The sequence below is a fragment of the Vagococcus carniphilus genome (assembly GCF_014397115.1).
GTDB classification, from domain to species: domain Bacteria; phylum Bacillota; class Bacilli; order Lactobacillales; family Vagococcaceae; genus Vagococcus; species Vagococcus carniphilus.
Genome location: NZ_CP060720.1, coordinates 2,420,820 through 2,478,490, shown reverse-complemented (window position 1 = coordinate 2,478,490; position 57,671 = coordinate 2,420,820). Strand labels below are relative to the sequence as shown.

General features: G+C 31.8%; 57 protein-coding genes (1 of these 57 only partly in view). 40 read left to right on the top strand and 17 right to left on the bottom strand.

Translation table 11 applies throughout. From position 1 onward, the window contains the following. Positions 1 to 56 precede the first annotated feature (56 nt). The 4 genes from H9L18_RS12045 to H9L18_RS12030 are packed head-to-tail and all read left to right on the top strand — an operon-like array spanning position 57 to position 4,369. Positions 57 to 2,078 carry a BglG family transcription antiterminator gene (locus tag H9L18_RS12045; protein ID WP_126796248.1) on the top strand — a complete coding sequence of 674 codons (2,022 nt, stop codon included), beginning with the start codon at positions 57 to 59 and terminating at the stop codon, positions 2,076 to 2,078. 13 nt (positions 2,079 to 2,091) lie between these two features. Then, positions 2,092 to 2,367, top strand: a complete 276-nt coding sequence (locus H9L18_RS12040) for a PTS sugar transporter subunit IIB (RefSeq protein ID WP_126796250.1) — start codon at positions 2,092 to 2,094, stop codon at positions 2,365 to 2,367. Positions 2,368 to 2,398: 31 nt separating this feature from the next. After that, on the top strand, positions 2,399 to 3,679 hold the full coding sequence (gene ulaA / locus H9L18_RS12035; RefSeq protein ID WP_126796252.1) for a PTS ascorbate transporter subunit IIC: 1,281 nt from the start codon (positions 2,399 to 2,401) through the stop codon (positions 3,677 to 3,679). Further along, the gene (locus H9L18_RS12030) at positions 3,680 to 4,369 is read left to right on the top strand and encodes a tryptophan synthase subunit alpha (protein ID WP_126796254.1); all 690 of its coding nucleotides are present in this window, start codon (positions 3,680 to 3,682) and stop codon (positions 4,367 to 4,369) included. 46 nt (positions 4,370 to 4,415) lie between these two features. Here H9L18_RS12030 and H9L18_RS12025 read toward each other — a convergent pair whose 3' ends face one another. The 3 genes from H9L18_RS12025 to H9L18_RS12015 all read right to left on the bottom strand — a co-directional run bounded on the left by H9L18_RS12025 (position 4,416) and on the right by H9L18_RS12015 (position 8,004). Then, positions 4,416 to 5,168, bottom strand: a complete 753-nt coding sequence (locus H9L18_RS12025; protein WP_126796256.1) for a TrmB family transcriptional regulator — start codon at positions 5,166 to 5,168, stop codon at positions 4,416 to 4,418. A 19-nt stretch (positions 5,169 to 5,187) separates the two neighbouring features. Continuing rightward, a complete protein-coding gene (locus tag H9L18_RS12020) occupies positions 5,188 to 6,936 on the bottom strand; it encodes an ABC transporter ATP-binding protein (protein ID WP_126796258.1) in 1,749 nt (582 codons plus the stop codon). Between the two features lie 135 nt (positions 6,937 to 7,071). Continuing rightward, on the bottom strand, positions 7,072 to 8,004 hold the full coding sequence (locus H9L18_RS12015) for a phosphotransferase (protein ID WP_126796260.1): 933 nt from the start codon (positions 8,002 to 8,004) through the stop codon (positions 7,072 to 7,074). A gap of 125 nt (positions 8,005 to 8,129) precedes the next feature. Between H9L18_RS12015 and H9L18_RS12010 the strand changes: the two genes are divergently transcribed. Then, positions 8,130 to 8,516, top strand: a complete 387-nt coding sequence (locus H9L18_RS12010; protein ID WP_126796262.1) for an Rrf2 family transcriptional regulator — start codon at positions 8,130 to 8,132, stop codon at positions 8,514 to 8,516. A gap of 69 nt (positions 8,517 to 8,585) precedes the next feature. Beyond that, a complete protein-coding gene (locus tag H9L18_RS12005; RefSeq protein WP_126796264.1) occupies positions 8,586 to 9,500 on the top strand; it encodes a DMT family transporter in 915 nt (304 codons plus the stop codon). Positions 9,501 to 9,512: 12 nt separating this feature from the next. Here H9L18_RS12005 and H9L18_RS12000 read toward each other — a convergent pair whose 3' ends face one another. Continuing rightward, positions 9,513 to 9,980 (bottom strand): GNAT family N-acetyltransferase, encoded by a 468-nt coding sequence (locus H9L18_RS12000; RefSeq protein WP_126796266.1) that lies wholly within the window; start codon positions 9,978 to 9,980, stop codon positions 9,513 to 9,515. An 82-nt stretch (positions 9,981 to 10,062) separates the two neighbouring features. Between H9L18_RS12000 and H9L18_RS11995 the strand changes: the two genes are divergently transcribed. Continuing rightward, positions 10,063 to 10,968: an NAD-dependent epimerase/dehydratase family protein gene (locus H9L18_RS11995; RefSeq protein WP_126796268.1), complete on the top strand. Its 906-nt coding sequence runs from the start codon at positions 10,063 to 10,065 to the stop codon at positions 10,966 to 10,968. 5 nt (positions 10,969 to 10,973) lie between these two features. Beyond that, complete coding sequence (locus H9L18_RS11990) at positions 10,974 to 11,627, top strand: HAD-IA family hydrolase (RefSeq protein ID WP_126796270.1); 654 nt, start codon at positions 10,974 to 10,976, stop codon at positions 11,625 to 11,627. A gap of 51 nt (positions 11,628 to 11,678) precedes the next feature. Here H9L18_RS11990 and H9L18_RS11985 read toward each other — a convergent pair whose 3' ends face one another. From H9L18_RS11985 to H9L18_RS11975, 3 genes are all read right to left on the bottom strand, one after another. Beyond that, positions 11,679 to 13,016: a M20 family metallopeptidase gene (locus H9L18_RS11985; RefSeq protein WP_126796272.1), complete on the bottom strand. Its 1,338-nt coding sequence runs from the start codon at positions 13,014 to 13,016 to the stop codon at positions 11,679 to 11,681. Positions 13,017 to 13,079: 63 nt separating this feature from the next. Further along, positions 13,080 to 13,559, bottom strand: a complete 480-nt coding sequence (locus H9L18_RS11980) for a hypothetical protein (RefSeq protein ID WP_126796274.1) — start codon at positions 13,557 to 13,559, stop codon at positions 13,080 to 13,082. A 102-nt stretch (positions 13,560 to 13,661) separates the two neighbouring features. Next, positions 13,662 to 14,516 (bottom strand): serine hydrolase domain-containing protein, encoded by an 855-nt coding sequence (locus H9L18_RS11975; protein WP_185847532.1) that lies wholly within the window; start codon positions 14,514 to 14,516, stop codon positions 13,662 to 13,664. 188 nt (positions 14,517 to 14,704) lie between these two features. Between H9L18_RS11975 and H9L18_RS11970 the strand changes: the two genes are divergently transcribed. The 3 genes from H9L18_RS11970 (at position 14,705) to H9L18_RS11960 (ending at position 18,506) form a co-directional block, all read left to right on the top strand. Beyond that, complete coding sequence (locus tag H9L18_RS11970; protein ID WP_126796278.1) at positions 14,705 to 16,297, top strand: type I restriction-modification system subunit M; 1,593 nt, start codon at positions 14,705 to 14,707, stop codon at positions 16,295 to 16,297. Continuing rightward, positions 16,290 to 17,504, top strand: coding sequence for a restriction endonuclease subunit S (locus tag H9L18_RS11965; protein ID WP_126796280.1), 1,215 nt, complete (start codon positions 16,290 to 16,292; stop codon positions 17,502 to 17,504). The genes H9L18_RS11970 and H9L18_RS11965 overlap by 8 nt, the downstream gene beginning before the upstream one ends. Positions 17,505 to 17,585: 81 nt before the next feature. Continuing rightward, complete coding sequence (locus H9L18_RS11960; protein ID WP_126796282.1) at positions 17,586 to 18,506, top strand: site-specific integrase; 921 nt, start codon at positions 17,586 to 17,588, stop codon at positions 18,504 to 18,506. On the opposite strand, the gene H9L18_RS11955 is transcribed toward H9L18_RS11960, so the two are convergent. After that, positions 18,464 to 19,042, bottom strand: coding sequence for a restriction endonuclease subunit S (locus H9L18_RS11955; RefSeq protein WP_260590298.1), 579 nt, complete (start codon positions 19,040 to 19,042; stop codon positions 18,464 to 18,466). The two genes, H9L18_RS11960 and H9L18_RS11955, sit on opposite strands and share 43 nt — an antisense overlap. Positions 19,043 to 19,352: 310 nt before the next feature. Between H9L18_RS11955 and H9L18_RS11950 the strand changes: the two genes are divergently transcribed. Both H9L18_RS11950 and H9L18_RS11945 read left to right on the top strand, forming a co-directional pair. Next, on the top strand, positions 19,353 to 22,520 hold the full coding sequence (locus H9L18_RS11950; protein WP_126796285.1) for a type I restriction endonuclease subunit R: 3,168 nt from the start codon (positions 19,353 to 19,355) through the stop codon (positions 22,518 to 22,520). A gap of 173 nt (positions 22,521 to 22,693) precedes the next feature. Further along, positions 22,694 to 23,032 carry a hypothetical protein gene (locus H9L18_RS11945; protein WP_126796287.1) on the top strand — a complete coding sequence of 113 codons (339 nt, stop codon included), beginning with the start codon at positions 22,694 to 22,696 and terminating at the stop codon, positions 23,030 to 23,032. Between the two features lie 23 nt (positions 23,033 to 23,055). Here the strand turns inward: H9L18_RS11945 and H9L18_RS11940 are convergent, their stop codons facing one another. Both H9L18_RS11940 and H9L18_RS15525 read right to left on the bottom strand, forming a co-directional pair. Further along, a complete protein-coding gene (locus H9L18_RS11940) occupies positions 23,056 to 23,403 on the bottom strand; it encodes a GNAT family N-acetyltransferase (protein ID WP_260590299.1) in 348 nt (115 codons plus the stop codon). A gap of 32 nt (positions 23,404 to 23,435) precedes the next feature. Further along, a complete protein-coding gene (locus H9L18_RS15525; RefSeq protein WP_281391385.1) occupies positions 23,436 to 23,561 on the bottom strand; it encodes a hypothetical protein in 126 nt (41 codons plus the stop codon). 100 nt (positions 23,562 to 23,661) lie between these two features. Here H9L18_RS15525 and H9L18_RS11935 point away from each other — a divergent pair, with 100 nt between their 5' ends. Further along, entirely contained in the window at positions 23,662 to 24,477 is an 816-nt protein-coding gene (locus H9L18_RS11935) for a hypothetical protein (protein ID WP_126796292.1), read from the top strand. A gap of 58 nt (positions 24,478 to 24,535) precedes the next feature. On the opposite strand, the gene H9L18_RS11930 is transcribed toward H9L18_RS11935, so the two are convergent. From H9L18_RS11930 to H9L18_RS11920, 3 genes are all read right to left on the bottom strand, one after another. Beyond that, a complete protein-coding gene (locus tag H9L18_RS11930) occupies positions 24,536 to 25,531 on the bottom strand; it encodes an LPXTG cell wall anchor domain-containing protein (protein ID WP_126796294.1) in 996 nt (331 codons plus the stop codon). A gap of 138 nt (positions 25,532 to 25,669) precedes the next feature. After that, entirely contained in the window at positions 25,670 to 26,869 is a 1,200-nt protein-coding gene (locus H9L18_RS11925) for an amidohydrolase (protein ID WP_126796319.1), read from the bottom strand. A gap of 35 nt (positions 26,870 to 26,904) precedes the next feature. After that, on the bottom strand, positions 26,905 to 28,155 hold the full coding sequence (locus H9L18_RS11920) for an MFS transporter (protein WP_126796296.1): 1,251 nt from the start codon (positions 28,153 to 28,155) through the stop codon (positions 26,905 to 26,907). 178 nt (positions 28,156 to 28,333) lie between these two features. On the opposite strand from H9L18_RS11920, the gene H9L18_RS11915 reads away from it, so the two are divergent. Next, positions 28,334 to 30,667 (top strand): helix-turn-helix domain-containing protein, encoded by a 2,334-nt coding sequence (locus H9L18_RS11915; protein WP_126796298.1) that lies wholly within the window; start codon positions 28,334 to 28,336, stop codon positions 30,665 to 30,667. 48 nt (positions 30,668 to 30,715) lie between these two features. On the opposite strand, the gene H9L18_RS11910 is transcribed toward H9L18_RS11915, so the two are convergent. Next, on the bottom strand, positions 30,716 to 31,564 hold the full coding sequence (locus tag H9L18_RS11910) for an arginase (protein WP_126796300.1): 849 nt from the start codon (positions 31,562 to 31,564) through the stop codon (positions 30,716 to 30,718). A 191-nt stretch (positions 31,565 to 31,755) separates the two neighbouring features. Here H9L18_RS11910 and H9L18_RS11905 point away from each other — a divergent pair, with 191 nt between their 5' ends. The 10 genes from H9L18_RS11905 (at position 31,756) to H9L18_RS11860 (ending at position 39,113) form a co-directional block, all read left to right on the top strand. Then, positions 31,756 to 31,938 (top strand): hypothetical protein, encoded by a 183-nt coding sequence (locus tag H9L18_RS11905; protein WP_126796302.1) that lies wholly within the window; start codon positions 31,756 to 31,758, stop codon positions 31,936 to 31,938. Positions 31,939 to 31,970: 32 nt separating this feature from the next. Next, positions 31,971 to 32,411, top strand: a complete 441-nt coding sequence (locus H9L18_RS11900) for a GNAT family N-acetyltransferase (RefSeq protein ID WP_126796304.1) — start codon at positions 31,971 to 31,973, stop codon at positions 32,409 to 32,411. A gap of 98 nt (positions 32,412 to 32,509) precedes the next feature. Continuing rightward, positions 32,510 to 33,220 (top strand): pseudouridine synthase, encoded by a 711-nt coding sequence (locus H9L18_RS11895; protein ID WP_126796306.1) that lies wholly within the window; start codon positions 32,510 to 32,512, stop codon positions 33,218 to 33,220. A gap of 123 nt (positions 33,221 to 33,343) precedes the next feature. Continuing rightward, positions 33,344 to 34,060, top strand: coding sequence for a YebC/PmpR family DNA-binding transcriptional regulator (locus tag H9L18_RS11890; protein ID WP_126796308.1), 717 nt, complete (start codon positions 33,344 to 33,346; stop codon positions 34,058 to 34,060). Positions 34,061 to 34,177: 117 nt separating this feature from the next. Continuing rightward, positions 34,178 to 34,681 carry an RNA polymerase sigma factor gene (locus tag H9L18_RS11885; RefSeq protein WP_126796310.1) on the top strand — a complete coding sequence of 168 codons (504 nt, stop codon included), beginning with the start codon at positions 34,178 to 34,180 and terminating at the stop codon, positions 34,679 to 34,681. Further along, the gene (locus tag H9L18_RS11880) at positions 34,671 to 35,579 is read left to right on the top strand and encodes a sigma factor regulator N-terminal domain-containing protein (protein ID WP_126796312.1); all 909 of its coding nucleotides are present in this window, start codon (positions 34,671 to 34,673) and stop codon (positions 35,577 to 35,579) included. Before H9L18_RS11885 ends, H9L18_RS11880 begins: the two co-directional genes overlap by 11 nt. Positions 35,580 to 36,069: 490 nt before the next feature. Beyond that, the gene (locus H9L18_RS11875) at positions 36,070 to 36,516 is read left to right on the top strand and encodes a hypothetical protein (protein WP_126796314.1); all 447 of its coding nucleotides are present in this window, start codon (positions 36,070 to 36,072) and stop codon (positions 36,514 to 36,516) included. A 186-nt stretch (positions 36,517 to 36,702) separates the two neighbouring features. Next, entirely contained in the window at positions 36,703 to 37,317 is a 615-nt protein-coding gene (locus H9L18_RS11870) for a helix-turn-helix domain-containing protein (protein ID WP_126796317.1), read from the top strand. Positions 37,318 to 37,420: 103 nt separating this feature from the next. Further along, on the top strand, positions 37,421 to 38,590 hold the full coding sequence (locus H9L18_RS11865; protein ID WP_104859673.1) for an IS256 family transposase: 1,170 nt from the start codon (positions 37,421 to 37,423) through the stop codon (positions 38,588 to 38,590). A 232-nt stretch (positions 38,591 to 38,822) separates the two neighbouring features. Continuing rightward, on the top strand, positions 38,823 to 39,113 hold the full coding sequence (locus tag H9L18_RS11860; protein WP_126791972.1) for a hypothetical protein: 291 nt from the start codon (positions 38,823 to 38,825) through the stop codon (positions 39,111 to 39,113). 69 nt (positions 39,114 to 39,182) lie between these two features. Here the strand turns inward: H9L18_RS11860 and H9L18_RS11855 are convergent. Both H9L18_RS11855 and H9L18_RS11850 read right to left on the bottom strand, forming a co-directional pair. Beyond that, positions 39,183 to 40,312, bottom strand: a protein-coding gene (locus H9L18_RS11855) for an IS3 family transposase (RefSeq protein ID WP_126791974.1) whose coding sequence is annotated in 2 segments (ribosomal slippage) — positions 39,183 to 40,024 and positions 40,024 to 40,312 — 1,131 coding nt in all. Because the reading frame shifts where the segments join, the coding sequence is not laid out codon by codon here. Between the two features lie 167 nt (positions 40,313 to 40,479). Next, positions 40,480 to 40,950 (bottom strand): hypothetical protein, encoded by a 471-nt coding sequence (locus H9L18_RS11850; RefSeq protein ID WP_126791976.1) that lies wholly within the window; start codon positions 40,948 to 40,950, stop codon positions 40,480 to 40,482. A 226-nt stretch (positions 40,951 to 41,176) separates the two neighbouring features. On the opposite strand from H9L18_RS11850, the gene H9L18_RS11845 reads away from it, so the two are divergent. Both H9L18_RS11845 and H9L18_RS11840 read left to right on the top strand, forming a co-directional pair. Then, the gene (locus H9L18_RS11845) at positions 41,177 to 42,769 is read left to right on the top strand and encodes a putative polysaccharide biosynthesis protein (RefSeq protein WP_126791978.1); all 1,593 of its coding nucleotides are present in this window, start codon (positions 41,177 to 41,179) and stop codon (positions 42,767 to 42,769) included. A 1,346-nt stretch (positions 42,770 to 44,115) separates the two neighbouring features. Then, positions 44,116 to 44,592, top strand: coding sequence for a prolyl-tRNA synthetase associated domain-containing protein (locus H9L18_RS11840; protein ID WP_126791980.1), 477 nt, complete (start codon positions 44,116 to 44,118; stop codon positions 44,590 to 44,592). A 42-nt stretch (positions 44,593 to 44,634) separates the two neighbouring features. Here H9L18_RS11840 and H9L18_RS11835 read toward each other — a convergent pair whose 3' ends face one another. Then, positions 44,635 to 44,802, bottom strand: a complete 168-nt coding sequence (locus H9L18_RS11835) for a hypothetical protein (protein ID WP_185847411.1) — start codon at positions 44,800 to 44,802, stop codon at positions 44,635 to 44,637. Positions 44,803 to 45,219: 417 nt separating this feature from the next. On the opposite strand from H9L18_RS11835, the gene truA reads away from it, so the two are divergent. From truA to H9L18_RS11770, 13 genes are all read left to right on the top strand, one after another. After that, the gene (truA, locus tag H9L18_RS11830; RefSeq protein WP_126791982.1) at positions 45,220 to 45,957 is read left to right on the top strand and encodes a tRNA pseudouridine(38-40) synthase TruA; all 738 of its coding nucleotides are present in this window, start codon (positions 45,220 to 45,222) and stop codon (positions 45,955 to 45,957) included. Between the two features lie 25 nt (positions 45,958 to 45,982). Then, on the top strand, positions 45,983 to 46,669 hold the full coding sequence (locus H9L18_RS11825; protein WP_126791984.1) for a metal-dependent hydrolase: 687 nt from the start codon (positions 45,983 to 45,985) through the stop codon (positions 46,667 to 46,669). 121 nt (positions 46,670 to 46,790) lie between these two features. Beyond that, positions 46,791 to 47,726, top strand: a complete 936-nt coding sequence (locus H9L18_RS11820) for an alpha/beta hydrolase (protein WP_126791987.1) — start codon at positions 46,791 to 46,793, stop codon at positions 47,724 to 47,726. Positions 47,727 to 48,173: 447 nt separating this feature from the next. Then, the gene (locus H9L18_RS11815) at positions 48,174 to 48,554 is read left to right on the top strand and encodes a GrdX family protein (protein WP_126791989.1); all 381 of its coding nucleotides are present in this window, start codon (positions 48,174 to 48,176) and stop codon (positions 48,552 to 48,554) included. 100 nt (positions 48,555 to 48,654) lie between these two features. Beyond that, positions 48,655 to 49,941, top strand: a complete 1,287-nt coding sequence (locus H9L18_RS11810) for a glycine/sarcosine/betaine reductase component B subunit (RefSeq protein ID WP_126791991.1) — start codon at positions 48,655 to 48,657, stop codon at positions 49,939 to 49,941. 35 nt (positions 49,942 to 49,976) lie between these two features. Then, positions 49,977 to 50,447: a glycine/sarcosine/betaine reductase complex selenoprotein A gene (grdA, locus tag H9L18_RS11805; RefSeq protein WP_126791993.1), complete on the top strand. Its 471-nt coding sequence runs from the start codon at positions 49,977 to 49,979 to the stop codon at positions 50,445 to 50,447. A 28-nt stretch (positions 50,448 to 50,475) separates the two neighbouring features. Continuing rightward, the gene (gene grdB / locus H9L18_RS11800) at positions 50,476 to 51,777 is read left to right on the top strand and encodes a glycine reductase complex selenoprotein B (RefSeq protein WP_126791995.1); all 1,302 of its coding nucleotides are present in this window, start codon (positions 50,476 to 50,478) and stop codon (positions 51,775 to 51,777) included. Positions 51,778 to 51,809: 32 nt separating this feature from the next. Continuing rightward, entirely contained in the window at positions 51,810 to 52,775 is a 966-nt protein-coding gene (locus H9L18_RS11795; RefSeq protein WP_185847412.1) for an NAD(P)/FAD-dependent oxidoreductase, read from the top strand. Between the two features lie 14 nt (positions 52,776 to 52,789). Next, positions 52,790 to 53,113 (top strand): thioredoxin TrxA, encoded by a 324-nt coding sequence (gene trxA, locus H9L18_RS11790; protein WP_126791997.1) that lies wholly within the window; start codon positions 52,790 to 52,792, stop codon positions 53,111 to 53,113. Positions 53,114 to 53,147: 34 nt separating this feature from the next. Continuing rightward, positions 53,148 to 53,618, top strand: a complete 471-nt coding sequence (gene grdA, locus H9L18_RS11785; RefSeq protein ID WP_126791993.1) for a glycine/sarcosine/betaine reductase complex selenoprotein A — start codon at positions 53,148 to 53,150, stop codon at positions 53,616 to 53,618. Between the two features lie 69 nt (positions 53,619 to 53,687). Then, positions 53,688 to 55,226, top strand: coding sequence for a glycine/sarcosine/betaine reductase complex component C subunit beta (gene grdC, locus H9L18_RS11780; RefSeq protein ID WP_126791999.1), 1,539 nt, complete (start codon positions 53,688 to 53,690; stop codon positions 55,224 to 55,226). Between the two features lie 11 nt (positions 55,227 to 55,237). After that, a complete protein-coding gene (gene grdD, locus H9L18_RS11775; protein ID WP_126792001.1) occupies positions 55,238 to 56,395 on the top strand; it encodes a glycine/sarcosine/betaine reductase complex component C subunit alpha in 1,158 nt (385 codons plus the stop codon). 146 nt (positions 56,396 to 56,541) lie between these two features. Further along, positions 56,542 to 57,671, top strand: partial view of a tellurite resistance TerB C-terminal domain-containing protein gene (locus H9L18_RS11770; protein WP_187559343.1) — the 5' portion only. It continues 1,150 nt past the right edge of the window; the window shows 1,130 of its 2,280 coding nt (coding positions 1-1,130); its start codon is at positions 56,542 to 56,544; its stop codon lies beyond the right edge, outside the window.

Sequence of the window (57,671 nt, the reverse complement as noted above, 5' to 3'; positions counted from 1 at the left end):
ATTTGGTGTGACTTAAATTTTTTAAGTATACTCAAGGATGTAAAGGGGGAAGCAAAATGGACAGTCGACTACCAACACTCTTTTTACTTATTTGTAAGGAACAACAAGAACATGACATAAAAAAATTAGCCGAAAAAATGTCTGTTAGTACGCGTACAATTTACAATGACATCAAAAAATTAAATGAATTACTCATTGCCGATAATCATGAAGAAATAAAAATTGAAAAAGGCAAAATACTTTATACAGAAATCATTTCATCATCCTTTGAAATGTTAACCAATCTAGATTTTGACTACATACTGTCACACCCAAGAATCAGAAGATTACGTTTATTAACGGAAGTGTTAATGTTTGAAGATTATTTCAATGTAGATGATTTGATTGAAAAATTACCATTATCAAGAAATACGATTATTTCAGATTTGAAATGGGTAAAAGAAGAACTAACATTTCATCATATTGAGTTACATTCAAGACCCTTTACTGGTTATAAAGTAATAGGGGAAGAAGAACAGATTCGCCAATTGCTGACAGTGACAGTTTTAGAAGATCCACTATTATTTGAAGGAAAACCCAAAGAAGATATTTATTTAAAATCAGCAGAAAAGTTACTTGAAATGTGTGGCGATGAACTAAAAGTCACCCTAAGTGATAGTTCTTATGATCGATTGAAAATTATTTTTTGGGTAACCTTTAAACGAATAAAGGCTGGTAAAACTGTTCAGGTAACGGGAAGTAACACAAGAGAAGAAAAATTATTTCTAAAGAAACGAACTCAATTTGAAGCAGAGACTCACTTAAGTTTTAGCCATCAAGAGCTAGTTTATTTAGCTCAAAAATTTATTGAATCCTCCTTTATTCATTACAATGATGAATTAACAGAGCAATGGATGGATTTTAATTTATTGACAGATAGCTTTATCAAAGATGTATCTAAGCTAAGTCAGAATGATTTCTTTATTGAAGACACTTTGCTTTATGAAGGTGTGATGAATCATTTGAGACCTGCCTATCACCGAGTGATGTCTCAAACAGAGATGAAAAATCCAATGTTGGATTACGTTAAGGCAAGTTTTTTAAACTTACATGAAAACGTATGCAGTGGTATTAAGATAATTGAAAAAGAATTAAGCGTTAATTTTTCAGATGATGAAGTTTCTTTTTTTACCCTATTTTTTATTGCGGCCATCGAACGCAAAAAGATGTGCCCAACAAAACCAAAGAAAATTATTATTGTATGTGACTCGGGAGTCAGTACCTCGCAAATTCTACGCTCAAAGTTAGAAGTAAACTTTGATGTGCAAATTTTAGGCACATTAGGCAAGAGGACAGCAGGTGATTGGTTAGAGAAAAACGAAGTCGATTTAATTATTTCAACCATTGATTTTGAATATCCCAAAATACCTAGTATTAAAGTCACCCCCATTGTGACAGATGAAGATATGAAAAAACTGTATTTTAAGTTAAATAGAAAAAAAGAAAAAATAGAGATGGTTGAAATAATGAAGATTATCAATCAATCCGTTTCGTTAAGTGAAAAACAACGAAAAAAAATAAGAACTGATTTGATGCGTTACCTGCGTGTCACAGAACCTAAAAATAAAGAAAATGGAGTGTACCAACCAATGTTAATAGAAGTGTTGCATCAAGGATTAATTCAAGTTAATTCTAAAGCTAAAACAAGAGATGAGGCCGTTAAAGCAAGTGGTGAATTACTTGTAAAAAATGGCTTAGCTAAAGAATCATACGTTGATGGTATGTTAAATAACGTAAAAGAAAATGGAACGTATATTGTAATTGCCCCAGGCATTGCAATGCCTCATGCCAGACCTGAAACAGGAGCCCTTGATATTGGATTAAGTATTGTCACTTTAGAAGAGCCCGTTGTTTTTGGTCATCCCCAAAATGATCCCGTTCAAATTGTGGTTGGTTTATGTGCTGTTGATCACCAATCCCATTTGAAAGCTTTATCTGAACTAGTAGAAATACTAAGTGACGAAGAAAAAATTAAAAAAATAAATAAAGCTTTAACTTCAGATGAAATAATGACGATAATAAAAGAGAATGTTATTTAAAGGAGGAAAAAACATGTTAAAAATAGTTACAGTATGCGGTGCAGGAGTAGGAAGTTCAATGATGATGAGGTTATTTTCTCAGCAAATTTTGGATGCGGAAGGAATCGAAGCAACAGTTGATGCTTCAGACATCGGTTCTGTGAATCCAGATAGCTATGATTTACTTATCACAACTTCAGATTTTGCCGATACACTAAGAGGTTCATCTGCAACAATCGTTCGTATCGATAACATGATGGACAAAGAAAACTTGAAAAAAGAATTGTTAGCCGCAATTGCTTCAAGATAATTAGTTTTTCTAATAAGGGGAGGATAAAACCATGGCAATATTTATGTATATTGTACAAAATATTTTAAGTCAAGCTGTGTTTATCATTGGGTTTGTTGTCATCATAGGGATGTTGGCTCAAAAGCAAACTTGGGATAAAATTTTACCAAGTACGATCAAAACAATGATTGGTTTTACGATGATTAATGTAGGGGGACAGACATTAGGTATGTCTTTGCTTCCCCTTCAACCACTCATTTCTAAAATTTTTAATGTTAAGGAAGTCGCAGCTGATCTTGGTGCGGCTCAAGCAGAAAGTTTAGCAGATATTGGAACAGAAATGGCACTTATTTTTGCATTTGGATTTTTTACAAACTTGTTATTAGCTCGTTTTACAAGATTTAAGTATGTTCATTTATCTGCTCACGTTTCATTTTTCTTCTCAGGTTTAATTGCAGCCTTATTGAAATTTGGAACCGATTTATCATTCATTATGATTGTTGTTGTAGGTTCACTTCTATTAGGTTTCTACATGACATTTTCATGTGCCTACGTGGCAAAATGTATGACAGGTGTTAAGGGTGGCGAAGGATTTACATTAGCTCACTCAAGTTCTTCAGGTCTTTTAATGGCTTCGTTAATTGGTAAATGGTTTGGTAATAAAGATAAAGATATCGAAGACTTACACATTCCAAAGAAATTGAATTTCTTAAGAGAGATGACGATTTCTTTAACACTAGTTATGACGTTATTATTCTTAGTATTAGGTTTAGTAGCTGGTCCATCTTGGACAGTTTCTAATATCACTAATGGACAAGATATGTTTGTCTTTTCAATTCTTAGAGGGGTTGAATTTGGTGTTTGGATTACAGTTATTGTAACGGGAGTACGTATGATGCTTTCTGAAATTATTCCAGCTTTCCATGGTATTTCAGATAAAATCATTCCTAACTCAATTCCGGGATTGGATGTTCCATTATTATTCCCAGCTTACCCAACATCAGTAATCGTTGGTTTCTTATCAAGTTTAACAGCTGGTTTACTAGGTATGGTTATCTTAGGATTAATCAACTATCCAGTTATTGTATTCCCAGCTCTTATTCCAACATTCTTTACAGGGGCAGCTACAGCTATTTTTGGTAACGCTCATGGTGGACGAAGAGGAGCTATTTTAGGATCTTTCGCTAATGGATTAGTCTTAATTTTTGGACAAGCATTCTTATTACCAATGATTGGTACATATGCGCCAATCATGCGAATTCTAAGTGAAACAGATTATGTTGTATACGGTCCAATTCTTGGATGGGTTCTAAAAGTGATTGGAGGATTCTAATTGGAAAATTTAGCGATTTTTACTGTTTTAAACTATCCAAGTCAAGAAGAATTTTTTAAGATACTCGATGTATTAGAATCAAGAAAAGTAGGATATGTTGAGATTGGCATTCCTGTTACGAATCCATATGTAGATGGTGAATTGATTCAACAAGCACATCAAGCTGTGATTAAAGATGGTTTAACAAAAGAGATGGTAGAGGATGCTTTAAAAACAATTAAAGAAAGATATTCATTTAAAGTCATTTTGATGACTTATAAAGAAGGTGTTGAACTTTTTGACATCGCAAAATTAAGTCACAGTCTTTATGACGGTATCATTTGTGTTGATCAAACACTAGATCCAACCATTTTTAACCAACCAGTTTATATCTACAACGAAGATGTTTCGACAGAAGTAGTAACGAATTACTTACAAAGTGATAGTTTGTTTAATTATGTGATGTCAGGAAGAGGGAAAACAGGAACATTTGATGCTGTTCCTACTGAATACATTGAAACGATTAAGCGAATTAAAACGGTCAAACCAGAAGACAAAAACTTTATTGGATTTGGTATCAAAGCCAAAGAAGATATTTTAGAAGTTTTAAAAAATGGTGCAGACGGTGCGATTATTGGAACTGAATTTTTAAAAATTCATGGTAAAGATGGCATTGTAGGTATTGAAACATATTTAGATAGTTTAGCTTAATTTAATAAAAAGAGAGGTTTCCCTTTAATCGGGAGACCTCTTTTTCTTATAGTAAGGTAAAAAAATCTTTGCCATATTTTGCTTCTATTTCATCACCAAAATCAGCTTTTAATTTTTCCATAATCATATCATGACGAATTGCCAATTTGACCTCATGAATCAGAGCGGGATGCTTTGTTTCTACAGCTGAGGGTACTAAATTTTTATCTAAACTTCCAATTAAAACTTTTTCTTGGTCAAACAACATACTAAATGAAGTTGTTTCACTACTTGGAGCAGAAGGCATATCAATAATCACATTTTCAATGGTTGTTTCAATCGGACTTAATGTAATAATAGTCACTTTGATACCACTTTTATCTGCTTCTTCTAAAGCTGGTAAAAAATAAGTTAAGGCATCTGTATCAATATCTACGATAATTTCTTTTTTTGAGTGTGCGATATTTCTATTTACAACAGATTTAATTGCTTCTAATCCCTGAGTGTTGTAAAAATGATATTCTTTTTGTTTCGCTCGCTTAATTTCTTCATTTAAAATAGTTGCAGACTGTTTAAACTCTAACTGAAGTTTAGAAATAAGTTCTTCAATAGCAACAGCTACATAAGTTGTACTTTTTCCTTCTATTACTTGGCAAGCGCCTTTTTTGCTTAACGAGCTTAAAGAAGAATAGACATTGGAACGAGAAGAAGAAATATTTTTGGCCACTTCATATCCCGTTTGTTCTCCGTGCTCAATTAGTGAAAGGTAGCATTTTGCTTCAAGTTCAGTTAAACCAATTCTTTTTAAATGTTCAATCATTATATTTATCCTCCATCTTTTAAGAAAGTTGTGCCTGATATAAATCACTGTATCTCGAATTATTTGTTAGAAGTTCTTCATGAGTTCCTTGTTCGACGATTTCACCTTTTTCTAAAATAATGATGTTATGAGCTTGTTGAATAGTTGAAAGTCTATGAGCAATAACAAGTGTTGTACGGTTAGTCATCAATCGGTCCAATGATTCTTGAATGTAGCGTTCAGATTCATTATCTAGTGAAGCTGTTGCTTCGTCAAGTATGAGAATAGGTGCATTTTTCAAAAAGATTCTTGCAATGGCAATTCGTTGTTTTTGACCGCCTGAAAGTTTAATTCCTCTTTCACCGATTTGGGTTTCTAATCCCTTAGGTAAACTGTTAACAAAATCGCTTAAGTTTGCAGCATGAACAGCATTAACAATGTCTGTCATTTTTTTGTTGTCAGCCCCGTAAATAATATTCTCATAAATTGTTCCATCAATTAATTCAATGTCTTGGCTAACAAGGCCGATGTTTTTTCTCAAAGAGCTAATAGAATAATCTTTGATATTATTACCATCAAAAGATATATACCCACTAGATACATCATAAAGTCTTTCTAATAATTTGGTAATAGTAGATTTACCAGATCCAGAAACGCCAACTAGAGCTGTCACAAGGCCTTTTTTAACGGTAAAGTCAACCTGATTTAAAACGGCGCTATCTTTATTGTAGTTGAAAGAAACATCATTGAATTGAATATTTTGTTGGAAATAATCTAATGAATAAGCATTCTCCGGACTAGTGATTTTAGGATTAGATTCGTAAATTTCAATAATTCTACCATATGAGACAACTGATTGTTGAAAACGACTAATCATTTGAGTGAATGAGCGAATCGGATTTTGTAACATTCTTAAGTAAGCAAGATAAGCAACTAAACTACCCACAGTTTGATTTCCTTTAATAATTTCATTTCCTAAATAAATAAGAACAATGGCCATACCAATATAGTTAATAAAATCAATTGAAGGAGAGAAAACTGTTTGGTAAGTCATCGCTTCAAGGTAATCTTTTTTGTTCTGCTGGTTAGCTTGATTAAATGATGCAACTTCTTTTTCCTCAGTGGCGAATGTTTTAATTAATAAAATAGATGTTAGCCCATTTTGCATTTGATTATTAATAGTTGATGTTGAAGCACGTACTTTTTGATAGGCAGCTTTAATATGAGAACTAAAGAAAACATTTAACAAATAAAGTATTGGAAAAGTAATCGTTATAAGTAATGTCAAAGTTGTATCTTGTAAAAGCATGAAAATATAGATAAAGATAAAGGTAAACAGACTAGAAATAAGTTTTAAACTTTGTGGTGATATTAAATCTTGTAATTGTTTGACGTCACTTGATAAACGAGTCATTAAATCACCCGTTTTAGTGTCTTCAAAATAAGCGTAATCTTGTCTTAAAATTTGTTGATATAGATCAACTCTTAAATCAATGATAACGTCTTGGCTAACACGACTCATGGACATTGTGGATAGATAGCTTAATAAACTAAGGATAAAAGCTAAACCAAGTAAAATCGAAACATGATAAATAATACCTTGAAATGATTTTTCTGGAATTGAGACATCAATGATTTGTTGGGTCATTTGGGGTATTTTGAATTCTAAAAATGAAATACCTAGTAAAAGAATAAAACTAAAAATAATAAGAACTTTTTCCTTTTTCATTTTTTTAAATAAAAATTGAAGCATACTAAAAATAGTTGCTTGATTTGTTTTTGAGTTCAAATTTATTCCTCCTTAAATTTAAGTAGTTCTTTACGGTACTACCTTAAACCTGAAAGATAAGAATGTCAACTAATTAGATAAAAAAATAAACAGATTAATCTTACAATAGTGATTTTGCAAGGTTAATCTGTTTGTTTAAAGTGAGTAATTATTAAGATGCTCAAGCAAAGTAAAAATGCTTAAGAAGAAATTTCGTTGTCTGTTATTTCGCCATCCATCATCGAAATCTGCCATTAACCAAACCACTTCATCAATAAAAAGATGTTCAGCGGCCATTGGAAAATAATTAATTTCTTCTTTTGTTAGAGTGACATATTGTTTATAGCCTTCTAAGAATAGCTCCCATTTATCCGGTGTCCATGTCGTTTTTGGAGCAGATTCTAAAACATTATGAAATAAGAGTAAAGTGAGTGCTAAATCAAAAATTCTTGGAATAAAAATAGCATTATCTGGGTCGATTAGATAAGGAGTATTATCTGTTTGATAGATTAAATTATCAGCTTTAAAGTCGTAAGGAGTGGCTACTTTTGGTAAATTTAATGTCCTTAAAATTTCTTGTTGTTTGATCAGTCGAGGAATACTATTTTTAATTGAATTAATTTGTTTTTTTTCTTCTGATTTCAAATGAGTTTCAATAATTGAAAAATCATCTTGGATATCTTTTTCTTCAAATGCATACTCTTCATAAACGGATAAAGATTCTTTGTTATTACTAGAAGATAGGGCATGAATACTTCCTAACAACTTTCCAGCTTCAACAATTTGTTGATCAGTTCCTGTGTATTTTTGACCATCAATAAAAGGATAGACAGTCCAAACCTCCTCGTCAATTTCTAGAGGATTATTCACGTCAAGTTTAACAGGCGTGACGATTTGAATACCTAATTGATTTAGTCGCTCTAAAAAAAGAGCAACATGATTTGATTCTTCTATTGAGGAACGTGTTTGCTTGATGACATAAGATTGAGACTCTTTTTTTATTTTATAGACAGGTGAATAAGGGTAAATGCTATGTAGTGTATCATGAGTTTCAAAATTAAATGCTTTTAGTATGTGTTGATGAGTCATTTAAAAAACCTCCCAGAGTTAAAATTGTTTAAAGTGTATCATCAAATAAAATATTTGACTATTTATCTGATTACAGATATTATGAATCCGTAATAGTTTTTTCGAATAAGTGAAAGGAGTTTAAAATGAAATATTCAAAAGCAACTGATTATGCGCTTCATACGATGCTTTATATGGGTCAAGAATCAATTGATTATAGTATCAGCGTGGTTGATTTAGCTAAAAGACAAGATGTTTCTCCAACCTATTTATCTAAAATTTTAACTAAATTATCCAAAGAAGGATTAGTTAAAGCTTCATCTGGTGCTAAGGGTGGTTATCGATTACCGAGTAATTGGGAGGCAATCTCATTTCTTGATATTGTTCATGCCATTGAAGGCAAACAATCTTTATTTGATTGTTATGTTCATGAAGATCCTAACTGCACAATAAAAAAAATTATGCTAGCAGCAGAAGAAAAAATGGAGAACGAATTATCGTCTCAAACTTTAGGTGCTTTGCTAAAAAAATAGCCAAGCACTTTTCTTATATCTTTATTAAGGATATAAACTATCTTTAATATATACTATGGAGGTTTTTAAATGACTTTTTTATTATTTATTTTTTTAGGAATAATGGCTGGAGCTTTTTTTCCAGTACAAGCAACGATTAATTCAAGGTTAGGTAGTATTGCGAAAAATCCGATTGTAGCTTCTTTTACAGCTTTTTCGGTAGGTAGCATTGTTTTATTTTTATTCATTTTATTTTTTGATTTACAGTCACTTTTGTCGATTAATATTACCGAAAAACCAATTCTTTTTATAGCAGGTCCATTAGCGGGAGTTATTTTTAATGTGGCTAATATTATTTTATTTACACAAATAGGAGCAACCATTACAACTATCATAACAATCACAGGACAAATGATTATGGGGATTTTAATCGATCACTTTGGTTTGTTCGGTATGCCAGTTCAATCTCTTTCAATAAAAAGACTACTAGGGGTAACGATTATGCTAGGTGCCATTTGGTTATTTCAAAAGAGTAAAACAAATATAGCAACCAACACAAATATTCCGAAGAAGTGGTTGGTGATTGGTTTAGTTGCAGGTATTTTCCCACCACTTCAAGCTTCTTTTAACGGAGAATTACGTGAGACTGTTCAATCAGTTTTAGTCGCTACTTTTATTTCTTTCTTTGTTGGTGCCCTTCTTTTAGCAGGAATCCTTCTGGTCAAAGATAAAAAAATTAAGATCCCAAGAAAAGATGAACTAGGGATTAAATTACCTTGGTGGACTTATATTGGAGGATTATTCGGTATATTAATTGTGGGTGGTAATATTTTAGTTATTAGGGAGTTAGGTTCTGTTCTTACAACAATTGTTTTCATTTTTGGACAATTACTGATGGCAGTTATAATTGATCAATTTGGATTATTTAAGATGATGAAAAGAAAAATTGAGAAAGGACAATTGGTAGCTTTAGCTTTAATCGTTATTGCTTTATTTTTAGTATAAAAAAAGACCAAGTTAAATCAACTTAGTCATAACCATTAACTCGCCTATAGGACCCTGTACTCTTGTACCTTTGTCAATAAATCCAGTTTTCAGATATAGGTTTTGAGCACTGGTGTTTTTCATATTCACAGCTAATACAATTTCTTCAATATGTGGATAATTTTGTTGAATAAACTCTGATAGTAAACGAAGGGCTTCCTTTGCGTGCCCCTTCTTTAAAAATCTTGAATCGGTGGAAAAACTGCGAAGGAGCATGGCATTTTTATTGCTAGTGTACAGCATTTTATCTTTGCCTTCATCTAACACTAAAAAAGTAACTAGAGCTTGGTCAGAAAAGGCTAGGACAGAGTGAAAAGACTTATTTTCTGCTGACTTTAAAAGGCAATCTTTCGGGTGACTTGTGTAGTAGTTCATCTCTTCAGTTAAGTAATAGTTGTTTACTACCTCTTTATGTTGAGGGTTATATTCTTCTAAGTACATATAATTACCTCCTTTTTATTTATTGTAAGCTTATCCTATTTTTTTGTCATGTTATAATAAAGAAAAAATGGGGGAAAAGCATATGAGAAAAATTTTAGTAACAGGCGGAACCGTCTTTGTTAGTCGTTCTTTAGCAGAATATTTTGTGGCTAATGGAGACGAAGTTTATGTGTTAAATCGAAACCATAAAAAGCAATCTGAGGGTGTTAAACTGATTGAAGCAGATCGCTATAAGTTAGGAACAGTCTTATCTGATTATCAATTTGATGTGGTCATTGATGCTAATGCGTACACAGCTGAAGAAGTTAATTTACTTTTAGAGGCGTTACCCGAAATAAAAGATTACGTTTTTATTAGTACTAGTGCTGTTTACCCAGAACATTTATCACAACCTTTTAAAGAAACGCAGACAGTTGGGCCAAATTCCTATTGGAAAGATTATGGAACGAATAAAATTGAAGCAGAGGAGCTAATTGCTAAAAAAGTACCTCAAGGTTATATGTTAAGGCCTGCCTATATCTATGGGCCGTACAATAATGCCTACAGAGAAGCTTTTATTTTTGATTGTGCCAAAGCAAAGCGTTCTTTTTATTTACCACAATCAAGTGATATGAAATTACAATTTATTCATATTCATGATTTATGCCGTTTGGTAGATGAATTATTAGATAAAAAACCTGAAGAAAAAATCTATAATGCGGGAAATGAGAGTCCTGTGACGATTAAGGAATGGGTCTCTATGTGTTATGAAGTAGCTAATGAATCTTTAGAGTTGATTGAAGTGGATGAATCAGTTAATCAAACTAGCTACTTTAGTTTTCCAAACTATGAGTATTTATTAGATGTGGAAAGACAAACTGCATTGATTGGTGAAACGCTTGATTTGAGAAAAGGGTTGGAAGAGTCTTTTGAGTGGTACCAAACAAATGAAAATATTGTTAATAAACGAAACTATATCGAGTTTATTGATAAGGAATTAGTGGAGTGATGGTCATGAGAAAAATTATTTTATTTGACTTAGATGGTACTTTGATAGAATCGGGAGAAGGGATTGTAAAGTCTTTGCAATACGCTATTGATAAGTTAAAGTTACCTTATCAAACAGATGAAGCTCTGCAAGTATTTATCGGGCCTCCTCTTTTAGAACAATTTATGTCTTACTTTAAAATATCCGAAGAAAAGGGAAAAAAAGCTGTTGAACTTTATCATGACAGATATCATACAATCGGTTTATTTGAATCAAAACCATATGATGGAATTGATTTTTTATTGAAAAAATTACAGGAAGAAAACTATGTTTTAGGAGTTGCTTCCTCAAAACCAGAATACCTTGTAAAAGAAGTGTTGGAGCATTTTGACTTCACTCAATATTTTGAAGTAATTGTGGGAAGTGGAGAGGGAAGTCTGAGAAATACTAAATCCGCCGTTATTAAGGAAGCACTAAGTCGATTGTCCGCTGATAAAAGTGCTGGCCAAGTATGGATGGTGGGTGACAAAGAACATGATGTCCTTGGTGCAAGAGAAGAAGAAATTCCTTGTATTTCTGTCTTATATGGTTATGGAACCAAAGAGGAATTAGAAGCTGTTAAACCACTTAAAATTGTAAATAGTACTCAAGATTTATTAGATTATTTATTGAGTTTATAAAAATAAAAGCATTTGAATCAATTAAAAGATTCAAATGCTTTTTGTTAGCAATTAATTATCACTACACAAACGGTAAATAGCTTCTGCGTAGATAGCCATTGTTTGTTCCATCTCGTCAAGAGGCCAAGCTTCGTTTGCTTGATGCATGGTGTCTTTAGTTTTTTCAAACATAGCACCAAAAGCAACACAATTATCCATTGTTCTAGCAAATGTTGCTCCACCAGAAATCATAGGTTCACGCATATCCCCAGTCATATCACGATAAGCGCCTAAAAGTGTTGTCACAAGTTCAGAGTCTACAGGAACATATAACGAATCAAGGAAATCGAATTCTTCGTAAACTAAATTAAATTCAGTTGATTTTTTAGCTAAATCGTTAGCTAGTTTTTCTTTGTCTACTGTTACAGGAATTCTGATATCAAGACCAATTTTTGACAATTCAGGAGTGATACTGACAGTAGCTGCATTAAATGTTAAAGCGCCTGAAGCTTCATCTTTAACTTCTCCTAAAAGACTAACGCCATTTGCATCATCTTTAATAACGCCACCTAAAAGTTCTAAAGCTGGATGATTATAGTGAGGTAACATAGCTTCTGCTAAGCGAGTATTAGCATTTATTCCTTCAGGAGCATCTTTTGAATGAATAGCTTTTCCTTTAACACTAATTTTATTTCCATCTTGAGAAAAATCATAGTTTAAAGCTTTTAGGCTTTCAGCAACTTCAGATGCTTTATCGCCAGTGTAAGTAGCAGTATCTGCAACGACATTTAATGCAGAACCACCTTCAAAGGTGAAATCAGAAGTTCCTTTTCCAGTTAAGTAAGATTGTAGAAGGCCCTTTTCAGCATAAATAACTGGGAAATTAGCATCAGGCGCAATTCCCATATCAATGCCTTTTTCTTTTTTATGGTATTGATCCATACAACGCCATAAGTTTTCTTCGTCTGTTCCGAAAATAAAACGAATTTTTTTGTTTAAGACAACGCCAGCATCTAGTAAAGATTTAACAGCATAAAGAGCTGCAATTGTTGGACCCTTATCATCTTGAACACCACGACCGTATATAACATTGTCTTTAACTGTTGCTTCAAACGGAGGAGTATCCCACAATGACACGTCTCCAGCAGGAACAACGTCTAAATGGCATAAAATACCAAATGTTTCCTTGCCTTCGCCGATTTCAGCGTAACCATAATACCCTTCAGGATCGATGAAAGTTGAAAAACCTTCTTCTTTAAATAAATCAAGGCATTCCTTTAAGGAATCAAGAATATCCTGACCAAAAGGAGCATTCTCTGTCGCATCTTGCAAATAAGAAGGAACTTTGATAAGTCTTTCTAAAGAAGCCAATGCTTGTTTTTTGTGTGTTTCTTGAATAAATGTTTTCATATAATCACCTTTCTTTCTAGTCTACCCTTTAATCATAACGCTAAAAGATTTTAATAAACAGCTTTATTTGTTTTCTTTTATTAGTAATAAAAATAAAGTACTAAACAAAAGCAAAGATGAAGATAAAGCAGTCGCTATACTATACGGTTGCCAAGTGAAAATATGTCGATGATTGACTAATACAATTATCGAGATAATCAAAAGAACCACTGATAAACTTAATGACATGATAGAAAGAAAATGAAGATGTTGTTTTAAAAGGGATTTACTCAGATTCCTTCGTATCTTTTTATTTAAACCAATCGTTATAAGAAAAAGGATTGAACTGATAATGGTTACAATAGTTAGACTAACATCTAATTGTTGAATTCGACTTAATGAATAAGACTGTTTTAAGTCTCCATCTAAAATAGACTTAATCGCTAAAACTAAATCAGGATTAGCGTTGGCATTGTTTGCTAAAAGAGAAATCCCTATCTTTTCTTTTGGAAAGAGATGAATATCTGCAGCAAAATTAGGGTTTCTTCCAGGATGAAAAATCATAGTTTTATCAGTTGAAATAAACCAACCAGCACCATATGATATATCTTTACTTAGTGAGGCAGTTTGTTTCTTTTGATGTGATTCATTAATGAGACTAGTGAATTAATTGGGAATATCTGTTGTTTGATTTAACTGAATACTCATCCATCTTGCTAAATCTTTTGAGTTAGACAAAAGATAACCAGCAGGTGTGTTTCCTCTAAACTCAGGAGCTTCATAATATAAAGGATGAAAGAAAAAGGAACGATAACCAAGAGAAAGAGACTCTGAATTTTTTATCTCGTTACTTGTGACGTAAGTATTTTTAAGATTAAGAGGCTGAAAAATTTCAGAAGTCATAAACTCTTCGTAATTTTTTCCCGAGACAACTTCAATTAGTAAACCTAAAATATCGTAATTGATTGTTCCATATTCATGAGACTCTCCTGGCAGAAAAGCTAGATCTGCCTGCTTGATATTTTTTACTGTTTTTTCAAGCATATCAGGAGAATTTCCTTCCGGGATAGTAGCTGAGTGTTTGCGATTAGTTAACCCGCTTGTATGATTTAAAAAGTTATTAATAGTTAGTTGGTTCATATCCACTGATTTCCCCCGATAGTTAAAGGCAAGCCAAGGTAAATAATCTTGTATCTTATCTGTTCTTGATAGTAGGCCCTGTTTTTCTAGTTTTAAAATACCTAAAGCAGTGAAAGCTTTACTAACAGAAGCAAGTTCAAAGATAGTCTGTTCATCAGCAGGAATTTTTTTATCAAGATTACTGTATCCAGATGAAAAAAAGCTAGTTTCTTTTTCAGAGACAATAGCAACTGAAATGCCAGGAGTATTAGATTTTTTGCAAGCTTCATCTAATAGGTTTTGGATGGCAACGGATTGATTTTGGTTGATAGCGTATGTAGTAGTTGAAAAAATAAAAAAGAATGGGATAGATATAATGGTTAAAAGAATTTTTTTATTCAACAATAAAACCTCCTACTTATTTCTTGTTATTTGTAGTTTAGCATATTGAATAGTGGGAATATAAAAGAAATCGACACATTTATCTAGAAAAAACGCCCAAATTGGGTTACATTTAAGAAGACTGTTACTGTAAGTAATCGTAAGTTATTTCAAGTAACGAGAATGAAGATAAAAGTGAGGATTTTATTGTGGGAGCAGAATTAAATCAAAAATTATTTAGTGCAGCAGATAATTTAAGAAGTAAAATGGATGCATCTGAATACAAAAATTATTTGTTAGGGTTGATTTTTTATAAATATCTTTCAGATAAATTGTTAGTTGAAGTGGTTGAGCAAGCTGGTGAATCATTAGATGATTACCCAACAGCAAAAGAACAAACCGAAATTTATACTGAACTTTTAGCAGATGAAGATACTAGAGAGGATTTATTGGATACGTTGTCAAGTACATTAAACTATGTCATCTATCCAGATTTTTTATTTAATGTACTAGCTAATCAAGCGAAAGAAAACACGTTTCAGTTAAATCATTTAAGAAAAGCATTTACTAATCTTTCTAATAATTATGATCAATTTATTGGATTATTTGATGATGTGGATTTATCGTCTAGAAAATTGGGTAATGATGAACAACAACAAAATATTACCATTAGTGAAGTACTAAAAAAATTAGATGAAGTTGATGTATTAGGCCATGAGGGTGATGTCATTGGGGACGCGTACGAATTCTTGATTGGTCAATTTGCTTCGGAAGCAGGGAAAAAAGCTGGAGAATTTTATACACCAGCTGAAGTCTCTATCATGATGGCAAGAATTGCTGCAATTGGTCAAGAAGATAAAACGTTATTTAGTGTGTATGATCCGACAATGGGATCGGGTTCGTTAATGTTAAATATTCGTCACTACATCAATCAGCCTGATAATGTGAAATATCATGGACAAGAATTAAATACTACTACTTACAATTTGGCTAAGATGAATTTGATTCTGCATGGGGTAGAAAAAGAAGATATGAACTTGCGAAATGGAGATACGTTGAACAAAGATTGGCCAATGGATGAACCTTATACATTTGACTCAGTTGTAATGAATCCACCATATTCAGCTAAATGGTCAGCAGATAATACCTTTTTAGATGATTCAAGATTTAATCGTTATGGAAAATTAGCGCCGAAATCAAAAGCTGACTTTGCCTTTTTACTCCACGGATTTTATCATTTAAAAGAAACTGGAACAATGGCAATAGTTCTTCCTCATGGTGTGCTATTTAGAGGGGCAGCAGAAGGAACTATTCGAAAAAAATTATTAGAAGATGGAAGTATTGATGCGGTTATCGGTATGCCTGCTAACTTGTTTTATGGGACATCTATTCCAACAACAGTTATTATTTTGAAAAAAAATAAAACAACTCGTGATGTTTTATTTATTGATGCAAGTCAAGAATTTGTAAAAGGTAAAAATCAGAATAAACTATCACCTGAAAATATTGATAAAATAGTAGATACTTATAAAAATCGTGAAACAATGGAAAAATATTCCTTTGTAGCAAGTTTTGATGCTATTAAAGAAAATGATTATAACTTAAATATACCTCGCTATGTTGATACGTTTGAAGAAGAAGAACCAGTAGATATGGCGTTAATTGGTAAAGAAATAAAAGAAATTAGAGCAGAGAAAAAAGCTATCAATCAAGACATTTATCAAATGATTCAATCGTTAACTTATAGTGAAGAAGATGCTGATTGGATTCAAGGGGCATTAGAGGTGTTTAGAGATGAATAATCGTAAAATACCTAGCTTGAGATTTGAAGGATTCAGTGATGATTGGGAACAGCGTAACATTAAAGAAATTTCGAAAGTTTTTATAGGATTAGTAACTTCTATGACAGAGAATTATCGTGAGAAAGGAACTTTACTAATAAGAAATTCTGATATAAAACCTGGTCGATTTGAATTTTCAGCAAATCCAATTCATTTGGATGAGGAGTTTGCTGAAAAGAATGCCACTCGACGATTAGAGTTAGGAGATATTGTTACAGTGCATACTGGAGATATAGGTACTTCAGCAGTTATTGGGAAAAGAGAGGTAGGTTCAATAGGATTTGCTACAATTAATACTCGACCGAATAAAAAAATATTGGACTCTGACTATCTAGGAACATATTTTAATACGAGTATTCATAAGAATTGGGCTGTTAAAATGTCAACAGGTGATGGTAGAAGTAATTACAATTTGTATGACTTTAATAGACTGGAGATACCTATACCTGATCTTAAAGAACAATTTCAAATAGGTTCTTTTTTCAAACAGTTTGATAACGTTATTACTCTCCAAGAGAAGAACTTAGATTTACTAAAAAAACAAAAAAAAGGTTTTTTACAGAAAATGTTTCCGAAAGATGATGAAAAAGTTCCAGAACTTAGATTTGAAAAATTTGATGATGATTGGGAACAGCGTAAGTTGGGAAATATTGGGAAATTCAATCCAAAATCAGAATTACCAGAGAAGTTCGAATACGTTGATTTAGAATCTGTAGTAGGTACTGAATTAGTAAGCCATCGAACTGAAAATAAAGAATCAGCCCCTTCTAGAGCGCAGCGCTTAGCTGAAAAAGGAGATTTATTTTACCAAACTGTTAGACCATATCAGAAAAACAACTATTTATATAATTTACCTTATGATAATTATGTTTTTTCAACAGGATATGCTCAAATAAGGCCTGAAAGTAATGGCTTTTTCCTATTAACATTACTTCAAGAAGAAAAATTTGTTAACCGAGTTTTAGTAAGATCAACTGGAACTAGCTATCCGGCAATAAATTCTAAAGACCTTGAAAAAATATTGATCACTATTCCTACTGAAAAAGAAGAACAAACCAAAATTGGTAATTTTTTCAAACAACTTGATAAGACTATTACTCTTCAAGAGCAACAGTTAGAAAAATTAAAAGAAATGAAAAAGGGGTTTCTGCAAAAGATGTTTGTATAATTTTTTTTTTTCAATCATTTTAATAACAATTATCTAAAAACCTTCTTATAATGAAGTTAAACATTATAAGGAGGTTTTTTTATGTTAAGCAATGAAGATGTGTTGTTTCATGAGTATTTTAGTGAATGGATTGATTTGTACAAAGTTGGTGCAGTTCGTGATGTTACTCTGGCAAAATACCGTATGTCGCTTCAGCATTTAAAGAACATTGCTCCGAATGTCAAGGTTTCAGAAATGGATAGACGAAAGTATCAAAAGATTTTAAACTTATACGCGTTAACACATGAGAAACAAACAACCACAGATTTTCATCATCAATTAAAAGGGGCAATTGTTGACGCTGTTGATGAGAGATTAATACAGGTTGATCCTACTAGAAAAGTAGTGATTAAAGGTAGAGCTCCCTCAAAGAAAAAAATAAAATTTGTTAGTCAGTTTGATTTACAAAAATTGATTAATCATTTGGATTTAACTGACGAAATTAATTTTGATTGGCTTATATTATTGATAGCTAAAACAGGATTACGTTTTTCAGAAGCACTTGCATTGACTCCTTCAGATTTTAATTTTGCCTATCAAACTATATCCATTTCTAAAACGTGGAACTATAAAACAAAGTCAGGTGGATTTCAAGGAACTAAAAATGCATCCTCAAAAAGAATTGTTCAATTGGACTGGAAAACAAATATGCAGTTTGCACAATTACTAGATGATTTTCCAGATGAAAAATTAATTTTTGTAAGAGGAAGAGTTTTTAATTCAACTGTTAATAATCAATTGAAAAGACATTGTGAAAAATGCGGTATACCTGTTATCTCTATTCATGGATTGAGGCACACTCATGCGTCTCTTCTACTTTTTGCTGGTGTTTCAATTGCCAGTGTAGCAAGACGATTAGGTCACGCTAATATGAGTACGACTCAACAAATTTATCTTCACATAATTCAAGAGTTAGAAAATCAAGATAATGATAAAATAATGCGGTATTTATCTAGTATATAAAGCTGTTTCCCTTGAAGAGTAATAGTTTCGTCAAGTTGTTTGAAGAAGTTACCGATTTTAGTTTGTTCTTCAAAATCAGGATAGAATAATTTTACTTCTTTTAAATCTGCGTTATACAAATGAACCACTGAATTACCTTGTGCTTTCTTCATTAATTCTTTTTTTGCTTCGCCATTTGAAATTGTTAAAGCTAGAAAAGTGGATTCTATTTTTTCAGAAGGTTTAATAATATTCAAGTCTCCACCTAAAATGATATCTTCATTATCAACAACAGCGGCTCTAGCTATATCTTCAGAAGTTTCACCTGACGATGGAACTACTACTTCTCTACCCTCACTTAATATGGAATTTTCTTGTGCATCTACGTAAGTGTCTACATCTGTTATTATTGTTTGAAAATTTGTATACAATCTACCGTAAAGAATTATAGGTGATCCTTCTTTAATAAGATCACCTTTTGTATATCCTTTTCCTTTTGAAAATTTAGCTAATTTTCCCAACTTACGCTGTTCCCAATTGACAGACGTGAATCTTATAAGCAGATTATCATCTAATAGTGTTATAATATGTTAAAAATAGTGTTTTACTTAGTGAAAAAAGTAAATTATTAGAAAAAAAAGAAGCAAATTTGAAAAGTCATTACTTTTTTCGTTAAATGACAAGAAAGTGGTAAAAATTGCATACGACAAATTTTTAAATTTGTGCCAAAAATGGCACAAAATTTCTGATTTCATGTCAAAAATGGCGTAAATTTTTAAATTTGTCGTATGTCAAAATAGGTAAAGTGAAAAAGATGAAAAGTTTCAATACTAAAGTTTAAAAGTAAAGGGAGCGTTGGTTGAGGGTATGGATATTCAAAAAAATGAACTAGAAGTTGAAAAAAGATTAATCAAAGTTTTAGGAGAAGGTCATAATCAGTGGACGTATCGTCCAGATTTAAAGAGTGAGGCTGACTTGTGGCGTAATCTTCGTCAAAAAATAAGTCAAAATAATGTGGCAGAGCTTGATGATGTCCCATTAACTGACGATGAATTTGAACGAATTAAAGTGGAGTTATTGAGTAAAACAAGGACTCCGTTTGATGCAGCGAAATGGTTAAAAGGAGAAAATGGAATTGCTCGTATTACGATTGAAAGAGATGCAGATTTAGGAGTCATTTCTCTCGTCTTATTTACACGTGATTATACTGGTGGCATTTCAAGTTATGAAGTGGTTAATCAAATTGCTACTCAAAATATTAACGAAACAGGACACAATCGTCGCTTTGATGTGACACTGTTGATTAATGGACTTCCGATTGTGCAAATTGAATTAAAGCAAGTTTCTGCTAAAGACGGTGTTTTTCAAGCGTTTAATCAAATTAAGAAATATGCAGAAGAAGGAATGTATAGAAATAATATCTTTTCAACTTTACAGCTATTTGTTGTTTCTAATGAAAAAACGACTCGCTATTTTGCTAATGCTCTTCCGACTAACCTACACAAAAAATTTATGTTTAGTTGGCGTACAAAGGATAATAAAAAAGTAGATGATGTTTATGAATTTGTTAAACAGATGTTAAATATTCCTGACGCACATAAATTAATTGCGGACTATACGATTGTGAGTGAAGATCAAGATAATAAAGTTTTGATGGTACTTCATCCATACCAAATACATGCGATTGAAGAACTATATACATCTGCAGCTAAACATCAATCGGGTTATATTTGGCATGCTACAGGAAGTGGTAAAACCCTAACAAGCTTTGTTTCTACTAAATTACTAGCAAGAAAATCAGGGGTTGATCGAACGATTATGTTGATTGACCGAAAAGATTTGGATAATCAAACAACCAGTGAGTTTACTAAATTTGCTTCTGAATATAATACAGGTATTTCTTCTGGTGTTGGAAAGAGTAACAGTTTGATTGTTGGTACAGGAAGTGCTAGAGAGCTTAGCCAAGTGTTGTTGTCTGATACAAACTCTAATACAGTTATTATTACGACACGTCAAAAATTAGATTCAGCTATTCGTTATGCTGAAAAGATTGAAGCTGAAAAGGGAACTAAGCGTTTTGAGAAGTTAAAAGGACAGCATATTGTTTTTGTTGTTGATGAATGCCATCGTGCTGTGAGTTCTGAAGGGATGGAAGAGGTTAAAAAGTATTTCCCTCAATCGACTTGGTTTGGCTTTACAGGAACTCCTATTTTTGAGGTAAACAAAAAACAAGCAAAAGGAAAACTAGCAAGAACAACAGATGATCAATACGGAGATTGTTTACATACTTATACAATCAAAAATGCTTTAGAAGATGAAGCTGTTCTTGGATTTCAAGTTGAACATGATGATACAGTGGATAATGAAACGTTATATAATTCAATTTTTACACAACTTCTATTAGAGAATAAATACCAGAAAAAAAGTCATGATGAGATAAATAAAATAATCGATCAAATGGATGGAATAGAAAAAGAAACATATATGAAGCCGTTTGAATACGAAACAGAAGAGCATATAAAAGAAGTAATCAAAAAGATTTTTAAACCTAATGATGCTTATAACAAGTTTGATTTTAAAAATGGCTTGCCACAGAAATCAGCCATTCTAACAACTAACTCAATTGAGATGGCTAAGAGATACTATTACTTAATTAAGGAAATGACTAGTCAAGAAAATTGGATAGAAAAGGTTTATGGCAAAAATTCTCTGAGAATGGGTAGACTGATTGAAGATAAGGATTTTCCTAGAATTGCGATTACTTATTCAGTACAAGAGAATGAGGAAAATGCGTCAGTCATTCAAAAAGAGATGGCTGAGATTATAGAAACCTATAATGATTTTTATGGAACATCGTGGGATATAAAAGAAATAGAAAGATACAATGGTGATATTAATAACCGTTTAGCAAGGAAAAAAGGTGAATTTAAACAATTTGGACAGCATTTAGATTTAGTAATTGTTGTTGATAGATTGCTAACAGGATTTGACGCTCCAACTATTCAAACGTTATTTGTCGATCGAAATATGAGCTATGCTAATCTAATTCAAGCTTTTTCAAGAACAAATCGTACTTATCCAGATAAGAAAAAAGGGATGATTGTTACTTTCAGATACCCGCATACAATGGAAAAAAATGTTGAAGAGGCGACACTCTTATATTCACATCAACAAGAACAGTCAGGACTGATTTATCCAACTTATCAAGAATCAAAGAAGCGATTTTTAGAAACCTATCAAGAGTTGACTGAGATGCTGGAAAACTTTCCTGAGGGTGTTGATGAACATGATACATTTGATGAGCGAGTAGATTATGTTCAACATTTTCAAACATTAAATAATGCTTTCGAAGCTTTAGTAACTTACAACGAATACAATGAAGAGATTATTGACTATGATCAGCAAGGTGAACCATTGGAAACCGAATTAGGTGTTCAAGTTAATTTTATTGAAGAAGAGTATGGAAATTATGAAACTGTTAAAGGGTCATTAATTGCAGGAATTCCACCTATTTCATCAAAACTATCAATGATTGAGTTTTTTGATCGTAATAATTCAAAAGTTTACAATATTGACTCTGCTTATATCAATCAATTATTAGGTAATTATTCAGCCAACAGCCAAGATATTCGAGAAGAAATTGAAAAAGCTCTAGCTAAAATGAATAAAACAGAACAAGTTAAATCTGTTTATAGAAATATACTAAATAAGATAGATACTGGTGAAGTAAGTGCTGATGGAGATATATTAATTTTGAAGCGAGTCTTTTTTACAACAGAACGAGATCGTATCATTCGTGAATTTGCAGATGAGTGGTGTGTTTCTGAAAGTGAACTCCATACATCTGGTTTACAGTACGAAATAGGAATGTCTGAAGTACCGAATATTAAAAAAATAACTAAAAGTCGAGACTTAGAAAAGTATAGAGAAAAGCATCCTGATGTTAAACCATTTAAATATAATACACTGCTCAAAAAAGCATGGATTGAGTGTTTAGAATCTACTATAATTCCGTTTATCGATGAATTGAAGTAGCAAACAAATTCTAACTACTGTATAATTATTACTATAGAAAGTGTTTTTTATTCAAAAGGATACTAATGAAACTTATTTATCTGTCAACGAGGTCATTTGAAAGCTTACTTATTGAAAAAATACGAAAAGTAGTTATTTATCTTTTGTTCGCCTATAGAAATGGAGGAGAGGACATGAAAAGAGTAGTAATTAATTTCATTATTTTTCTGTTTGCTGCAATTGGAACTTTCTTTATAAAGAATCTTCTAATTGAGGGACATACAATTATGCGTATTGTGGGTCTGGTTGGTTTAGTTATTTCTATTGTCTATCTTGTTTTTGAGAAGAAAATGAATTTACCAACTATTTATGGTCGTAGTCAGTCAGGTGGGTCAAATGCAAATGGTGCTGCTATTCTTGGACTTTCTTGTGGTCTCATTTCGATTGGAGTCGTTCAATTGATTGTTGGAATAGCACTAGGTGCAGTTGTTATTGTATTAGTTAATAGATTTGTTACTGTTGAAACTCAATAGATAAAAAAATGACTAGAAATTATCTAGTCATTTTTTTTGCCTATTGATTTGATCATCATGATTGATTCATCCTGAATGATTCCTGTTTCCAAAAAGTTGAATGAAGTGTACAGTGATTTGGCTGTTAAATTATCTTGATGATGAAAAAGAGCAATATAAGAGGAGTCTCCTAGTGGTAACGTCTCAATCTCTTCAATCATTTTATGGAAAGCAAGTTTTCCCAATCCTTTACCTTGATGTTGTTGGTCAATCATAATATGCCAAATAAAGTAGGCTTTTTGTTGATAAAATTCTTTTCCTTCAAAAGATTCATGATCTAGAATATCGTAAGTATACATCAGAAAACCGACAAGTTGATTGTCGTCATAAATACCTAATGGAATGGCAGAAATTCTTTCAGCGTTTAAGACGTAGGCATCAGCGATACATCGAATATTTGTTGCTTGCTAAATTCTTTTTGGTCTGACGAAACATCAAGAGAAATGATATCATCTAGGTTTTCTTCTGTGACAGGTTGTAGTGAAATCATAAGGTGCTCCTTTTTTCTTATTTAGTTATTATTTTAAGGTATAATTAGCAAAATAGATAGTTTTGTTCTATCAATACTCTAAACAGACGAGGGATTAAATATGACTGAAACAGAAGATAAAAAGAAAGATTCATTTTCTTTTAAAAAAGGATGTAGTCTATTTTTTATACTAATTAATTTATTGATTTTTTTAGGTATCTTGACAATGTGCAGTGTTCCTAAAGAAAAATATAAGCCTTATTTATCTGCTGGAGAAGAATATTATAAAGAGGTGTTGGAGATTTCACCGAAAATTTCTCATAGGAAATATTATGCTGATGAAGGTGGCGGTTTTTCCATCAAAGTTCAATTTAATCCAGAACAAATGCAAGAAAACCTTGTTAAATTATATACAAAAAATCAGACAGAGTACTCATTTAGAGCAACATCTGTTGAATCTCAAACTGTGGGTATTTCAAAGAAGGCAATAAAAACGATTGAACAAGCCAATGGTTATTCTGAGTATAATAAACCAGTCTCAGAAATGTTAAATGAATTATTAGAGATAGATAACCCAGATTCTGAACTGTTTGAAAAATCAAATCATTTTAGAGTCAATCTATATTCAACTGATTTATTATTTTGGAATAAAGTTCTTTTTCATTTTGAAGATTTGAGGAAAAAGACATTTAATGAAAGGTTTGAATGGTTTGCAAAACAAGTGGATGAAAATACTTTTTTCTGTGTGAGAGTAGATGTTTACGGTGAGTCATTTTTATTTGATACTTTAAAAGATGATAATATACCAGTCAAAAATTTCCCCATCGGAACAATTTTTATCATGAAAAGTGAATTTGATAATGAAAGAGTGATTTATGAATCAGATGAAACCTTTCAATTAATAAAAAGTCAGAATGATTATCCTGTTTCCTATTAAAAAAAGCGAAAATCCTAAAAACTAAATGGATTTTCGCTTTTTTATAGAATTACGGTGATTATTTTCCTTTTTTTAGTAAGGCAACTAAGAAAGAGCTACTCAATAAGATTGTTCCTAAAAAGGCAGAAAGAATAGTATTTTTTTCTTCACCTGTTTTTGGCAATGTTTTTTGAGTGCTAGAATTAACTGATGCTAGTTGTTTATTGTTATTTTGAGTACTATTATTATTATCGCTACTGCTTGATTCTTGAGTTGTTGAAGTAGTTGTTTCATCAATTGAGTTTCTAATATTTTGTTTTACTGTATTCAAATCGTCTAAACTAGCAACTGTTTCAAGCTCTTTTAAAAAGTTATCATACTTTTCTTTACTTAATTTCCCCTTATCTAGTAAATCTTTTAAATAATCTTTTGTACGCTGGATTTCAGATTTGAGTTCATCCATCATAACGCCTGGGTCTGTGTAAGGTTCACCAGATGTATCAGTAATCGCTTGTTTAATCGTATTCAATTCATCTAAACTTTCAACTTCTTTTAAATTCTCTAAAAAAGAATCGTATTCTTCCTGAGTTAATTTACCTTTAGTTAATAAGTTTTGTAATCTTTCTTTTGTACGTTGAATTTCAGAATTAAGTTCTTCCGTCATAGTTCCGTTGTTGTACCCTGAATCTGTACGTGCCTCATTTATTAATTGATTTACAACATTCCATTCATCTAAATTAGTAACTGTTTCAAGTTTTTTAGATAGCTGGTCATATTGTTCTTTTGTAATATAGTTTTTAGATAAAAGCTTGTCTAATTTTTTCTTTGTTTCTTTTATTTGATCTTTAACTTCTTCAATGATGTTATCTTCGCCACTTGGATTAGGATTAGGTTCATGAATAAAAGTATTTTCTTTTGATTGCTCTGTTTGATTGTTGTTAATATTTTCTTTTGTTTCTACTGCAACTGATTTTGTTGTGTCAGTACTTGTTTGAGTTGAGTCTGTGGCAAAAACAGTTGTTGCTCCTGTACCTAGTAATAAACCTGCTAAAAATAAGGAATATGATTTTTTCAATACACTCTCTCCTTTAAATGTTTTTCATTTTAATTATATATTAAGTAAATAGAAGAGACAACGATATTTATCTTATATTGAACGATAAAAAAGCCTTTTCCAAGTTTCAATAAATCAAAACTCAGAAAAGGCTAAATATTATTTCACACCATTAAATTGATATTCAAGTACAGCACTACCCATAGCACGTGCAGCTATAAGCAAGCATTCTTCATCAATTTGGAATTTTGGATGATGGTGAGGGAACATTTCCTCGCCTTCTTTTGTTGCACCGATATAGAAGAATGAGCTTGGTTTTACTTTTGCATAATAAGCAAAATCTTCTGAAGGTGTTTGTGGTTCACAGCGGAAGATGTCCGTTACATTTTCAATGTTTGCTTCTTGGAACGCTTTAGCAGTCATCTCAGTTAATGCTGCATCATTCATTAAAACAGGATAATCACTTGAGTAATCTAAGTCATAGGTTAATCCAAATGCTTGGCAAATACCATCTAAAATTTGTTTGAATTGCTCTTCTACAACGGCTAAGTTGCTTTCACACATCACACGAACATCACCAGATAAAGAAACGGAATCTTTAATGATGTTTGGGATACCAGCACCGTCAAATGAACCGATAGTTACTGTAACCGTGTCAGCAGGTTTAATGCGACGACTGACAATCGTTTGAACAGCTGTGATAAAGTGAGCTGCAGCAACAATCGTATCATTTGCTTCATGAGGAGCAGCACCGTGTCCACCTTTTCCTTGAAGTTTTAATTTGAAGGTTGAACGACCAGTTTGAATAGCCCCTTCACGATAACCAATTGTGCCCAATGTCATATTAGTCATCACATGTGCTCCTAGAACATGATCAATGCCATCAAGACAACCAGCTTCAATCATGCCAATAGCTCCACCAGGTGGAATTTCTTCTGCCGGTTGATGTAGAACACGAATCATACCAGGCAACTCGTCTTTTAATTCAATTAATGTATCGGCTAAGACCATCATATAAGCAGTATGACCATCATGCCCGCAAGCATGCATCACACCAGGATTTTGTGAAGCAAATGGGAATGGTGTATCTTCTTGAATTGGCAGAGCATCGAAGTCAGCTCGAATGGCTAAATTAGCTCCAGGTAAGCCACCTTGAATATCAATAGTAATACCATAGCCATCTCCAACATTTGTTTTGATCAGGCAATCTTTTCCTTCATAATAATCAGCGATAAATTTAGCTGTTTTCTCTTCTTTAAATGATAATTCAGGATGTTGATGCATGTAACGTCTTAATTCAATTATTTCCGGTTCTCTTTCTTTTAAGCGTTGTTGTAATTTTTCTTGAAGATCTTTCATTTGAGACATGTTTTATTCCTTCTTTCAATAGTATTTTATTCGTTAATCGGTGTTGCTGAAAATTGACGAGATTTACGATAAGCAGTTAACCAGCTGTACATAGTGACAACTGAAAGAATTGCTAAGACAATCCATGCAGATGAGTAAGAACCTGTCATATCAAAAGTTGCTGCAACAGCTAATGAACCAATAGATAATCCAATTTGAGTAGCGCTGCTGACATAACCGTAAACATCTCCGTATTGTTCTGGTCCATAAATAGCTGATGTAACAAGAGGAGGAATTACTGTACCGATTGCATTTCCTAACCCAAAAACAACAGCCATAGCATATGCAAAAATAATATTTTGTCTAAATAGAATGCAGACAAAAGCAAGAGCAAAGGCAGTACAGCCAAAGAGAATACTTACTTTAATACCAAATTTATCGTTAATCCATCCAAGAAGTAATTTCCCACCAACACCAATTAGTGAATAAAGAGAAATAATAGAAGCTGAAATAGCTGGACCGTGCAATTCTTCCAAAGCAGGAGGGAATTGACCAAGAGCACCACTGTTGATAATACCGTTACAGATCATACCGATAATTAAAATAATGAAAAAGCTTTTTGTAAATGAATCTTTTGTTGAGATAGTTAATTGTTGTTTAACAGCTTTTGTTTGATTAGCATCTACTTCATCTGCTCCATAGGGTTGTAAACCTTTGTCACTTGGTTGTTTTTTGATTAAAAAGAGTGAGACAGGTAAGCAGACTGTTAAAATAATAGCAGCAAAGATAAAGTAAGTTGTACGCCACCCATAATGAGATAACCACATAGTTACTAATGGGCTAAAGATGAATCCACCAACACCGATACCGGCCATGGCAATACTCATTGCTAAACCACGTTTTTTCTGGAACCAATTTGTAATAATAATACTCACGGGAATAATAGCAGCATTCAAATAACTAATTCCAATCACAAATGAAATAGCATAATGTTGATAAACATTTTGAACCAGACCGTAAGAAGCGTAAGCAAGAGCGAAAACAATAATGCTGATACTTTGCATACGGCGAATATTTCCTTTAGCTAATTTTTTGGTAACAAATGGTGCTAAGAAAATACCAATGATTTGTAAAATCGTGTTACTAAAGGTGAAAGCTCCCCGGCTAACCCCCATCTCCGTTGTAAACGGAATCAAAAATTTGTTTGCCATTGACATGACACTTGGTACCATTGTTGTCGTAATAAGCACACAGCCAAGAACGACCCACCAACCATAAAACATTTTTTCTTTTTTCATGACATACCATCCTTAATTAGTTTTGATTATTATGTATTTCACATGTATAATTGTAACCGCATCCATATTGTGGAGAAATACGATAATTTATTTAAAGAAGCAGATATGTTGATTTTTTATTCTTTGCTATAAATTATGTGCTTATTTTCGAACGAAATTTATTTTAAGGAGCTTCTAAATGAAAAATACAACGTATTCATTGTCTGCTATTGATGAAACTTTAGTGACGTGTCGGTATTTATCTGAAACAACCATTTATTTTATTGTTCAAGGTGAATTGACGGTTAAATTAAATAATCAATCCTTTGAACTGAGCAAGGGGAATTTTTTAGTCGGTAATATAAATGACCGAGTTGAGGTGTTGCCTGATGACTTAGATCAAGTGGTTGGGTTTGTCTTAAAAATTGACAATTCCTTTTTCACATCAGTCTATCCTCAATTTCTCTCAACTCGCTTTACTTGTTACTCTGAAGGAGTGGAAATAGGAAAGCAAGAGACGTATTTAGAAATTAGACGACATATTTGTGAATTGATTTTGACACATTTTAGTACGAAACCAATCAAAGATTTAATCATTTCAATGTCCTTAAATCAAATTATTTTATGGTTAGTTCAATATTTCAAACAAGACCATTTGGGAGAACAACAAATCCAACATAAATTGATTTTAGAAGTTTTAGACTACGTAGATGATCATTACTTTCATATGATTACCCTAGAAGATGTGGCAAAAGAATTTTTCATGACAACATCAGCTTTATCTAAGTTATTTAAAGAAATCACAGGAACTTATTTTTCAACTTATTTAAACGAATTACGCGTATCTAGAAGTATGAACGATTTATTATTTTCAGGATTAAGCATGGATGAGATAGCCTTACATAATGGATTTGGTAGTAGTAAAACTTACCGAGAACACTTCAAGAAGGTTTACGGAGAATCACCAGGCTCTTACCGTAAAAAACGAAAACGAGAAAAAGAAAAAAGTGAAACAAGCGAGAAAATTCGTCATATTGAAGAACTAAGTCAACTTGATATTTTAAATTCGCTTTATAAGTACACTCATTTTTCAAATGAAACGTCAACAAAAGTAACAAACGTGGTCCAACATAAAAAGGTAACGATGTTAAGACAAGTAGAAAAGAAAATGGCTCATGCTAAAGTAATGATTAATGTGGGTTCCCTTAATGAATTACTGGATTATGGAACGTTTAAAGAAATCGAAAAAATTCAACAAGAAATAGGAATTGACTATATAGGAATTGATTCTTTGTATGATGATCTATCTAGTTCATACAGAATTAATAATGGACAACATTTACCTATCTTTTCTATGTTTGGGAAATTTGATGGCTTGCTTAACTATTTTAATAAGGAAGGAATCGGTATTTTTTTCAATCAATCTCTGTTGACTTTTAAAGAGATGAGCGAGATAGAAAAGCAAGAGAATATCACGTTTATCCAACATTTAATTAATAAACTAGAAGTAAATAATTTGAAAAAATGGCGAGTTAATTATTCCTTTGATTCCCCTAATTTAAAGGAAGATTTAGCTTCGTTTAAATTTTTATCAAAAGAGTTAGCACAAGTTGTGCCAACTATTCAAACGGGTGTGACTTTACCGATTGATTATCCAGACTATAATTTTTCAACTGCTGAGAAAAAAAGTATCTTTTTAGAGAAGATATTACCTTTTTGTGATTTTGTTTCTATCTTGTCAGAGCCAAATCAAATCTACAGTGAATATGAAAATGAGATTACTGAGGTAGAGAAATTTCAAGAGTATACTTACCGAAAAGTGCTAAAAATAGAAAGAATGCTTATGGAGTGGCAATTAGAACTACCAATTGTGGTCTTAGAATGGAATACGTTAACAGGACAGGACCAATTTATTGGAGGCAATTTCTTTAGAGGCGCTATCATACTTCAAGAGTTACTTAAGATGAATCAACACATTGACTGCTGTGGTTTTTGGATTAATGCAGGTCTTTATGAAAAATACTTAGATGAAACCCCGATGACTTATGATGGACTCGAACTATTTCATAATTATAGTGGCTGTCGACCTGTGTACTATATATTACAATTTTTCAAACGGTTAAATGGCTTTATTATTTCAATGGGGAGTGATTACTGGTTAATAGAAATGGCAGGTCATTATCAATTGGTTTTATGGAATTCAAATTATTTCTTGCCTAACTTAAGTGTGGAAGCTAACTTTTTAGAAAGCCTTTCTATTGCGTATCACTTAGAAACAGAGATGATTTCTTCTCACTATTTTCAAATTAAACAGTTTGAGTTAAATCGTGAATCTGGCGCGTTATTTTTTAGTTATGCTGATTTCGATAGTCGAGTTCCTCTTGATTTTGAAGCTCATCACTATTTAGCAGAAACGACAAAACCAAAGATGAAAGTATTTGATATGGAAGTAGGGGAGAAATTTGAATTAGACACAACAATCAGTAGTAATGGTATTTTATTATTTGAGTTAACACCTATCTATCATCCGTAATCAAAAAATCGTGACGAACTTAACTAAGTTCGTCACGGAGTTTATGATTTATTTTAAAACGTCTGGCATAATTTGTTTAATGAAATCTACTGTTTGGTTATCAACGTCTTTTTCTGGATTGAATTCAACCAAATCAAAAGCAACCACATTAAAGGCTTTATGAAGTTGTCTAAAAATATAAAGTGTTTGTTTTAAATCAAGCCCGTTTGGCACGTCAGTTGTAACACCAGGGACTAAAGTTGGGTCGGCTGAATCTAAATCATAAGAAAGATGTAGATTTTTAACTTTTTGAGCTTTCAAATGAGCAATTGATTCTTTCATTACTGTTTCGATACCTAATGACATCACTTCGTCTGCTGTGTAGTGCTTAATACGAAGTTTATCTAGTAAAGCTTGTTCTTCAGGTTCAACATCTCGTAGCCCAATATAGACAACATTTTCAGGTTTTAAATATTTAGTTCGAGGGACAAAGTTCACTAGTCCGTCATCACCTAAACCAAGTAGTGCCGCAACAGACATACCGTGAACATTTCCACTGTTAGTAATATCATTTGTATTAATATCTGCATGAGCATCTACCCAAACAACGCCTAAATTATCATAGTTTTCTAAAGAATGAACACCACTAGCAATAGCAATGGAATGATCACCACCAATTAGAATATTTTTCTCTCCTTTTTCCGAGTGTGCAATATAGGACTGATGAATTTCTTTTAAATGATCCAAGATTTCAAAATAGTACTTCATCTTTTTGGTTCGTGTAATACCATGAGATGTAACAGGATTCGTAAAAAGAGTACCATCAGGTAAAACGCTTTCATTTTTCAAGACATCAATCCCAGTTTTGATGCCCGGATTATCGGCTCCTAGATACATATTAGATGTGATAATAGTCATACTTTCTTCCTCCTACCATTTTTTAAGTAAATTAGTGACATATTCATTATATCACAGATGTTTTTATGAGATACTTAAAAATTATTTAGTGTTTTAAAAAATGGTTTTAACCTATTGAGTAAAAAAAGAGTTTCAAACACTGATTTTATTGATAGAATATAATTATATTGTTAATTAAAAGGAGAGTTATAATGAAAAATAAAGTTATACAAAGAAAATGGGCATTTGTTTTAGCGATTATGTTCTTGATATTTGCTATAAAAAGTTTGATGACAGGATTTGATTTATCTGATCCATATGGAATGGGTCAATTATTTGGAACCATATTCTTTCCAGCGCTATTTTTTTACATTGCTTTTAAGAAAAAGAAATAATTAAAAATTTAACTTTAATGAGGAGAATTGAGATGAATATCAAAAAAGGAACGTTAGAAAATTTAGAAGAATTAGTTGTTTTGTTTGACCAATATCGTCAGTTTTACGGACAAGAATCAAATGAGTTTTTAGCACGAGAATTTTTGACTGAAAGAATCAAAAAAGAAGAATCAATTATTTATTTAGCGTACTTAGATGATAGTCCAGTTGGGTTTACTCAACTGTTTCCTTCATTTTCTTCAGTTAGCATGGAAAGAATGTGGATTTTAAATGACCTATTTGTTTCTGAGAAAGCGCGTCAAAAAGGAGTTGCTAATGCTTTAATTGAACAAGCAATTATCCTTTCAAAAGAAACAGACGGTAAAGGAATTTTACTTGAAACAGGAGCGGATAACGTTTCAGCTCAAAAATTATATGAAAAAATTGGCTTTGAACAAGAAACAGCTAAGTTCTATTTTTACTCAACTCATTAATCATTTTTTTAGAAGGATAAATATTTTCTTGATTTAATTAGTGATTCCAGTATAGTGAATACTGATAATGAGAATTTTTAAATAGAAGGAAGTGTCGTATGCGTTTAAATAAATTTATTAGTGAATCAGGTAAAGCGTCAAGAAGAGGCGCTGATAAACTAATCGAGGCAGGGCGAGTAACGGTTAACGGTAAAAAAGCTAAGATTGGGACACAAGTTGAACCAGGAGATGATGTACGTGTTGATGGCAATCAACTATATATAGCCCCGAGAAGTAATGTGTATATTGCCTTAAATAAACCAGTTGGTATCACAAGCACAACTGAGAAAAAGGTAAAAGGAAATATAGTTGACTTAGTTAATTATCCTAGTCGTATTTTTCATATTGGCCGTTTGGATAAAGATTCAGAAGGTTTGATTCTTTTAACGAATGATGGTGATATTGTTAATGAAATTCTACGCTCTGAAAATGAGCATGAAAAAGAATACATCGTATCAGTGGATAAAGCAATCACACCAGACTTTATAAAACAAATGTCAGAAGGCGTCCACATTTTGGATACAAAGACCTTACCTTGTGAGATTGAAAAAATAACAAATTACGAGTTTAAAATTATTTTAAAACAAGGTTTGAACCGTCAAATTCGACGTATGTGTGAAGCTCTAGGATATAACGTAACTCGTTTACAACGTCTAAGAATCATGAACATTGAGCTTGGTAATCTACCAATTGGTCAATGGCGTTATTTATCTAAAAAGGAAAAAGCTCGTCTATTTGATGATTTAGATTATGAAGAAAAACAATGGTAAATAAATAATTTTTAAAATTATCTAAAAAACTCTTTAAGTATCCTGTTTTTGCAAGTATAATGGAACAGGATATTTTTTGTCTTTAAAAGACATGAAAAGAATAGAAGAAAGTGAAGTGAGATTATGGGACGTAAATGGGCGAATATTGTAGCGAAGAAAACAGCAAAAGACGCTAATAACAGCAAAATTTATGCAAAATTTGGGATTGAAATCTATGCAGCAGCAAAATCAGGTGATCCTGATCCGCACTCTAATCAAAAATTACGTTTCGTAATTGAGCGTGCTAAAACATATAATGTACCAAAACACATTATTGATCGTGCGATTGAAAAAGCAAAAGGCTCAGGAGATGAAACATATTCTGAACTAAGATATGAAGGGTTTGGTCCAAATGGTTCAATGGTCATTGTTGATACATTAACAAATAACGTGAACCGTACAGCAGCTGATGTACGTGCTGCATTTGGTAAAAATGGAGGAAACATGGGAGTTTCAGGAGCTGTTGCTTACATGTTTGATAACACAGCTATCTTTGGTTTTGCTGGAAATGATGCTGATGAAATCTTAGAATACTTAATGGATAAAGAAATTGATGTTCGCGATGTCTTTGAAGAAGAAGGCCAAATTATTGTTTACGGTGAACATGCTGATTTCCATACAATTCAAGAAGCATTAAAAGAAAAAGGAATTACTGAATTTTCAATTGCTGAAATTCAAATGTTACCTCAAAACGATGTTGAGTTAACAGGAGAAGATTTAGAAACATTTGAAAAAATGATTGATGTTTTAGATGAACTTGAAGATGTACAAAGTATCTATCATAACGTTGATTTAGATTAATCATAGAATTAAAGATAAAGGCTGCTCTAAAAAAGAGCGGTCTTTTTTTAATATGACTGTATACATTTCACTCAGCTCAAACGTTTATATAGTAACAGAGAAAAAGGAGGATAAAAAGTGAAGAAAGGAGATAGGCTAGATGATTTATTACTTGAACTAGGTCAGAGAGCCTATACGTTATTACTGTCTCGTGGGGCAAAACACCATGAAGCAGAAGATGTGATTCAAGAATCTTACTACAAACTGATGACTTTTTTACCGGAATTAAAAACAGAACAAATCAAGCCGTGGTTTTATCGAGTTGTTTTAAACCAGTATATTGATGAAAAGAGAAAGCAAACTAAATCAGTTTATGTTTCTAGTAATTTTTTTGATCAAATAAAGGAAGACGAATCAAGTCATGGTGGTTATCGGCAAGTAGATCATTTGGATCAAATTGAGAGCGAATTTGAAAAAATTAAACCAGAGTATCAAGAGATTCTAACTCTTAAATACTATTATGATTTAAGCTACGATGATATTGCTGATATATTATCTATCAAACCTAACTCAGTCAAACAAAAACTAGCTAGAGCTAGACAGTCAATATTAAAAGAAAGGAAGGATTCAAATGGTTCCTAATTTTGAAAAATCCTTAAAACAAGCTAAAAGAAAAAACATGATACGGATTATTTTAATTACGATAGTAACAATTCTAATCGCTATTCCAACTCTTTATTTAGTAAGTAATAAAATTGTTAAACGACAATCTGATCAGTTAAATGCTGAGTTGATGATTCGTAATGCTGTAAAAGAACCAAACATTCAAATAGATTCTCAAGTATTAGCTAATTCAACAGCAACTGGTGGAGAAGTTGTCTCTAATCGGTCTAAGAATATCTCAGGATACGTAGTTCCTTGGAGCACCATTCGAGCAAAGTATTCATTATTTAATTATCAAATTGATCATAATGAATTACTAGCAGGAGAATATAGCTCTTCTGTCAACAGCTATTCTTATGACCGTCAAACCAAACAAAAAATAGCTGAATTTTATCATCCTGATATTACCTATAAAGAAGTAAAGCTACCTAATGACTTGAAAAAAGTAGATGGAAAAAAAGAAGAGGTAGCTGAGATGGCTTTATCTTTTGAAACGCCTAAAACAATCAAAGAAATTGAAAAAGATATTCCTTCGGGGGTAAATCTTTGTTGGCTTTATGTTTTCTCTTCTACAGAAGAAAAAGAAGTTCAAGGTAGAAGCAATGATGTTTATGGTTTTGAGTACTCAAAAGATGATGGGGATGAAGCTCTCGACTATTTTATAGATAATTTAAAAGAATGGAATCAGCCTTTTGAAGATAAAGAAATTAAAAACTTTATTAATCAAAAAAAAGAGATGAAAGAGTTGCCTATTCTAGGTGTGTTAGTCACTGGGCAAAATAGTGATTTAAAAAAATTAGAAAAAATACCTAATATTAAAGCTTCTTCAGTGGGAGTCAGTGTACCCAAAACATCTTATATTGAAGTAGAAAAATAGTCTAACTATTAAGAGTTAAACTAGTGGTGAATAATCTTAGAAACTGATTTTTCATCACTAGTTTTATATTTTTATAATTAAGGTAAATCAGAACAAGATATTTAAGTTGTGCATTGAATTATTATAAAATTCATATGCTGGAGTAAGTAGCCAAAACTAAAAATAAGATTGACAAATTGAATTGTTAGAGGATGTTTCTAAGTTTTTTAGATAAGTTGAGTGGACAATGGATTGAACGGATAGAACTAAATTTTGATCGGTGAGGTAGTTTGATTAATTGAAAGTGATAAAAATTCTCCAAGAAAATAAAATAAGAATCCTGGTTTAATAGGAATCTTATTTTATCTTTACGTATACCAATAAGAATTTACAAAGTAGTAGTTTGAAGTTCTAATTTATTAATTTTTGGGTTTCACATTTAATTATGTTAACTAGGAGGTTAAGTAACTAATTGTTGGTATGATATTATTAAGTATAAGGAGTGGTTTTCATGGAAAGTTATGAGTTGATATTTAATAATATATCTCCTAAAGAGATTTCTGTTTTATTAAAGTGGATCAATTTTAAAGAAAAAAATGTACTTAGTTCTCATTTTTATATTAATAATAAAGATGTAAAATTTGAAAGCATTGACAGCCTAGAAATATATTTTAATAAACAAAATACTGGTAATATTTTAGTAAAAGATATTTATATTGGAGCAACAATAAGTAAAGCCATCATAGTTATTTCTTTTGATGATTTAGATGGTAATTTGACTATTAATTTTTCTGAAAAAGATATGACCATTTTAAATGATTTAGTATTAGCCGATATTTGTAGTAATATTTTATCTATCATGACTAATTTAAATAATGCTACTATTTTTTTTGGTTATGAACCTGCTGAAGATAATGATATGACTCTCTTTAGTTTAAACAAAAACAACTTGGTATAATCACGAGTTATGTAAACTGTATAATATTTTTAAGTATTTATAAAACTTACTAAAACGTACTAAAAACCTTTTGTTTACAATAATGTCAGAATCTCTGACTGTCATATTTTTTTGATTTAAGAACGACTGTCTTGTTAAAATAAGAGGACTCATTTTTAATTATAGATATAAGGGAGGTGTTTATCTGTGAACATTGGAAGTGAAATAAAAAAAAGAAGAATTGAATTAAAACTAACCCAAGAAGACTTAGCAAAACAGTTAAATATTTCAAGAACTGCCGTTTCTAATTGGGAGCAACAAAGAAACTATCCTGATATTGAGTTACTTGTAAATATTTCTGATTTATTAGATATCTCTCTTGATAAACTATTGAGAGGTGATTCAAAAATGGTAAAAGAATTAAATATGGACTATAAGAAAAAGAAAAAATATAAAATTTTAGTTCCTTTATTTATACTAATTATCTTGCTTTTAAGTGGTTATATTTATGCTATAACTAGCACTGTTAAATATTACAGATATAATCCATTTGCAACAATTAATACAGGGTACGCTGTCCTCCCTGAAGATGTAACTTATAACAATGGTCTAAAGTATAATGAAGTGACTGATAGCCTCAAAATTCCTGATGCCTATAAGAATATAGAAGTTATTGATAGTAAAACTACTAATAAAGTTTTTTTAACTTTTCAAGGTGGTCAATCACCTAAAGGAAAGAATTTTGGAAAAATAGAATATAAAGATGATTATGTTTATGAACTAGAATTTATTTCTTGGGATTCTATTCCTAAAGAAGGATAGCGTAAAATATTTTGTGTAAATAGAAATTTTAGGTAGATAAAAAGAAAGTCCATTCTGTAAAATTAAAGTTACCACAACCGAAATTTTATAGGAGGACTTTCTCATGACTAATTTTACTACAGAAATTATGGAAACACTAATCAATAAAGGTGATTTGGATGACTTATTCCGTCGTCATCTAGAATTAGCTATCAATACACTGCTACAAGCTGAATTAACGGCTTTTCTTGATTATGAGAAATATGATCGCACTGGTTTTAATTCAGGTAATTCCCGAAATGGGAATTATTCTCGTTCATTTAAAACAGAGTATGGAGAATTAAATTTGGCAATTCCTAGAGATAGAAATGGAGAGTTTTCTCAACAAACGTTGCCTGCTTATAAAAGAAGTAACGACTCTTTAGAAACCACCATTATCCAATTATTTCAAAAAGGAATCACTATGTCTGAAATCTCTGAGTTGATTGAAAAAATGTATGGTCATTACTATACACCACAAACCATTTCCAATATCACTCAAATAGTATCTGAAGATGTTGTTGCTTTTAAAGAAAGGTCCTTAGAATCCCAATACTCAATCATTTTTATGGATGCTACTCACATTCCTTTAAAAAGACAAACTGTCTCAAAAGAAGCTGTATATATTGTCATAGGTATCCGACTGGATGGGACCAAAGAGGTTCTTGGGTTTAGTATTGCTCCAACTGAGTCTTCGTATGTTTGGAAAGAAATACTTCAAGACCTAAAAGACCGTGGTTTAGAAGAGGTTTTATTAGTCGTAACTGATGGTTTAAGCGGCATTGACGATAGTATCCATAGTATTTATCCAAATGCTCAATTTCAACAATGTTGTGTCCATATCTCTAGAAATATTGCTCATAAGGTTCGTGTTAGTGATCGACAAGAAGTCTGTAATGATTTTAAATTGGTTTATCAAGCAGCTTCAAAAGAAGAAGCTATGAATCAAATAAGTTTTATGATAGATAAATGGAAAAAGCAGTATCCACGAGTAGTTAAATTACTCATGAATCCTGCTATATTAACCTTTTATAATTTTCCTCCATCAATCAGAAGAACCATTTATTCAACTAACTTGATTGAAGGTTTTAACAAACAATTAAAGAAATATACAAAAAGAAAAGAACAATTCCCTAATGAAGAATCTCTAGAGAGATTCTTAGTTTCTCAATTCAACAACTATAATCAGAAATTTTTGTGTCGGATTCATAAAGGTTTTAAAGAAATACAAGATACATTAGAATCAATGTTTTAACTTAACCGACAGAATGGTTTTTTCCATTTACACATAATTCTTGACGCAACCTAAAGAAGTTCAACAATATTTAAGTAAAGAATAATTAATATTAATTAGAAATATTTGTATGAAAATGTACTAATTAGACTCAAATCGTTTGTAGGAACTTTGTATAACTTCTAGTACAATAACCTAACATATCATTAAAACGCGTGTAAAATGTTATAATTAAACAAAAGGAGTGAGTAAAATGAGGTTTCTTTTTGGTGGTTTTACTTTAGTTTTTCTCTTTGGAAGTTTATCTAGGTTTACACCTAATACCCCTTGGAATGATGTGTCAATTTTATTTAGAAAAAATAAAAAGGAATACATTACTTTTTCTAATAAAGTCAGAGGAACTTATTGTCTTGTGTTAGGAATTTTGTGTCTATTAATGTTTTTATCTTCATTTATTTTTGGTTATCCTAATAATGAATCTACTGTATTTATCGGATTTTGTTCAGTATTCTTTCTGACAATTATCTTAGAAGTAATAGTGTGAATTGGCAACACTTTTCTATACAAAAATTATAAGGTCTTTATTTTGTTCCAATAGTTATTTTACTTCCTGTTAAACAGCTTGCTTCATTTTCCAGTCCAAACGATAATTTAAAGGTGATAAATAACCTAATTTTCCATGCTTTCTAAATTTATTCCACCAATTGACATAATCCATTAACTCATATTGTAGTTCAAACAAAGAATCAAAAGATTGTTGGTAAATAAACTCAATCTTAAACGCTCGATAGGTTGCTTCTGCCACTGCGTTATCATAGGGACAACCAGGACGAGATAAAGAACGTTTGATTTGAAACGCATCCAATAATTCATCAATACTTTGGTTGTCAAATTCCTTTCCTCGGTCTGTATGAAAGAATTGGACACTTTCTAGAGAACTATTTATTGTTGCTAAAGCTTGTAAAACAAGGTCTACTGATTTATTAGGGCCACTTGAATAACCAACTATTTCTCGGTTAAACAAGTCTATAATGAAACAAACATAGTGCCACTTATTGCCAACTTTAACATAAGTTAAGTCTGTGACTAATGCTTCCATCGGTTCGTTTCTATCAAACTCTCGGGACAAGACATTTTCAATTTTTTGCTCATTTTTACTGGCTGCTAAAGGTTTAAATTTTAGCGTAGTATAACTTGACACAAAATTAAATTTCAACATAACTCGTCTGATTCTTCTTCTTGAAACAATTAATCCTTGATCTTTCAGATCATCTTTAATTCTTCTTGATCCATAGGAATTTCTGCTGCTTGTAAAGGAATCAATAATGGCTTTCTCTACAACAGCTTCTAATTCTTTCTTTTTAATTTCATAGTAATAAGCACCTCGAGAAACTTCTAATTTCCGACACATCGCTGATACACTGTACTTATCTTTATTTTTTCTGACAACTTCTACTTTCGTCCGAATATCAGCGCCGCTTGCTTTAAAATATCATTTTCCATCATCAATTCTTTATTTAGTTTGCGTAACTCACGTAATTCTTTTTCTTCAGGAGTTAGGTTGTCTTTCTCTTTGAATGAACCTGATTGGTTGTATTGTTTCACCCATTTATCGAAGGTTGATGGTGTTAAATCATATTCTCTAAGAATATCTTTTCTTGGCTTTCCTGATCTGTGCAGTTCAACCATTTGTTTCTTAAAGGATTCTTTGAAAGTACGTCTTGGTTTTCTGTTAGTTGCCATTAGATGTTCTCCTACTCTGTTTTTTATTAAGTATAAACACCTTATCTTTTCTGTTCAACTAAGTGTAACCTATCCAGTGGAGGTTAAATGGAGACATATACAGAAAGAATAATATCATAAAGTTGCGTATTATAATATGTAATCATGTTAACTAGCTCGTTAAATACCTAAGACCAATTTACCTGTAAATTGGTCTTAGGCATTTCTTCTAATTGAAATTTTTGAATTTCATCTTTATATAGATTTCTATAAAAATATAAATTAGAAGGAATGACGATAATCTCAAATTGTTTAAAAGTAAATTCCACATCTTCACCAACTAAAATAATTTTTCCTAAATCATCAAATTGCTTAAACGACAAAAATTCAATTCCAACTATTTCTTGAAGGTGAAGTTCAAAGTTTTTTGTATAATCTATTTGCTTTTCCCAATTAGTCCAACTAATCATAGATTCAAGCTCAATTATTAATTTAGGATTTCCTTCACTTGTATAAACTGCTGGAACATCTTGGTTATTAAGCCAACAAGAAACATATTCAAACTCAAAGTTTAATTTTCCATTCTCAAAATAGCATTTAGTAATCAGAGAATCATGAAATGAAAAATATTTGTCCGTATTATGAATGATCTTACTCAAAGTGAAACCTCCTAAATAAATCAGTCTTTATTAATATAATTATACCTTATATTCAACTTGGTATAATCACTAAACATGTGAACCTAGAATACCTTTAACTGAGCGAATTTTCTGTTTTAGAACAAAAATAATTGATCTTTTTAAATCTTTCCAAAATTTTCTTTAATTCATTGAATATCTAGATTTCTTTTGATAAGGTGAAAAAGTTAAGAAGGAGTTTAAAAAAATGAAAAGAAAATTAGTTATCGGTACTTTCTGGCTATCATTCGCTAACTTATTCTCAAAAATATTAGGTATTATTTATATTATCCCTTGGTTAGCTATGATGGGAAGTCAGCAAAATGGATTAGAGGCTCAAGCTTTATATAATGTTGCCTATGTACCTTATGCATTATTTTTAACGTTAGGAACAGCTGGATTTCCAAGTGCTATTGCAAAACAAGTGGCAGAATATAATGGAAAGAATAATTTTAGAACCAGTCTTAAAGTCTTAAAAGTTAGTGGATTACTAATGACTGTTACTGGAATTATCTCTGCTATTATGATGTATATACTAGCTCCTACTTTAGCAAAAAATAGTCCCATTAGTAACATTGAAGATGCCATTTTATGTATACGTTCACTTTGTCCATCTTTAGCAATTATTCCTATTTTAAGTGTTTTTAGAGGCTTTTTTCAAGGAAATAACGATTTAAAACCTTTTAGTCTATCTCAAGTTTTAGAGCAATTAGGTCGCATTATTTTTATTTTAGGATTTACCTTTTTTATTTTACAAATCAACCATGGTAATATTGCTCAAGCTGTTAAGTTAAGTACTTTTGCTTCATTTATTGGAGGGATGTTAGCTCTTCTATACCTTATTATTTATGTTTATAAAAGACGGTTGATTTATCAAGAAAAATTAAGAAGTAGTTTACCTGAGTTACCAATCTCAACGAAACAATTAATTGGCTCAATCGTTATGGAGTCCATACCTTTTGTCATCATTGGTTCTGCTATTACATTAACTCAGTTAATCGACCAATTAATGTTAAAAGAAATTCTAATCCTAAAGGGAGGATTTACATTAAAAGGAATCGAATTCTTGTTTAGTCAATCCTCAGCTAATCCAAATAAATTAACTGCATTAATTATTGCTTTATCAGCGTCAGTTGGTGGAGCATCGTTACCTTTAATTGCTGAAATTGGGAATCGAAACCAAGAAGAACTTGAACGAGCGATTGCTGATAGTTTAAGAATGACTTTAATGATGCTCTTACCTATGTCCATTGGTTTAATGATTTTATCTCAACCAGCTTATCGCTTAATATTTGGACCTGATAAACAAGGTGGAAATTATTTGGTTATAGCAGTTCTATCGGCGATAATCTTTTCATTATTTACAGCAATGTTTACGATTATTCAATCACTGGGAGAGCATCGAATGGCTTTAATATACTTTGGTTTTGGGCTTATTACTAAGATAATTTTACAAATACCTTGTATCTACTTTTTAGAAGGTTATGGAGCAAATATTGCTTCAGTTATCTCTTTTGGTTTAGTAACGGTATTAGCCTATAAGAGATTAACAACTAAATATAGAATAATGCCGTTATATTATGTTCGTTCAAATATTACTAGAGTGCTTATAGGAAGTTTTGTAATGGGAATTATCTGTTTTATTTTTGCTCAAAGTTTAAAACAATTTTTCAATATAGATTCATGGTTATCCAGTCTTCTTTACTCCAGTATTATTGCAAGTATTGGAGTATTTGTTTATGGAATTATTGTTTTTAGAAAAACAGCTAAAAAGTATTACCTAGCTTTTAAAAGCAGGTGATCTAGGAATTAGCTAAATATTACAGAAATGTATTTGCTAAAGCAGATAGAAACAACTATGGTTTCTAAAAAAGAAAACTATTTTTGAAGAAGGGATTCAACAAATTTTTTCCTAATTGAAACGATTAGTGTACACAGAACATCTTATATTGAAATTGAAAAGCAAACTAATTACTGTGAGTTAAACTAGTGGTGAATAATCATAGAAGCTGATTACTCATCACTAGTTTTATTTTTTTATAATTAAAGTAAATCAGAACAAGATATTTAAGTTGTGCATTGAATTATTATAAAATTCATATGCTGGAGTAAGTAGCCAAAACCAAAAATAAGATTGACAAATTGAATTGTTAGAGGATGTTTCTAAGTTTTTTAGATAAGATGAGTGGACAATGGATTGAACGGATAGAACTAAATTTTGATCGGTGAGGTAGTTTGATTAATTGAAAGTGATAAAAATTCACTAAGAAAATAAAATAAGAATTTACAAAGTAGCAGTTTGAATTCTTGATGTATCAATTTCTTGGGTTAAATTTTACAATGTTAACCTAGTCTTTAAATAACAATTTAATACCTATAGAACTTGAAATAATTGCTAATACTATAAACCTTAGTGCGTTAATAAAAATTCTTAAATAGTATTCTCCAGTGTCTATTGATCCATCTTCTATTATTGGAAATATAAAATTATTCATACTTAAAAGAATAATACATGCTATTAAAATTAAAAAAATCCTAATCCTTTGATAATTTTTTTATCCATGATAATCACTCCTCGTATAATATATTATATCACTGATAAATTAATTTAGTATAATTATCAGTTATGTTAACCAGTAATTACCTGAATAATTTATAGTTAATGAAAAAAATAATACTTTTCGAGGTGTGTTTATAAGTCATGTTTCTATTAGTATTAACGGTATCATCCTTGATGAAGGAGTTTCAGGTTTAAGATAAAGGATTAGTTGGGATAGAAGGGGTTCAGACTATTCATTACTTTTTGAACGATGTAACTTCTAGTGTAGTTAAGAAATGAAAATAATAGGTTAATTGGTTTTAGATATATATATGGTATAGGGCTACAACATGAGATATCATAGTACATGATGAATATCGACAACAAGGTATAGGGAGCTTAGTCGATGAACACCAGTTGACTGAAGCTTAAAAAATAAAGAAGTTTTTTTAAGAAAATGGATTTGATAATTGTCGAGGTGAAATTTGGAGAAACGAATCATATTTTTAACTCAGTTATTCCTACTATTATTGATAAAATTTGTTTGTTTTATTTCAATTATTTATAATGTTTGATTAACACAATTATTTTTTGGGAGGAGAATTTATATGAATAATGTAATAGACAAGTTAAAAGCATTAGGTATTAAATTTGAATTGGTTAAACATCCTGCCATCTATACAATTGAAGAAATGAATTCATTAAATCTGCCTAATTCTGAAAAAATTGCGAAAAATTTATTTATTCGTGATGATAAAAAAAGAAATTACTACTTAATAGTTGTTAAGGAAGATAGACATATCAATTTAAAAGAATTAAGAGAATTAATCACTTCAAGAGCATTAAGTTTTTGCTCTGAGAATGATTTAAATAAGTTTTTATCGCTAGAAAAAGGAGCTGTAACCCCTTTAGGAGTTATAAATAATAAAGATAGTAATGTCCAGGTGTTCATTGATTCATATTTTAGGAATAGTATCATTGGTGTTCATCCTAACGTAAATACTAGTACTGTGTTTTTAGAAACATATGATTTGATAGACGTTATTAAAAATTGTGAAAACGAAGTTAATTATATTGATTTTTAAGCCCTCAGAATAATATCTGAAGGCTTTTCTCTTAGGGACTAACTAAAGTTTTGGTTTTATAAATGCTTTGTGAACTTGGTTTCCGATTACTGCTCCAATAAGAGCTATCCCAAATTGATATAATAAATTTGACGTGAGGTTCATACAAAAACTAATTATCAAAATAAGTGCTAAATAAAATCCTGAATTTAACCAATCTTTTTTATCCACAAGAACACCTCCCTATTAGTAAATTATAATACTAATATATCTTCTTCAAAGGATATAAACTAAATAAGAATAATAATTTTCATGCTAATCAACTATTTAACTCGACTAACTAACATTAGACGAGTCTTTTACATTACTAGCAATATAAGGAAGAAATGAAAATAATTTTTCAGGAAACATTAGATATTTTAAAGATGCGTAGCCAAATATTACACAGATTCATTAGCTAAGGCAAGATAAAAGCAACAATGGATTCTAAAAAAGAAAATCACTTTTGAAGAAGGCATCCAACAAATTTTTCCTAATTGAATGGTCTCAATTAATTTAGACAATCCTTTTGACTCATTTTTTGTTACAATGAGTTAACAAGGTATTGATTAGGATGCTGGACTTAAAACTAAAGGGGAATATAAAGACATGAGAAATATTAAATTAACGGTTGAATACGATGGTCGCCGCTATTCAGGATGGCAAAGACTTGGTGATTCAGATAAAACGATCCAAGGAAAAATTGAAACGACTATTGAAAAAATGACGGAAGAAAAAGTAGAGATTATTGGTTCTGGTCGAACAGATGCAGGTGCTCATAGTAGAGGGCAAGTAGCAAACTTTAAAACAGAATCAACTATGTCATTATTAGAAATGCAAGACTATTTAAATTACTATCTTCCTAAAGATATTGTGATTAAGGAAATTGAGGAAGTACCGGAAAGATTCCATGCAAGATATAATGCAAAAGAAAAACAATATAGCTACTATGTTTGGAATCATCGTGTACCTTCTGTATTTGATCATCATCATAGCTATCATTATGTGGAAAAATTGGATTTAGACCGCTTGAATGAAGCGTGTGAAAAATTAGTAGGAACTCATGACTTTTTAGGTTTCTCTTCACTTAAAAAATCTAAGAAATCAACAACAAGAACTATTGATAGTATAACGGTTGAAGAAGAAAATGGGATGTTGCATTTTACATTTGTTGGAAACGGCTTCTTATATAATATGGTTCGTATTATTATGGGAACCTTGTTAGAAATTGGTGATGGAACATTAGAAGTATCCGTTATTGATGATATTTTTGAACAAAAAGTAAGAAGAGATGCTGGTAAAACAGTTCCAGCTCAAGCTTTATTCTTAGATAGCGTAACTTATTAATTCATAGAAAGTGGAGGTTTTAGCAATGGAGATTACTTATCATGGACATTCGGTTATTTCAGTCATAACAAATGATGGCACTCGACTTTTATTTGACCCTTTTATTACAGGTAATTCATTAACGGATTTGAAAGCTAGAGATGTGAAAGCAGATTATTTATTGATTACTCATGGGCACAATGATCATATAGGTGACATGATTTCAATTGCTAAAAAAAATGACGCAACTATCATTGCAATACCAGAAATAGTTCATTTAGCAACTAAAAATGGTGTTGAAAAAACTCACGCAATGAACATTGGAGGCTCCTTTGAATTTCCATTTGGACGAGTAAAAATGGTTTTTTCTCAACATAGTTCTGGTTATGAATTAGGTAAAGAGATGCTTTATATGGGTGAGCCTGCTGGTTTTGTTTTAGAGATTGAAGGCAAGACAATTTATCATGCAGGAGATACAGCTTATTTTAGTGATATGGCACTTTTAAGTGAGGATTTCGAGATAGAAGTGGCCTTTTTACCAATTGGTGATAATTTTACAATGGGATTAAAAGATGCAGCCAAAGCAAGTCGAACTATCCAAGCAAAAAAAGTTGTCCCAATTCATTACAATACGTTTCCGGTAATAAAACAAAACCCAAATGAGTTTGTGGCGTTATTACCTGAAGGCATTGGGCAAGTGATGGCAGTAGGAGAAACGCTGACTGTAGATTAATAAGTAAAAGTTTGAGAGATAATAGAAATATTGTCTTTCAAACTTTTTTTGTTGACTTTTTTTCAAATTTTCAGTATTGTGAAACATACCAAAGAATGTTTTGGGTGGAAGAGGAGAAAAAATGACAATAAAAAAAATAGGTAAATGGTTTCTTAGAATTGTGTTAGCTATAGTAGGGATTATCGTTGTTGCCTTACTTGTGACAGCTACAGTTAATCAAATAGCTTTGTCAAAAGAAACTAAAAAGATAAAAGATTATGGTCAGAAAATAGATGTGTACGATGGAAAAATGAATGTTAGGATTGATGGTAAAGGAAAAGAAACAATTGTGCTATTACCTGGTTACGGTACACCAAGCCCAGGGATTGATTTTAAACCATTAATTAATGAGTTGAAATCAGATTATCAAGTGATAACGATTGAACCATTTGGTTACGGATTAAGTAGTCAAACGAAAAGAGAGCGCACATTAGAAAATGTGACAGAAGAAATTCATTATGTCTTGGCGCAATTAAAAATAGAGTCATTTATTCTAATGGGACACTCAATCTCAGGTATTTATGGAATGAATTATGTTAATACTTATCCCAATGAAGTCAAAGCATTTGTGGGGATAGATACGAGTGTTCCTAATCAACCTTGGCCAGGCAATCCAACTAAGACAATCGATTTTTTACGTTACAGTGGAGTCTTAAGATTATTTACAAAAATGAGACCAGAATTATTTGAGTATCCTCATTTAACAAAAGAAGAGAACGAACAATATCGAATGCTTAATCTTAAAAATACAGGAAATCAATCCATGAGAAGTGAAGGCATCGAATTAGATAATAGTTTTGAAAAAGTAAAAACTATGACTTTTCCTAAATCACTTCCTTTACTATTATTCATTGATCATGGAAACGCTGAGACTGTTCCAACGTGGAGAGATCTTCATTTAAAACAAGTAAAAAATGCCAATAAAGGTGCTTCTTTTGAATTAGAAGGAGGACACTATTTACACAGAACTCAGTCTAAAAAAATAGTATCTGAGATGAAACAATTTTTAAATGATTAAAATAAGTTTCATATTAATAAATACTTAATTAGTTGAATACTATCATAATTTTAAAGAAGAGTAACCTTGTCAACACAGGTGTTACTCTTCTTTTTGATTAGTTTAAAAGTGGATAATATGTATAATTTCTTTTGTGAAATTAATAAATAGAACCATATTATGTTTTTTGTTTAAGAAAATGGAAAGAGATTTTTAATAAATATTGTTATTAAATCTAATTGTGATATTATGAACTTATAAACAGATAACGCTTACAAAAGAAAGGGTGAGAATGATGATGATTCGTTTTACATGACACAAATTAGAAAAAGAACAAGGTTGTTCAATGGAACAATTTAATAATCAAAACAGTCAGAGAAACAGGGTGGCTTGTTGTGCATTTTTACTGGATAAGTATGCTCAATAAGTTGGTTTGTTTGTCTGACTATTTTTTTGGAGGAAATGTCTATGTTACTAATAACCAATAATCCGAAGGTAAGAGAAAAAGTGGAAGGTATTCCAGTACAGTATGAAGAAATTGAGTACGGAGAAGTTTTAGAAGTGGTTAAAAGATTAATCATTGAAGAAAAAATGGTTCTTCTAACACATCCATTAAGTGGAAGTATTAAACCAAATGAAACGTACTATAAATCTATTGTACTCTCTACCAAAAAGAGTGAGGCAATTGATATCGAAAGTTTGGACTATATTGATCAGGCCCTAGAGGTTTATCAAAAGTTTATGAAAAATAAAATGCGTCCAAACTGGACTGAACGCGTATTAGAAGATTTTGCTTTTGTTGATTACTATTTAATAAAAGACACTTTAGTACGCATGCATGTTTCTTAATTAGTTTATCCGCCATGATTATGGCTGAAAATAAAAAGTGAAAGGGTGTGTCATTTCTAAATAGCTGTTTGAAACAAATAAATACTATAGAGGTGAGAGAATGAAGTTAGAACTGGGAAACATCAAGATTGATAAAGTAATAAAAGGTAATGAAGAAAAAATAGAAAACCATACGCTTTATATTAATGAACAAGCGATTATTGATATGGTTTTAGAAGATGATCGTATTGGAAATTGTACGATTGAAATAGCAGAACCAGGAGATAAAACAAGAATTACACCAGTTAAAGATGTCATTGAACCAAGATGTAAGATTGATTCAAAAGCTGAAATTTTTCCAGGCGTTATTGGAAAAATGGGCATTGTTGGAGAAGGCAGAACCCATGTTTTAAAAGGCTGTTCTGTTATGACGGTTGGTAAAATCGTTGGATTCCAAGAAGGTATTATCGATATGTCTGGTCCTGGAGCAGAACAAACACCATTTTCAAAATTAAATAATATTTGTTTAGTCATTGAACCAACAGAAGGATTAGATCCACATATTTACGAAGAGGCAGCACGATTTGCCGGCCTTAAAGTAGCAAGCTATTTAGGAAAACTGGGAGAAACAGTTGAACCAGATGAAGTGACAACTTACGAAACACTTCCATTATTAAAACAAATTGAACAATATCCAGATTTACCAAAAGTAGGATATGTTTATATGTTACAAACACAAGGATTGCTTCATGATACTTATGTATATGGTGCAGATGCAAAACATATTATTCCAACAATCCTTTATCCAACAGAAGTAATGGATGGAGCAGTTTTAAGTGGTAACTGTGTATCAGCATGTGATAAAAACACAACTTATCATCATTTAAATAACCCTGTTATTCATGATTTATACGCACGTCACGGTAAAGATATTAACTTTATGGGCGTTATTATTACAAATGAAACAGTTTATCTAGCAGATAAAGTTAGATCAAGTGATTTTTCAGCTAAATTATCTGAATACTTAGGTTTAGATGGCGTTATTATTACTCAAGAAGGTTTTGGTAACCCTGATACTGACTTAATTATGAACTGTAAAAAAATTGAAGAAAAAGATATTAAAACAGTTATTGTAACAGATGAGTACGCTGGTCGTGATGGCGCAAGTCAATCATTAGCAGATGCTGATCCATTGGCAGATGCTGTTGTTACAGGGGGAAATGCGAATGAAATTATTGTTCTTCCACCAATGGATAAATTAATTGGTCAATTAGATTATGTTGATGTTATAGCTGGAGGATTTGATGGTAGTTTACGTGAAGATGGTAGTATTGAAGTTGAACTTCAAGCTATCACAGGTGCTACAAATGAAATCGGCTTTAATAAGACATCAGCAAAAGGATACTAAAAAAATAAAAAACTTAAGATGAAGGAGGCAATGACATGACATTGTTAGATAACAAAAAAATCGTAGTCATTGGAGACCGTGATGGTATTCCAGGCTTAGCAATAGAAACATGTCTAGAAGGCACCTCAGCTGAAGTAATATTTTCTTCAACTGAATGTTTTGTCTGAACGGCAGCAGGTGCAATGGACTTAGAGAATCAACGTCGAGTGAAAGATGCAGCAGATAAATACGGTGCAGAAAATGTAGTTGTATTAATCGGAGCAGCAGAAGGTGAAGCAGGAGGATTAGCTGCCGAAACAGTCACTAACGGAGATCCAACATACGCAGGTCCATTAACCAATCAACAGCTAGGTTTAGCTGTATACCATGTAGTAGAACCAGAATTCAAAGAATATGTCGATGAAGCAGTTTATGAAGAGCAAATCGGTATGATGGAAATGGTTTTAGATGTGGATGACATCATTGAAGAAGTATCTAGTATTCGTAAAGAGTATTCAAAATATTAATCGTCAATTGATATAAAGGAGGAAGAACATGGCTAAATATAGAGTCGTTCATTATATTAACCAGTTCTACGCAGGAATTGGTGGAGAAGAAAAAGCAGATATCAAACCAATGACTAAAGCAGAAATCGTAGGACCTGGACAAGCATTTAAAGGAGCTTTAGGTGAGGATGTAGAAATTGTAGGAACTGTTATTTGTGGTGACAGCTACTTCAACGAAAATCTAGACTCAGCTTTAAAAGAAGTAATGGAAATGATTGCTTCATATAAACCAGATTTAGTAATTGCAGGACCAGGATTTAATGCCGGAAGATATGGTATGGCTTGTGGGGCAGTTGCAAAAGGTGTTATGGAAGAATTAAATATTCCAGCTGTAACTGGTCTTTATGAAGAAAATCCAGGAACTGATATGTATAAAAAAGATGCTTACATTGTACCAGTTGGAAACAGTGCAGCAACAATGAGAAAAGCAGTTCCAGGTATTGCTAAATTAGCACTTAAATTATTAAACAAAGAAGAAGTAAGTCCTGCAGAAGATAACTATTATGTAAGAGGACGTAAAAACTATCAAACAGAACATCAAGGTTCTTATCGTGCGGTAGATATGTTAGTTAACAAATTATCAGGTAAAGAATTTACAACAGAATTCCCAATGCCAGAATTTGATAATGTTGAACCAGGACAACCTGTTAAAGACATTAAAAAAGCTAAAATCGCTTTGGTTACTTCAGGTGGTATTGTACCTAAAGGAAACCCTGATCATATTGAATCAAGTAGTGCTTCTAAATTTGGTAAATATGACATCTCAAGTGTGTCTAATTTAACTGATGCTACTTATGAAACAGCTCACGGTGGCTACGACCCAGTCTATGCTAACCAAGATGCTGATAGAGTTTTACCAGTTGATGTGTTACGAGAACTTGAAAAAGCTGGCGAAATTGGCGAAATTTATCCTTATTTCTACACAACAGTAGGAAACGGAACTTCTGTAGCAAACGCTAAAAAATACGCTGCTGAAATTGCCAAAGATTTGGTAAGAGATGGTGTAGATGCTGTTATACTAACATCCACCTGAGGTACCTGTACTCGTTGCGGTGCAACGATGGTTAAAGAGATTGAAAAAACAGGTATTCCAGTTGTTCATATGTGTACTGTAGTTCCTATTTCTCTAACAGTTGGAGCTAACAGAATTGTTCCAACGATTGCTATTCCTCATCCTCTTGGTAACCCAAGTTTAGATGAAGTAGAAGAGAAAAAACTACGTATGAAATTAGTTAAAAAAGCTTTAGTTGCTTTACAAACACCAGTAGAAGAACAAACAGTATTTGAATAAAGAGACGATTAGTGTCTTAAGGAGAGTATGTTATGTCAGAAATTTATGATGTAGTCATTATCGGCGGTGGACCTTCTGGTTTAACAGCTGCTTTATATAATGCCAGGGCAAGATTGAAAACAGTTGTTTTAGAAAAAACTAAAATTGGTGGACAAATAGCTTTAACTCATGAAATTGCTAACTTTCCTGGAGCCATTGAAGGAAAAGATGATAAAGATCCTTCAGGCCCAGCATTAGTTAAACGAATGGCTGATCAAGCGACTAAATATGGCGCTGAAATCCATTTAAGTAAAGATGTGAAATCAATTGAGTTAGAAGGTAAGATTAAACGTGTTATCTGTTCAGATGGCACTGTTTATGATAGTCATGCTGTCATTTGTGCCAATGGTGCTCAACCTAGACCAATCGGTTGTGAAGGTGAGAAAGACTTACAAGGTAAAGGTGTTTCTTATTGCGCCACTTGTGATGGAGCTTTCTTTGAAGATTTAGAAGTTTACGTGGTTGGCGGTGGTAACTCAGCGGTTGAAGAAGCTGAATTTATTACGAGCTTTGCCAGAAAAGTAACGATTCTTCAAAACTTACCGCATCTAACAGCAGATGAAATTGCGATTGAGCAAGCGAAGAAAAATCCGAAAATTGATTATATTTTCAATACAGTGATTGACGAGATTCGTGGAGATGGTTTAGTTGAATCAATGGTTATCAGAAATACTGAAACAGGCGAAACAACAGAAATCTTAGCAGATGAAGATGATGGAACATTTGGTATCTTTGTCTTTATCGGTTACATTCCAAATACTGAACTTTATAAAGGTGTTCTGGAATTAGACGACTGGGGCTATATTAAAACAAAAGAAGATATGTCAACATCTCTTCCAGGTGTTTTTGCTTCAGGAGATATTCGACCAAAAACATTACGTCAAGTAATCACAGCTGCTGGAGACGGAGCTACCGCTGCTCATTCAGCACAAAAATATGTAGAATTAACTAAATCATAGAAGGAGCTAATATCATGATTGAATTAACAGTAGATAATTTTGAAGAAGAAGTATTAAAAAAAGACAAACCAGTTTTAGTTGATTGGTGGGGCGAAACGTGTGAGAACTGTCTAGCTATTATGCCAGCAGTTGTTGAACTTTCTGAAAAATATGGTGATTCTTTATACTTCACTAAATTTAATACCTCACAAAAAAAGGTTCGTCGTTTCTGTATTCAACATAAAATAATGGGATTACCTGTTATTTCAATTTATCATAATGGCGAAAAAGTTGATGAAGTAGCTAAAGATGATTGTACAAAAGAAAAAATAGAAGAATTAATTAAAAAATATATCTAGAGATATTTTTAAACTAAATAAAGGAGGAAGCAAGATGACATTGTTAGATAACAAAAAGATTGTAGTCATTGGAGACCGTGATGGTATTCCAGGCTTAGCAATAGAAACATGTCTAGAAGGCACGTCAGCTGAAGTAATATTTTCTTCAACTGAATGTTTTGTCTGAACGGCAGCAGGTGCAATGGACTTAGAGAATCAACGTCGAGTGAAAGATGCAGCAGATAAATACGGCGCAGAAAATGTGGTGGTATTAATCGGAGCAGCAGAAGGTGAAGCAGGAGGATTAGCTGCCGAAACAGTCACTAACGGAGATCCAACATACGCAGGTCCATTAACCAATCAACAGCTAGGTTTAGCTGTATACCATGTAGTAGAACCAGAATTCAAAGAATATGTCGATGAAGCAGTTTATGAAGAGCAAATCGGTATGATGGAAATGGTTTTAGATGTGGATGATATCATTGAAGAAGTATCTAGTATTCGTAAAGAGTACTCAAAATATTAATAAACAATTTTAAAGAGGTTGATGACTTAGTTTTCAACCTCTTTCTTTAAAAAGGAAGGAGCTTGCCAAATGGACTTTCCAGTATTAAAAGGAAGTAGTTATGTTTTAGTTCATACACCAGATATGATTGAGCATAACGGCACAACGCAAACAACAGAAAAAATTACTAACCCTGATAGTGAGTATTTAAAAACACTTTATGACAATATTCGTAGCTATGAAGAAGTTGTTAATTATGCCCCAAACCAAACTTATATTGGTAATTTAAACTACAAAGAATTAAAAGAAATTGAACAACCTTGGGTAGATAAACCAGTTGAAGGCAAACGTTTCAGTGAAACGGGAGAAATTATGCCTCAAATGGAATTTTTTGGTTTACTTCAATTATGTGATGTCTTTGAATTAGTTTATTTAGAAACAGAATTTGCTAAAGAGGTTAAAACAGCTTTATCAAATCATAAACTATTTAAAGAGGATGCTGAGAAAATTCATGAAGGTGTCGAACTTGATTGGATCAAAGAGCAAGTTGATGAACATGAAGCAGAAGGCTTATATCATGATCGCCAATTAGTAGGTTGTGTGGTGCGTGCTCATGAGATTGATGTGAATTTAAATGCTCATGTGATGTTAGAAAACTTAGTTGTAAAAGCAAGTGGTGTATTAGCACTACGTCATTTACTAGCTGAAAAAGGTATTGATGCAAGTGATGTTGACTACGTTATTGAATGTAGTGAAGAAGCTTGTGGTGATATGAATCAACGTGGTGGTGGTAACTTTGCGAAAGCTATCGCTGAAATGTGTGGTTGTGTTAATGCAACAGGTAGCGATTTAAGAAGTTTCTGTGCGGCACCTACTCATGCTTTAATTTCAGCAGCTTCTTTAGTTAAAGCTGAAACTTATAAGAATGTTGTTTTAGTAGCAGGTGGAGCAACAGCTAAATTAGGAATGAATGGTAAATCTCACGTTGGTAAAAATTTACCAATTTTAGAAGATGTCTTAGGTGGATTTGCAGCGCTTATTAGTAGTAATGACGGTGTTCATCCAATTTTAAGAACAGATTTTGTAGGACGTCATACTGTATCAAGCGGTTCAAGTCCTCAAGCTGTTACAAGTGCTTTAATTGCTGATCCACTATTAAAAGCTGGATTAACAGTTAATGATATTGATGTTTATTCAGTAGAAATGCAAAACCCAGACATTACTAAACCAGCTGGAGCTGGAGATGTACCTTTAGCTAACCTGAAAATGATTGGAGCTATTGGTGTTCTTAAAAAACAAATGGAGAAAAAAGATTTAATGACATTTGTTAATGCCAAATCTATTCCTGGTTGGGCACCAACACAAGGTCATATTCCTAGTGGCGTTCCTTATCTAGGCTTTGGGATTGAAGATTTAACGACAGGTGATAAAAACCGTGCCATGATTGTTGGTAAAGGCTCCTTATTCTTAGGACGTATGACTAATTTATTTGATGGTGTTTCAATTATTTTAGAAAGAAACACTGGAGAAGTCAGTCAAGGCAATGGTAATGACTCAATCAAAGAAACTGTAAAAACAGAAATGGCTGAAGTATTACGACATTTTGCCAAAAAAATATCAGAAGATTAGAGGTGATATAGATGTCAAATTCAGTAAAACAAGTGATGAGTGAATGCCTCATTGAAATGGCTGAAGTATTAGAATCTAAACGTTATTATGATAACGTCAAAATAGGATTAACGATTGATGGAAGTGAACATGGATCAGATGTGATGAAAGAAGCACTTCAATTAATCAAAAATAAAGCAAACTTTAAAGTAGTTTTAATTGGAACTAAAGTTGATTGGGCAGAAGACTTTGAACATGTTGTGACAGAGTGTGAAGCAGATAATCATAAAAAAATGGAAGAATTACTAGCAGATGGAACTATCCAAGGATGTGTGACTCTTCATTATTCCTTCCCAATTGGTGTTTCTACAGTTGGGCGAGTTGTGGTACCAAGTACAGGTAAAGAAATGTATATTGCGACGACAACAGGAACAACTAGTTCTAATCGAATTGAAGCGATGGTGAAAAATACAATCAATGGAATTGTAGCCGCTAAATCTTGTGGTAATGATGATCCAACTGTTGGTATTTTAAATATTGACGGAGCTAATACAGTGGAGCGAGCTTTAAAAGAATTAAAAGAGAATGGTTATGAATTTTCTTTTTCAAAAAGCCAACGTGCAGACGGTACAATCACTATGCGTGGTAACGACTTACTAATGGGAACACCAGATGTTATGGTCTGTGATAGTTTAACAGGTAACTTATTAATGAAACTATTTTCAGCTTACCAAACAGGTGGAAATTACGAAGCTGTCGGTTATGGATATGGTCCAGGAATTGGAGCAGAAAACACGCAAAATGTCTGTATCATTTCACGAGCAAGTGGTGCACCAGTTATTGCGAATGCTCTTCAATTTGCTTATGAATTAGCAAAAGGTGATGTTAAAGAAGTAAGTCACAAAGAATATGCTAAAGCTGAAAAGGCAAAATTAAGCGATATTTGTGATAATTTAGCTCAAAAAAATAAACCTAAATCTACGGAAAAAGAAGTTGTCAAACCAGAAAAAGAAATCGTAACAAAAGATATTTCTGGTATTGATGTTTTAGATTTAGATGATGCATTAGAAGTTCTTTGGGAAAATAAAGTCTATGCTGAAAGTGGTATGGGCTGTACAGGTCCTGTTATTTTAGTGAATGAAAAAAATATTGATAAAGCAAAAGAACTTTTAGCAAAAGATTATTTGTAATAAAAGTAAGAGATGAAAGAAGAGTATATTTTTCTTTCATCTTTTTTTAATGGAAAAAAACTTAAAATGGTTAATAAGCTACAAATAAACATTACTATGAGATATAATTGAGTTGGAATTATTAATTTATATGGATGTGAAGTAAATTGAAAAAATTTTTATACATATATAAAAGTAATGATTTTGAGAAAATGAATAAAAAAAAATGGATAGCCGGTTTGTTGGCTATTTTTTTAGGTTGGATAGGTTACCAAAAATTTTATTTAAAAAATAAGATTTCTGGTATTATTTTTATTAGTGTACTGTTATTGATAATTTTCACTCAAAATCCATTTATTTTTCTTATATATATGTTGTTGATAATATATTCATTTATAGAAGGGTGTATTTATTTAGTTACAGCTGGTAAAGAGTATTTAGTTGAATTAAAAAGAAATATTTATTCAGAATCAAATAAAAAAAACGTATCTAATAGGAAGAATTTAAAGAAAAAGAACTCAAAAAAAAGAACTAAAACTTCTGATTCAAATGATAAAAAGAAAATAAAAAAACAAAAACTTATTCACGAGAGTATTAATGTGGAACAAGATAAAAAAAGAATAGTTGAAAATGAAACCTCTTTATTATTGACTGAACCAATCAAAAGAGTCACTCAAGAAGGTGAAAAAATATTAAAAGTAGAAGAATTACCAAGTGAAAAAGAGAGCGTAATTGATATCACTGACATAGAGGATCAAAGAATTATAGTTCCTGCTTCTGCTACTAAACAACAAAGTGAAATTGATTGGATATCTTCTCTTGAAATACCTTATGAACGTGTAATCATGGAAAATAAACAAATAAAAGATGAAACACTAAAACTTTATGCTACCTTATGTAATTTTACGGATAATGAGTTAAAAAAAGATAAACAAACATTATTAGATGTATGTGATAAATGGGGACAAAATAATTTTTATAATAATTTACTTTATACATTTTACTGTATTGCTGAAGGTCATGTAACTGTAGCCCATTCGATCAAACATTTTTATGATAATACTTTTTCTTATTCTCTGTTAGAAGATGCAATAGGTAAAAAGATGAAAGATAAGATTCAATTGGTAGGGCTTCAAGCTCAGACAGTATTGGGAACAAAAATTAAACCAGATAGTCAATTTGAAAAAGATAATAATGTTTTGTCTTCTTCTACTCAATGTTGGTGGGATAAAGATGGAGAATTACAAAAGAAATGCTCTTTTTTGTCTTCAGATATTTATCTGTTAAATAATACATA

What these genes read in the sequence shown, in the direction of transcription:
- H9L18_RS11910 (WP_126796300.1), bottom strand. Translation starts at nt 31,564, where the DNA reads ATGACTATTATCACATCTAATATGTATCTAGGAGCCGATAATCCGGGC.
- H9L18_RS11935 (WP_126796292.1), top strand. Translation starts at nt 23,662, where the DNA reads ATGACTGAAACAGAAGATAAAAAGAAAGATTCATTTTCTTTTAAAAAA.
- H9L18_RS11875 (WP_126796314.1), top strand. Translation starts at nt 36,070, where the DNA reads ATGGAAAGTTATGAGTTGATATTTAATAATATATCTCCTAAAGAGATT.
- H9L18_RS11895 (WP_126796306.1), top strand. Translation starts at nt 32,510, where the DNA reads ATGCGTTTAAATAAATTTATTAGTGAATCAGGTAAAGCGTCAAGAAGA.
- H9L18_RS12000 (WP_126796266.1), bottom strand. Translation starts at nt 9,980, where the DNA reads ATGTACTTAGAAGAATATAACCCTCAACATAAAGAGGTAGTAAACAAC.
- H9L18_RS15525 (WP_281391385.1), bottom strand. Translation starts at nt 23,561, where the DNA reads ATGATTTCACTACAACCTGTCACAGAAGAAAACCTAGATGATATCATT.
- H9L18_RS12040 (WP_126796250.1), top strand. Translation starts at nt 2,092, where the DNA reads ATGTTAAAAATAGTTACAGTATGCGGTGCAGGAGTAGGAAGTTCAATG.
- trxA (WP_126791997.1), top strand. Translation starts at nt 52,790, where the DNA reads ATGATTGAATTAACAGTAGATAATTTTGAAGAAGAAGTATTAAAAAAA.
- H9L18_RS11925 (WP_126796319.1), bottom strand. Translation starts at nt 26,869, where the DNA reads ATGAAAGATCTTCAAGAAAAATTACAACAACGCTTAAAAGAAAGAGAA.
- grdC (WP_126791999.1), top strand. Translation starts at nt 53,688, where the DNA reads ATGGACTTTCCAGTATTAAAAGGAAGTAGTTATGTTTTAGTTCATACA.
- H9L18_RS11905 (WP_126796302.1), top strand. Translation starts at nt 31,756, where the DNA reads ATGAAAAATAAAGTTATACAAAGAAAATGGGCATTTGTTTTAGCGATT.
- H9L18_RS12005 (WP_126796264.1), top strand. Translation starts at nt 8,586, where the DNA reads ATGACTTTTTTATTATTTATTTTTTTAGGAATAATGGCTGGAGCTTTT.
- H9L18_RS11995 (WP_126796268.1), top strand. Translation starts at nt 10,063, where the DNA reads ATGAGAAAAATTTTAGTAACAGGCGGAACCGTCTTTGTTAGTCGTTCT.
- H9L18_RS11795 (WP_185847412.1), top strand. Translation starts at nt 51,810, where the DNA reads ATGTCAGAAATTTATGATGTAGTCATTATCGGCGGTGGACCTTCTGGT.
- H9L18_RS11915 (WP_126796298.1), top strand. Translation starts at nt 28,334, where the DNA reads ATGAAAAATACAACGTATTCATTGTCTGCTATTGATGAAACTTTAGTG.
- H9L18_RS11920 (WP_126796296.1), bottom strand. Translation starts at nt 28,155, where the DNA reads ATGAAAAAAGAAAAAATGTTTTATGGTTGGTGGGTCGTTCTTGGCTGT.
- H9L18_RS12045 (WP_126796248.1), top strand. Translation starts at nt 57, where the DNA reads ATGGACAGTCGACTACCAACACTCTTTTTACTTATTTGTAAGGAACAA.
- H9L18_RS11945 (WP_126796287.1), top strand. Translation starts at nt 22,694, where the DNA reads ATGAAAAGAGTAGTAATTAATTTCATTATTTTTCTGTTTGCTGCAATT.
- H9L18_RS11950 (WP_126796285.1), top strand. Translation starts at nt 19,353, where the DNA reads ATGGATATTCAAAAAAATGAACTAGAAGTTGAAAAAAGATTAATCAAA.
- H9L18_RS11980 (WP_126796274.1), bottom strand. Translation starts at nt 13,559, where the DNA reads ATGATTTTTCATCCTGGAAGAAACCCTAATTTTGCTGCAGATATTCAT.
- H9L18_RS11890 (WP_126796308.1), top strand. Translation starts at nt 33,344, where the DNA reads ATGGGACGTAAATGGGCGAATATTGTAGCGAAGAAAACAGCAAAAGAC.
- ulaA (WP_126796252.1), top strand. Translation starts at nt 2,399, where the DNA reads ATGGCAATATTTATGTATATTGTACAAAATATTTTAAGTCAAGCTGTG.
- H9L18_RS11815 (WP_126791989.1), top strand. Translation starts at nt 48,174, where the DNA reads ATGTTACTAATAACCAATAATCCGAAGGTAAGAGAAAAAGTGGAAGGT.
- H9L18_RS11810 (WP_126791991.1), top strand. Translation starts at nt 48,655, where the DNA reads ATGAAGTTAGAACTGGGAAACATCAAGATTGATAAAGTAATAAAAGGT.
- H9L18_RS11845 (WP_126791978.1), top strand. Translation starts at nt 41,177, where the DNA reads ATGAAAAGAAAATTAGTTATCGGTACTTTCTGGCTATCATTCGCTAAC.
- H9L18_RS11960 (WP_126796282.1), top strand. Translation starts at nt 17,586, where the DNA reads ATGTTAAGCAATGAAGATGTGTTGTTTCATGAGTATTTTAGTGAATGG.
- H9L18_RS12015 (WP_126796260.1), bottom strand. Translation starts at nt 8,004, where the DNA reads ATGACTCATCAACACATACTAAAAGCATTTAATTTTGAAACTCATGAT.
- H9L18_RS11900 (WP_126796304.1), top strand. Translation starts at nt 31,971, where the DNA reads ATGAATATCAAAAAAGGAACGTTAGAAAATTTAGAAGAATTAGTTGTT.
- H9L18_RS11865 (WP_104859673.1), top strand. Translation starts at nt 37,421, where the DNA reads ATGACTAATTTTACTACAGAAATTATGGAAACACTAATCAATAAAGGT.
- H9L18_RS11990 (WP_126796270.1), top strand. Translation starts at nt 10,974, where the DNA reads ATGAGAAAAATTATTTTATTTGACTTAGATGGTACTTTGATAGAATCG.
- H9L18_RS11880 (WP_126796312.1), top strand. Translation starts at nt 34,671, where the DNA reads ATGGTTCCTAATTTTGAAAAATCCTTAAAACAAGCTAAAAGAAAAAAC.
- truA (WP_126791982.1), top strand. Translation starts at nt 45,220, where the DNA reads ATGAGAAATATTAAATTAACGGTTGAATACGATGGTCGCCGCTATTCA.
- H9L18_RS11965 (WP_126796280.1), top strand. Translation starts at nt 16,290, where the DNA reads ATGAATAATCGTAAAATACCTAGCTTGAGATTTGAAGGATTCAGTGAT.
- grdD (WP_126792001.1), top strand. Translation starts at nt 55,238, where the DNA reads ATGTCAAATTCAGTAAAACAAGTGATGAGTGAATGCCTCATTGAAATG.
- H9L18_RS12025 (WP_126796256.1), bottom strand. Translation starts at nt 5,168, where the DNA reads ATGATTGAACATTTAAAAAGAATTGGTTTAACTGAACTTGAAGCAAAA.
- H9L18_RS11985 (WP_126796272.1), bottom strand. Translation starts at nt 13,016, where the DNA reads ATGAAAACATTTATTCAAGAAACACACAAAAAACAAGCATTGGCTTCT.
- H9L18_RS11825 (WP_126791984.1), top strand. Translation starts at nt 45,983, where the DNA reads ATGGAGATTACTTATCATGGACATTCGGTTATTTCAGTCATAACAAAT.
- H9L18_RS11860 (WP_126791972.1), top strand. Translation starts at nt 38,823, where the DNA reads ATGAGGTTTCTTTTTGGTGGTTTTACTTTAGTTTTTCTCTTTGGAAGT.
- H9L18_RS11840 (WP_126791980.1), top strand. Translation starts at nt 44,116, where the DNA reads ATGAATAATGTAATAGACAAGTTAAAAGCATTAGGTATTAAATTTGAA.
- H9L18_RS12010 (WP_126796262.1), top strand. Translation starts at nt 8,130, where the DNA reads ATGAAATATTCAAAAGCAACTGATTATGCGCTTCATACGATGCTTTAT.
- H9L18_RS11820 (WP_126791987.1), top strand. Translation starts at nt 46,791, where the DNA reads ATGACAATAAAAAAAATAGGTAAATGGTTTCTTAGAATTGTGTTAGCT.